At 69.5% G+C, this 51,876-nt stretch carries 37 protein-coding genes and 6 pseudogenes; 26 read left to right on the top strand and 17 right to left on the bottom strand.

What is annotated here, in order from left to right; all coding sequences use genetic code 11:
* Nucleotides 1-264, bottom strand: a 264-nt coding sequence (locus ACIRQP_RS36880; protein ID WP_403898594.1) for a transposase, incomplete at its 3' end; no start/stop codon positions are given.
* Between the two features lie 331 nt (nt 265-595).
* Here ACIRQP_RS36880 and ACIRQP_RS36875 point away from each other — a divergent pair.
* The 3 genes from ACIRQP_RS36875 to ACIRQP_RS36865 all read left to right on the top strand — a co-directional run bounded on the left by ACIRQP_RS36875 (nt 596) and on the right by ACIRQP_RS36865 (nt 2,349).
* A complete protein-coding gene (locus ACIRQP_RS36875; protein ID WP_403898591.1) occupies nt 596-1,252 on the top strand; it encodes a S1 RNA-binding domain-containing protein in 657 nt (218 codons plus the stop codon).
* Between the two features lie 12 nt (nt 1,253-1,264).
* On the top strand, nt 1,265-1,585 hold the full coding sequence (locus ACIRQP_RS36870; protein ID WP_403898588.1) for a hypothetical protein: 321 nt from the start codon (nt 1,265-1,267) through the stop codon (nt 1,583-1,585).
* A gap of 137 nt (nt 1,586-1,722) precedes the next feature.
* Nucleotides 1,723-2,349 (top strand): hypothetical protein, encoded by a 627-nt coding sequence (locus ACIRQP_RS36865; RefSeq protein WP_403898585.1) that lies wholly within the window; start codon nt 1,723-1,725, stop codon nt 2,347-2,349.
* A 186-nt stretch (nt 2,350-2,535) separates the two neighbouring features.
* Here ACIRQP_RS36865 and ACIRQP_RS36860 read toward each other — a convergent pair whose 3' ends face one another.
* Nucleotides 2,536-4,638: a transketolase family protein gene (locus ACIRQP_RS36860; RefSeq protein WP_403898601.1), complete on the bottom strand. Its 2,103-nt coding sequence runs from the start codon at nt 4,636-4,638 to the stop codon at nt 2,536-2,538.
* 228 nt (nt 4,639-4,866) lie between these two features.
* On the opposite strand from ACIRQP_RS36860, the gene ACIRQP_RS36855 reads away from it, so the two are divergent.
* The 5 genes from ACIRQP_RS36855 (at nt 4,867) to ACIRQP_RS36835 (ending at nt 16,707) form a co-directional block, all read left to right on the top strand.
* Entirely contained in the window at nt 4,867-5,595 is a 729-nt protein-coding gene (locus ACIRQP_RS36855; RefSeq protein WP_403898582.1) for a GntR family transcriptional regulator, read from the top strand.
* Between the two features lie 38 nt (nt 5,596-5,633).
* Nucleotides 5,634-6,089, top strand: coding sequence for a PTS sugar transporter subunit IIA (locus tag ACIRQP_RS36850; RefSeq protein ID WP_403898579.1), 456 nt, complete (start codon nt 5,634-5,636; stop codon nt 6,087-6,089).
* Nucleotides 6,086-6,367, top strand: coding sequence for a PTS sugar transporter subunit IIB (locus ACIRQP_RS36845; RefSeq protein ID WP_403898576.1), 282 nt, complete (start codon nt 6,086-6,088; stop codon nt 6,365-6,367). Before ACIRQP_RS36850 ends, ACIRQP_RS36845 begins: the two co-directional genes overlap by 4 nt.
* A 337-nt stretch (nt 6,368-6,704) precedes the next feature.
* Entirely contained in the window at nt 6,705-8,102 is a 1,398-nt protein-coding gene (locus tag ACIRQP_RS36840) for a PTS ascorbate transporter subunit IIC (protein WP_403898573.1), read from the top strand.
* Between the two features lie 208 nt (nt 8,103-8,310).
* Nucleotides 8,311-16,707 carry a type I polyketide synthase gene (locus ACIRQP_RS36835; RefSeq protein ID WP_403898570.1) on the top strand — a complete coding sequence of 2,799 codons (8,397 nt, stop codon included), beginning with the start codon at nt 8,311-8,313 and terminating at the stop codon, nt 16,705-16,707.
* 967 nt (nt 16,708-17,674) lie between these two features.
* Here the strand turns inward: ACIRQP_RS36835 and ACIRQP_RS36830 are convergent.
* Nucleotides 17,675-17,848 carry a hypothetical protein gene (locus ACIRQP_RS36830; RefSeq protein WP_403898567.1) on the bottom strand — a complete coding sequence of 58 codons (174 nt, stop codon included), beginning with the start codon at nt 17,846-17,848 and terminating at the stop codon, nt 17,675-17,677.
* 263 nt (nt 17,849-18,111) lie between these two features.
* On the opposite strand from ACIRQP_RS36830, the gene ACIRQP_RS36825 reads away from it, so the two are divergent.
* The 5 genes from ACIRQP_RS36825 to ACIRQP_RS36805 all read left to right on the top strand — a co-directional run bounded on the left by ACIRQP_RS36825 (nt 18,112) and on the right by ACIRQP_RS36805 (nt 23,300).
* On the top strand, nt 18,112-18,849 hold the full coding sequence (locus ACIRQP_RS36825) for an SAM-dependent methyltransferase (protein ID WP_403898564.1): 738 nt from the start codon (nt 18,112-18,114) through the stop codon (nt 18,847-18,849).
* A gap of 753 nt (nt 18,850-19,602) precedes the next feature.
* Nucleotides 19,603-20,556 (top strand): GlxA family transcriptional regulator, encoded by a 954-nt coding sequence (locus ACIRQP_RS36820; protein ID WP_403898562.1) that lies wholly within the window; start codon nt 19,603-19,605, stop codon nt 20,554-20,556.
* A 102-nt stretch (nt 20,557-20,658) separates the two neighbouring features.
* Nucleotides 20,659-21,657: a type I glyceraldehyde-3-phosphate dehydrogenase gene (gene gap, locus ACIRQP_RS36815; RefSeq protein ID WP_403898559.1), complete on the top strand. Its 999-nt coding sequence runs from the start codon at nt 20,659-20,661 to the stop codon at nt 21,655-21,657.
* A 159-nt stretch (nt 21,658-21,816) separates the two neighbouring features.
* A complete protein-coding gene (locus tag ACIRQP_RS36810) occupies nt 21,817-22,113 on the top strand; it encodes a hypothetical protein (protein ID WP_403898556.1) in 297 nt (98 codons plus the stop codon).
* 452 nt (nt 22,114-22,565) lie between these two features.
* A complete protein-coding gene (locus tag ACIRQP_RS36805; protein ID WP_403898599.1) occupies nt 22,566-23,300 on the top strand; it encodes a DNA-methyltransferase in 735 nt (244 codons plus the stop codon).
* A gap of 96 nt (nt 23,301-23,396) precedes the next feature.
* Here the strand turns inward: ACIRQP_RS36805 and ACIRQP_RS36800 are convergent.
* Both ACIRQP_RS36800 and ACIRQP_RS36795 read right to left on the bottom strand, forming a co-directional pair.
* A pseudogene (locus ACIRQP_RS36800) lies at nt 23,397-23,655 on the bottom strand (hypothetical protein); the annotation flags it as partial.
* A 232-nt stretch (nt 23,656-23,887) separates the two neighbouring features.
* Nucleotides 23,888-26,140, bottom strand: coding sequence for a peptidoglycan recognition protein (locus tag ACIRQP_RS36795; RefSeq protein ID WP_403898597.1), 2,253 nt, complete (start codon nt 26,138-26,140; stop codon nt 23,888-23,890).
* 438 nt (nt 26,141-26,578) lie between these two features.
* Between ACIRQP_RS36795 and ACIRQP_RS36790 the strand changes: the two genes are divergently transcribed.
* The 3 genes from ACIRQP_RS36790 (at nt 26,579) to ACIRQP_RS36780 (ending at nt 28,426) form a co-directional block, all read left to right on the top strand.
* Nucleotides 26,579-27,409 carry a DNRLRE domain-containing protein gene (locus tag ACIRQP_RS36790; RefSeq protein WP_403898553.1) on the top strand — a complete coding sequence of 277 codons (831 nt, stop codon included), beginning with the start codon at nt 26,579-26,581 and terminating at the stop codon, nt 27,407-27,409.
* Complete coding sequence (locus tag ACIRQP_RS36785; RefSeq protein WP_403898550.1) at nt 27,399-27,680, top strand: hypothetical protein; 282 nt, start codon at nt 27,399-27,401, stop codon at nt 27,678-27,680. Before ACIRQP_RS36790 ends, ACIRQP_RS36785 begins: the two co-directional genes overlap by 11 nt.
* 191 nt (nt 27,681-27,871) lie before the next feature.
* Nucleotides 27,872-28,426, top strand: a complete 555-nt coding sequence (locus ACIRQP_RS36780) for an SMI1/KNR4 family protein (RefSeq protein WP_403898548.1) — start codon at nt 27,872-27,874, stop codon at nt 28,424-28,426.
* A 171-nt stretch (nt 28,427-28,597) separates the two neighbouring features.
* Here the strand turns inward: ACIRQP_RS36780 and ACIRQP_RS36775 are convergent, their stop codons facing one another.
* Nucleotides 28,598-29,935: a YncE family protein gene (locus ACIRQP_RS36775; protein WP_403898546.1), complete on the bottom strand. Its 1,338-nt coding sequence runs from the start codon at nt 29,933-29,935 to the stop codon at nt 28,598-28,600.
* Nucleotides 29,936-30,317: 382 nt separating this feature from the next.
* Nucleotides 30,318-30,461, bottom strand: a pseudogene (locus ACIRQP_RS36770) (helix-turn-helix domain-containing protein); the annotation flags it as partial.
* 16 nt (nt 30,462-30,477) lie between these two features.
* Between ACIRQP_RS36770 and ACIRQP_RS36765 the strand changes: the two are divergent.
* Nucleotides 30,478-30,702, top strand: a pseudogene (locus tag ACIRQP_RS36765) (3-beta hydroxysteroid dehydrogenase); the annotation flags it as partial.
* Between the two features lie 20 nt (nt 30,703-30,722).
* On the opposite strand, the gene ACIRQP_RS36760 reads toward ACIRQP_RS36765, so the two are convergent.
* The 6 genes from ACIRQP_RS36760 to ACIRQP_RS36735 all read right to left on the bottom strand — a co-directional run bounded on the left by ACIRQP_RS36760 (nt 30,723) and on the right by ACIRQP_RS36735 (nt 36,907).
* Nucleotides 30,723-31,559 carry a hypothetical protein gene (locus tag ACIRQP_RS36760; RefSeq protein WP_403898543.1) on the bottom strand — a complete coding sequence of 279 codons (837 nt, stop codon included), beginning with the start codon at nt 31,557-31,559 and terminating at the stop codon, nt 30,723-30,725.
* The gene (locus ACIRQP_RS36755; protein ID WP_403898540.1) at nt 31,556-32,173 is read right to left on the bottom strand and encodes an RNA polymerase sigma factor; all 618 of its coding nucleotides are present in this window, start codon (nt 32,171-32,173) and stop codon (nt 31,556-31,558) included. Before ACIRQP_RS36755 ends, ACIRQP_RS36760 begins: the two co-directional genes overlap by 4 nt.
* A 123-nt stretch (nt 32,174-32,296) precedes the next feature.
* Nucleotides 32,297-33,217: a hypothetical protein gene (locus tag ACIRQP_RS36750; RefSeq protein WP_403898537.1), complete on the bottom strand. Its 921-nt coding sequence runs from the start codon at nt 33,215-33,217 to the stop codon at nt 32,297-32,299.
* A gap of 75 nt (nt 33,218-33,292) precedes the next feature.
* Nucleotides 33,293-33,766, bottom strand: coding sequence for a hypothetical protein (locus ACIRQP_RS36745; protein ID WP_403898535.1), 474 nt, complete (start codon nt 33,764-33,766; stop codon nt 33,293-33,295).
* A gap of 1,413 nt (nt 33,767-35,179) precedes the next feature.
* Entirely contained in the window at nt 35,180-36,064 is an 885-nt protein-coding gene (locus ACIRQP_RS36740) for a helix-turn-helix transcriptional regulator (RefSeq protein ID WP_403898532.1), read from the bottom strand.
* A gap of 36 nt (nt 36,065-36,100) precedes the next feature.
* The gene (locus ACIRQP_RS36735) at nt 36,101-36,907 is read right to left on the bottom strand and encodes an SDR family oxidoreductase (RefSeq protein WP_078640402.1); all 807 of its coding nucleotides are present in this window, start codon (nt 36,905-36,907) and stop codon (nt 36,101-36,103) included.
* A gap of 332 nt (nt 36,908-37,239) precedes the next feature.
* Between ACIRQP_RS36735 and ACIRQP_RS36730 the strand changes: the two genes are divergently transcribed.
* The 5 genes and pseudogenes from ACIRQP_RS36730 to ACIRQP_RS36710 form a co-directional block, all read left to right on the top strand.
* Nucleotides 37,240-38,628 carry an IS1380 family transposase gene (locus ACIRQP_RS36730; RefSeq protein ID WP_403898529.1) on the top strand — a complete coding sequence of 463 codons (1,389 nt, stop codon included), beginning with the start codon at nt 37,240-37,242 and terminating at the stop codon, nt 38,626-38,628.
* A 184-nt stretch (nt 38,629-38,812) separates the two neighbouring features.
* Nucleotides 38,813-39,313 carry a type II toxin-antitoxin system Phd/YefM family antitoxin gene (locus tag ACIRQP_RS36725; RefSeq protein ID WP_403898526.1) on the top strand — a complete coding sequence of 167 codons (501 nt, stop codon included), beginning with the start codon at nt 38,813-38,815 and terminating at the stop codon, nt 39,311-39,313.
* Nucleotides 39,314-39,593: 280 nt separating this feature from the next.
* Nucleotides 39,594-40,211: a TOPRIM nucleotidyl transferase/hydrolase domain-containing protein gene (locus tag ACIRQP_RS36720; RefSeq protein ID WP_403898523.1), complete on the top strand. Its 618-nt coding sequence runs from the start codon at nt 39,594-39,596 to the stop codon at nt 40,209-40,211.
* Nucleotides 40,212-41,237: 1,026 nt separating this feature from the next.
* Nucleotides 41,238-41,756, top strand: a complete 519-nt coding sequence (locus tag ACIRQP_RS36715; RefSeq protein ID WP_403898521.1) for a hypothetical protein — start codon at nt 41,238-41,240, stop codon at nt 41,754-41,756.
* Between the two features lie 228 nt (nt 41,757-41,984).
* Nucleotides 41,985-42,299, top strand: a pseudogene (locus ACIRQP_RS36710) (transposase); the annotation flags it as partial.
* Nucleotides 42,300-42,542: 243 nt separating this feature from the next.
* Here the strand turns inward: ACIRQP_RS36710 and map are convergent.
* Nucleotides 42,543-43,325 carry a type I methionyl aminopeptidase gene (gene map / locus ACIRQP_RS36705; RefSeq protein WP_403898518.1) on the bottom strand — a complete coding sequence of 261 codons (783 nt, stop codon included), beginning with the start codon at nt 43,323-43,325 and terminating at the stop codon, nt 42,543-42,545.
* Nucleotides 43,326-43,712: 387 nt separating this feature from the next.
* Nucleotides 43,713-44,255: a LysR family transcriptional regulator gene (locus tag ACIRQP_RS36700; protein ID WP_403898515.1), complete on the bottom strand. Its 543-nt coding sequence runs from the start codon at nt 44,253-44,255 to the stop codon at nt 43,713-43,715.
* A gap of 424 nt (nt 44,256-44,679) precedes the next feature.
* Between ACIRQP_RS36700 and ACIRQP_RS36695 the strand changes: the two genes are divergently transcribed.
* A complete protein-coding gene (locus ACIRQP_RS36695; RefSeq protein WP_403898512.1) occupies nt 44,680-45,702 on the top strand; it encodes a DUF4331 family protein in 1,023 nt (340 codons plus the stop codon).
* 442 nt (nt 45,703-46,144) lie between these two features.
* Nucleotides 46,145-47,071 carry an AraC family transcriptional regulator N-terminal domain-containing protein gene (locus tag ACIRQP_RS36690; protein ID WP_403898510.1) on the top strand — a complete coding sequence of 309 codons (927 nt, stop codon included), beginning with the start codon at nt 46,145-46,147 and terminating at the stop codon, nt 47,069-47,071.
* 79 nt (nt 47,072-47,150) lie between these two features.
* Here the strand turns inward: ACIRQP_RS36690 and ACIRQP_RS36685 are convergent, their stop codons facing one another.
* Both ACIRQP_RS36685 and ACIRQP_RS36680 read right to left on the bottom strand, forming a co-directional pair.
* Nucleotides 47,151-48,170: an aldo/keto reductase gene (locus ACIRQP_RS36685; RefSeq protein ID WP_403898508.1), complete on the bottom strand. Its 1,020-nt coding sequence runs from the start codon at nt 48,168-48,170 to the stop codon at nt 47,151-47,153.
* Between the two features lie 482 nt (nt 48,171-48,652).
* The gene (locus ACIRQP_RS36680; protein ID WP_403898505.1) at nt 48,653-50,026 is read right to left on the bottom strand and encodes a diacylglycerol kinase family protein; all 1,374 of its coding nucleotides are present in this window, start codon (nt 50,024-50,026) and stop codon (nt 48,653-48,655) included.
* Between the two features lie 538 nt (nt 50,027-50,564).
* On the opposite strand from ACIRQP_RS36680, the pseudogene ACIRQP_RS36675 reads away from it, so the two are divergent.
* Together ACIRQP_RS36675 and ACIRQP_RS36670 are read left to right on the top strand one after the other, a co-directional pair.
* Nucleotides 50,565-50,977 (top strand): annotated as a pseudogene (locus ACIRQP_RS36675) (SHOCT domain-containing protein).
* Between the two features lie 395 nt (nt 50,978-51,372).
* Nucleotides 51,373-51,702 (top strand): annotated as a pseudogene (locus ACIRQP_RS36670) (DUF6924 domain-containing protein); the annotation flags it as partial.
* Nucleotides 51,703-51,876: the final 174 nt, after the last annotated feature.

Genomic DNA, 51,876 nt, shown 5'->3' with positions numbered 1-51,876 from the left:
CTCCCGCTCCGGCCGCCTTTCCTTCCCGTTCTTCAGAAGCCGGGCGTTCTCCGCCCGCAGCCGCGCCAGCTCGCCCTCCACGCCCTGCGAGGCGCTGTCGACGGCCGGACTGCCCTCGGCGTCACGCACCCAGGTGCGGAGCGTCCCGGGGTTCACGTTCAGATCGACCGCGACGTCCTTGAACGTCCGCCTGCCCGCCGAAGCCCGCCACAACGCGATCGCGTCGGACCGGAACTCCGGACCGTACTTCGAGCGCCGTGCCATGTGGATCTACACCCTCCCGGACCATCAAGAACCATTATCAGGTGCGTCCACGCCACGGGGGTCACCTCATACGACCCGGGGATCGGGCGTTTGTGGTCGGCTTGGTTGGACGAAGCGGTGTTCTGCCTGCGGCCCATCTGATCCGTATCGGCTGAATCGGGCGAGGGAATCGTCGTACCGGAGACGAGTTCCCCGAACCGAGGAGTCAGCGGGCCAACCGTCGGAGCACCAATCCGCTGTGAGAGGGGATCCGATGGGGCGGCCCGCTCAAGACCGTGGCGTGACTACGCCTCCCGGCGGGAGCACAGCTCCTCGTGAAAGGCTGGGCGGCATGGGCGGACCGTTTGAGAACCCGGAACTCTGGGCGTTCCTGGAATCACTGCACTGCGGCGAGATCCTTTCCGGCACCGTCACAGCGATCGAGGGGTTCGGCGTATTCGTGTCGCTGGACGACGGCCCCGACCACCCGGTCTTCCCCGGCGTCGGGTTCATTACGATCCCCGAACTGTCCTGGCGGCGCCTCGAAGCGGCTTCGGACGTCGTTCAGGTCGGACAGCGCGTTTCATGTGAGTTCATCCCGTTCGACACATGGAATCTGGAGGCCAGACTGTCCTTGCGAGGGACGCGGCCGGACCCCTTCCTGGCGTTCGCCGACCGCAACGCGGTGGGCCAGACACTCCATGGACAGGTCACCAAACTGGTTCCGTTCGGCGCCTTCGTTCAGGTCGCAGACGGAATCGAGGGTCTGGTCCACCTCCGAGAACTTGCGTGGACGCCCGTGGAAGCACCGTCGGATGTCGTCCAGGTCGGCGACGAGGTCACGGTCGTCGACCGAAATCGACCGAGAGCGACGCAGGCTGGCCCTCTCCCGACGACAGGGCTCAGCCGGCCTCCTGTGACTCCTCCGTGGAGCGGTGAAACGCTTCTCATACGCGAGCGTTCCGGAGCGCCATTCGCCTGTGCGGCGAAGGCGAGGCGACCGCCCTGATGCGGCGAACCTATGTGGTCACCGCGCTCGCGATGTCACTGGCGTCGCGTGATAGCAGGACAATCGGCCTGGGGCCACTGCGACATCACCGCGTTGATCGTCCCTGACATATTCGGCGGCGACCTCGTGGTCGGCGAGGTGCACCAGGACGGCGAGCCCCAGGGCGTCCGCCGGTGGAAGTGGAACCGGCTGCCCCACGGCGTCGAACTCGGTCTGACGCGTGAGCAGTTCCAACACGGTTGGGCCGTTACCGCGGCCCGCGTCGTCGAACGTCCGCCGTCCTCGCCGCGCCGTCGGTCGTTGTCGTGGGTCGGGTCGTACGCCTCCGTGTAGCCGGGTGGCATTGCTCCCGGAGCCTCGCGCGCCGCATGGTTGGAGACTGCGGGACACGAGGGAGGGGGCGCATGAGTGATTCGACGTGGGCGCAGCGGAGGATCTCAACAAGTGGCAGGACCTTATGGATACCCAGGGTGCTTCTCGCACTTGCCCTTGCCGATCTTGTCTGGGAAGTCGTCAAAGCGAATCTGGACGACCACGCTCGTAGGGAGTGGCCGTGGCGGTTGACCGTGCTCGACGCGTCCGCGTGCGCGGCTGTCGTCGCTCTGCTGACTGGAATCATCGTGGCCCGTGCGCAGTTGTCGCAGACCATGCACCCTGTTCTGAGCTGGTCGGCCGGTCCTGGTGGCAGCCGTGGGGTGGCTGACTCTCTGCGGACGGTCACCCTGATAAACGCGGGCGGCGGTCGAGCCGTTGTCCGCTCCGTGGCCTATCGGATCCGAGCGACCCCACAGGACGTGGAGCGGGCCGAGATCCCGTCCGGTTGGATTTCCTGGCACGCGGCGGTCGATGCGCTCGCATCCCTCGGTCTTGATAGGGATCAGGACTTCTTTCTCCTGCACCTTGATTCCGGCGCGGCGGTCCCGCTGTCGAGCAGCACACGTGAAGGCATGGAATTGCTCGCGCTGGGCCCCCGTTCCCTTGGGCAGTTGTCGGCGCTCGACATCCGAATCCAGGTAACGGACGTGCTGGGCGACGTTCACGAACGAAATCTGCAGTGCATCCGCCCACGGCCCGTGCCAGGTGGCAGTACGAATTGACGCACTCCGCCGGCGGATCGACCGGCCCCCTGCTCGACCGGCCCCCTGCTCGCCCCGGCCTATCGCCCGCCGCTCCGGCGGCGCCACGTACCCGGAATCTGACGCCTCCTCGACCAACACGAGGCCGACTCCGGTCGGGTCAGCTCCGTTCGACCGGTCCCCTCGGGTCGCCGCCCGGGGCGCCGCTCAGCGGGACCCCGCCGCGTCGAGGGACTCCAGGACGGCGGCCACGACGGCGTCCTCGGTCATGCCCATCGCCGTCATCGCGTCGGGGGCGGACGCCGAGAGGCCGAACCCGTCGATGGTCACCGCGCGCCCGGCCTCACCGAGCAGGTCGTGCCAGCCGAAGACGGACGCGGCCTCGACGACGACGCGGGCGCGGACGGACGGCGGGAGCACCGCGTCACGGTAGGCGGCGTCCTGCTCGGCGAACCAGTCCTTGCAGGGTACGGAGACGACCCGGGCGGCGATCCCGCGCCCGGCGAGAGTCTCCCGGGCACCGAGTGCGAGCGATACCTCACTGCCGCTGGCGAGCAGGACGACATCGGCGGCGCCGTCGCGAGGGTCGGTGTCCGCGACCACATACGCACCGCGCGCCACGCCGTCGCGCACCGTGTCGGCCGGTGTGGGCAGGACCGGCAGCGCCTGGCGAGCCAACACGAGCCCGACCGGGCCGGGGCGGCCGAGCGCGGCGAGCCAGCCGGCCGCGGTCTCGGCGGCGTCGGCGGGACGGACGACGGACAGGCCCGGCATGGCGCGGAGGGAGGCGAGATGCTCGACGGGCTGGTGGGTGGGGCCGTCGGCGCCGAGCGCCACGGAGTCGTGCGTCCAGACATGTACGACGGGGAGCCGCATGAGGGACGCGAGCCGCAGCGACGGCCGCTCGTAGTCGCTGAACACCAGGAACGTACCGGCGAACGGGCTGTCGTAGCCGACGATGGCGATGCCGTTCAGCGCGGCGGCCATCGCGTGCTCGCGCACACCCCAGTGGATGTTGCGGCCGGTGAGTCCCCGTTCCCGCTCGCCGTCTTCTCCGGCGGGCAGGAACGAACCGCCGGAGCCGATGGTCGTACGGTTGCTGTCTCCCAGGTCGGCGGAGCCGCCCCACAGTCGCGGCAGCCGCCCGGCCAGCGCCTGGATGACCTTGCCCGAGGCGTCGCGGGGCGCGATCGCGGCGCCGGGTTCGAAGACCGGCAGCGCTTCGGCGGCGTCGGCCGGATCGATCGGGCGGATCGCGCGGGCCCGGGCGGCGGCGAGTTCGGGGTGTGCCAGTGCCCACTCGGCCATCGCCTTGTCCCAGGCGTTGTGCAGTTCGGCGCCCCGGCCCAGCGCGGCCCTCGTGTGTTCGAGAACGTCCGCGGGTACCGTGAACGGCTCCTCGGTGACGCCCAACAGGGCCTTCGTCGCCGCGACTTCGGCCGCTCCGAGCGGAGCACCGTGCGAGGCGGGCGTGTTGGTGGCGTTCGGCGCGGGCCACGCTATCTGTGACTTCAGCGCGATCAGACTGGGACGGCCGCTGTGCGCGCGGGCGGTGGCCAGCGCGACGTCGAGTGCGTCGGTGTCGATGTCACCGTCCGCTCCGAGACCCACGGTCTGTACGAACCAGCCCTGCGCGGCGAACCGCGCGGTGGTGTCCTCACGGGTCGTCAGATCGGTCGAGCCCTCGATCTGGATGCTGTTGTCGTCCCAGACGACGACCAGGTTGTCGAGGCGGTGCCGTCCGGCCAGCGCCCCGGCCTCGTACGAGATGCCCTCCTGGAGGTCGCCGTCGGAGCAGAGCACCCACACCGTACGGGCGGGGACCTCGACGGGTGCCACGGCGCCACTGCCGGTCAGCCGACCCTCGTCCCGCTTGAGCGCCATCGCCATGCCGACCGCGGTGGCGACGCCCTGGCCGAGCGGTCCGGTCGTCATCTCCACGCCCGTGGTGTGCCCCAGTTCGGGGTGACCCGGCGTCAGGGAGCCCAGCCGCCGGAAGTGCCGCAGGTCGTCCAGGCCGAGGCCGTAGCCGGTGAGGTAGAGCTGTGTGTACTGCAGAACGCTCGCGTGTCCGCACGAGAGCACGAACCGGTCGCGGCCCTCCCACTCGGCGTCCGCGGGGTCGTGTCTGATGTGCCGCTGGAACAGCAGGTGGGCGACGGGCGCGAGCGCCATCGCCGTGCCCGGGTGGCCGGAACCGGCCGACTCGACGGCGTCCATAGCCAGGGCGCGGGCCACCGCGACGGCACGGCGGTCCGTCGCGCCGAGTACGGGTGCCGCGGCTCCGACGGGCCCGGTGGTGGTCGGCATGGGTTCGGCGGTCACGGCAGCTCCCTATAGATCATGTCGTCATGATGACTTTGAACAAGGTAACGCATGGCCCAACCTCTGCCCCATGGCTGAAGACTGCGGTGGTCCGGGGTGGGATCGAGTATGTGGAGCGTCCGGATCGTTACGTGGAAATTGCCTATTGACGTCTTCTGGGCTTCTGGTCATCATGACGTCTTGACGACACAAGACTCAATGAGGAGGCCATGGGTGGCCGAGCACAAGTACGCACAGGTGCGCGACCATCTGCTGCTCCGGGTGAGCGGTCTCCCGGTGGGCGGCCGACTGCCTCCGGAGGCGGCACTCTGCGAGGAGTACGCGGTGAGCCGCATCACACTGCGCCGTGCGGTCGATGAGTTGGTCAATGACGGGCATCTCATCCGCGAGCAGGGCAGGGGCACATTCGTCACCCGGCCCCGCTACGCGCTGAAGCACCGCGAGCGGTTCGTCAGTGAGGTCACCGGCTTCTTCACCCAGATGACCCGGCAGGGGCACACGGTCACCTCCGAAGTGCTCGCCCAGGAGCGGACGCGGGCCGGCGCGCGGCTCGCCTCCGCCCTCGACCTCAGTCCCGCCGCCTCCGTCGTCCGGCTGGAGCGGCTGCGCCGGGTGAATGGTGTGGTGCACCATCTCGCGGAGTCGTATGTCGAGGAGGAACGGTTCCCCGACGTGCTGACGGCGGATTTCTCCGGAACATCCCTCTATGCCTACCTTCGGGCGCACCACGATGTACTGCTCGCCCGGAACGAGATCGTCGTCGGTCTGCACACATGCGACCGGAGGGAGGCGGAACTGCTGGACGTGGCGGTCGGTTCTCCGCTGCTGCTGGCGACCTCGCGGGTGTTCGACCTCAACCGGAAGCCCGTGATCCACGGGACCTCGAAGTTTCTGCCGGAGACAGCCGAGCTGTCCTTCGACATCATCGCCGACGCCGAGTAGCACGGCGTCCGTCCCCACCTCGCACGTACGGAGAGCACATGCTCAGCGAACTGCTGACCGAGGAGAAGATACGTTTCTCCAGTGACAGTCTGACCTGGCGTCAGGCCGTGACCTCGGTCGCGGAACCCCTCCTCGCCGCCGGTGACATCACCCCCGGCTATGTCGAGGCCATGATCGACTCGATCGCCGCCGGCGGAACGTACATCAACCTCGGTTACGGCATCGCGCTGGCCCACGCCCGGCCGGAGAGCGGCGCCGTCCGTACCGCCCTCTCCATGCTCCGGCTGGCGGAGCCCGCCCCGCTGCTCGACCGGCCGGAGCACTCCGTCGACCTCTACTTCTGCTTCGCGGCGGTCGACGCCGCCGCGCACACCGCGGCCATGTCGTCACTCGCCCGCATCCTGTCGGACACGGAGACCCGCGAAGCACTGCGCGACGCACACTCCGCCGCCGACGTCACCAAGCTGATCATTCGATTCGAGGAGACCCGATGAAGTTCCTGGCCATGTGCAGCACCGGACTCGGCAGCAGTTTCATGGTGCGGATGAACATCGAGGACATAGTCCGTGAGCTCCAGCTCCCGGACGTCACGGTGGAGCACTGCGACGTCAGCTCGGCCGGTCCCGACAGCGCCGATGTGTTCTTCGTCGCCAAGGATCTGGAGGACGCCACACAGGGGCTCGGTGATGTCGTGGTGCTGAACAGCATCATCGACAAAGACGAGTTGCGCGAAGCGGTCAAGGCCGCCTCGGTCCGCCACGGTCTCCTCTGACTCCTGAGACGGCTCCGGCCGCCGTCTTTCCTGCCCCGTACCCCTTACCAGCCTTACCGCGGCCGCCCGTAAGCCGCCCGTACGGCACCACCGTCCAGGAACGTCCGAACCCGCCCTCCCCGCCGACGCGCCCGCCCTCCTGACCGGCGGTACGCGCGTGACGTGGGCCAGGGCAGCGGAACTCTCCCGCCGACGTCCTGCCCCGCTGTGGATCACCGACACCGTCCCGGCCCATCCGGCCGCGCGGCCGGCTCCGGTCGAGTCCGACAGCTCACAACCACAGCGACCACGGCTATGTCGTGCCCGTAGACGTGCCCGCAGAGAGGCGTTGCCCCCAATGAACAGCGTTCTGAAGAACCTGCTCGACATCTTCCGTGAACCATCCGTCATCATCGGACTGATCGCTCTGCTGGGACTCGTGCTCCAGCGCAAGTCCCTGTCCGACACCCTCAAGGGGACGATCAAGGCGTTTGTCGGCTTCCTGGTGCTGGCCGCGGGCGCGGGTGTCGTCTCCGACGCCCTCACCCCCTTCGGCGACATGTTCCAGCATGCCTTCGGTGTGCAGGGTGTTGTGCCGAACAACGAGGCGATCGTCGGCAAGGTGCTGACCGACTACGGTTCGCAGGCCGCGCTGATCTTCTTCTTCGGCATGGTCGTGAACGTACTGCTGGCACGCTTCACCCGGTTCAAGTTCATCTACATGTCCGGGCACGTCGCTCTCTACCTGTCCGCGATGATCGCGGTGATTCTCATCGCCAACGGCTTCAGCACCTGGCAGGCCGTCCTCTGGGGCGCCCTCGCCCAGGGACTGATCACCACCGTCTCGCCCGCGCTGGTGCAGCCCTGGATGCGGAAGGTCACCAAGCAGGACAATGTGGCCCTCGGTCACACCGGAAACTTCGGCATCGCCACGAGCGGCCTGGTCGGAAAGCTCGTCGGCGACACCGAGAAGTCCACCGAGGACCTGAAGATCCCCAAGAATCTCGGCTTCCTGCGGGACACCACCGTTGTCATAGCGGTGTCGATGGGCGTCATCTACCTGCTCGTGACGCTGGTGGCCGGTGCCGGATACGTGGAGGCCAAGCTCAGCGGCGGCCAGTGGTATCTGCTCTGGGCGGTTATGCAGGCCGGTAAGTTCTCCGCCGGCGTGTTCATCATCCTGGCCGGTGTCCGGGTGGTCCTCGCCGAGATCATCCCCGCCTTCAAGGGCATCTCGGAGAAGCTGGTCCCCAGCGCCAAGCCCGCGCTGGACGTACCGATCGTCTTCCCCTTCGCCCCGAACGCCGTCCTGATCGGCTTCCTGTCCAGCTTTGTCGGCGGACTGATCGGGATGGGTGTCCTCGTCGCCATCGGCGGGACGATCATCATTCCCGGCATCGTCGCCCACTTCATGACCGGTGCCGCCTCCGGAGTCATCGGCAACGCGACCGGCGGTCGGCGCGGCGCCGTACTGGGCGCCATGACCAACGGTTTGATGATCACTTTCCTGCCGTTGCTTGTCCTGCCCTTCCTGGGCGACGTCGGCCTGGCCAACTCCACTTTCTCCGACGCGGACTTCGGGGTCTCCGGCTTCCTCCTCGGCGGCGCCGCGCGCTGGGGCCACGCCGCCGTCATCGTCCTGATCCTGGCCTCCCTCGCCGCCGTGTTCGTCGGCAGTGCAGTGGCTGCCCGTCGGGAGTCGGCCAGGGCCGCGGCTGAGCCGTCTCCAGGGCCCGAGCAGCAGCCGGTCGCCTGACCCACGCCGCCCGGCGGACCGCCCGGCCCCGTCGTGTCATCGCGAAGGGGCCAGGCGGCGGGAGCGGGGGAGCACCCCCTGCCCGGCACGGCCGCCTCCGTCCGAACCCGCGGGACGAGCCGTGCCCGGAGCGCCTGACGGATCCCAACCCCCGCCGACCCTATAGTCGTTGGGTGTCGGGGGACATGGGAGCACAAGAGGGGTGCGCATGGCGGAGGTTCGCGCGGAACTGGTCCGCCCGTTGGCCGAGGCGCTGAGGGCGCACACCGCACGCGCGGGGGAGAGGACCGCCTTCCGGGACGGGCAACGGGTGCTGACCTGGGCACAGTTGGAGCGCCGGACGGCCCGCGTCGCGGGGCATCTGGCACGGCTGGGCGTACGCCGCGGGGACCGGGTGCTGCTCTGCCTGCCCAGCCGGGTGGAAATGGTGGAGAGCTGCCTGGCGGTCCTGCGGGCAGGCGCCGTCGGAGTGCCACTGGACCCGGGGGCGGCCGATGACGAACTGGCCCACGTCCTCGGCGACAGCGGTGCGGTGGCGGCCGTGGCCGAGGCGCCGCTCCTCGAACGGCTGACGCGGATGGCGGCCGGGCGGCCCCCGCTGCGGGCGAGCGTGGTCGTGGGCCCGGTGGCACCGCCCCCCGGGCCGCCCGCGGACGCGGTGCCGTACGAGGAACTCGCCGGGACCGACGCCCCAGGACCGCCGCGCGACGACCTCGGCCTGGACGAGCCGGCGTGGATCCTCTACACCTCCGGCACCACCGGCACGCGCAAGGGCGCGGTGACGAGCCAGCGGGCGGCGCTGTGGTCGACCGCTGCCGCCTACGCACCACTCCTCGGTATGTCCGAGCGGGACCGGCTGCTGTGGCCGCTGCCGGTGCACCACGCCTACGCGCATTCGCTGTGCGTCGTCGCGGTGGTCGCCACCGGCGCGAACGCCTGCCTCCTGGACCGGGGGGTGGACATCGTGGAGGCTCTGCGGCGACAGCCGCCCGACGAGCCCTTCACCATGCTGGCCGGGGTTCCGGCCACCTACCACCTGCTGGTGAGCGCACTGCGCCGGACCGGGCCGGTCCCCGGCGGGCTGCGAGTGTGCGTCACCGCCGGAGCACCCTGCCCCGCGGAACTGCGCGCCTCGATCGAGGAGTTGCTCGGCGCACCGCTGCTGGACGGCTACGGCGCCACCGAGACCAGCGGCAAGATCGCGCTCGCCCGGCCCGGCACGCCGGGCCCGGACCGCGTGCCGCAGCCGCTGCCCGGCGTCGATGTCCGGATCGCCCACCCGGTCTCCGCGGACACCGTCGCGGACGGCGACGAGGGCGAGATCTGGGTGCGAGGCCCCGGTCTGATGACCGGCTACCACAACCGCCCCGACAGCACGGCGCAGGTCCTGCGGGACGGCTGGTACCGCACCGGCGACCTCGGCCACCGCACACCGGGCGGCGGGCTGCGGGTCACCGGCCGCGTGGGCGACCTGATCATCCGCGGCGGCCAGAACGTCAACCCGGTGGAAGTGGAGCAGGTGCTGCTGTCCTGCCCAGGAGTCGCGGACGCGGCGGTCGTCGGCCGCTCCCACGACGTGCTGGGAGAGGTCCCGGTGGCGTTCGTCGTCCCCGGCCCGCAGGGCACCGACCTCTCCGGACTGCGGGCCGCCTGCCGCAAGCGGCTGTCCGCGTTCAAGGTGCCGGACGAGATCCGGCCGAGCGCCTCACTGCCCCGCACCTCCTCCGGCAAGATCCGACGGACCGTTCTCGCCGCCCGGCTGGCCGAGTCCCTTGCACACGACGGCGCGAACATCCGCGCCGGGCTGCGTACCAGGTTGCTCGCACTGCCCGCGCCGGAGCGGCGCCGCACCGTGCTGCGCCTCGTCCTCGACGCCACGGCCGAGGCGGACGAGGTGCGGGGGACCGACCTCGACCCCGAACTGACCTTCGCCGACCTGGGACTCGGCTCCCTCCAGGGCGTGCTGCTGCGCGATCGGCTCGCGACGGCCACCGGCCTCGACCTGCCCTCGACCCTGGTCTTCGACCATCCGACACCGGACGCGGTGGCAGGCTTCCTGCACGACGCGCTGCTCGGCCCCCCGCCCTTGGCGGCCCGCCCGGCCGGGTCCGGCACCCGCCGCGACGCCCCGCCGCCCGACGAGCCGGTGGCCGTCGTCGCGATGGCCTGCCGCTTCCCGGGCCCCGTGGACGACGTCCGCACGCCGGAGGAGCTGTGGCGGCTGCTCGCCGACGGAGCGGACGCCACCTCCGCGTTCCCCGCCGACCGGGGCTGGGACCTGGCCGCCCTCTACGACCCCGACCCCGACCGGCCGGGCACCTCGGTCACCCGGCGCGGCGGGTTCCTGCGCCGGGCCGCCGACTTCGACGCGGCCTTCTTCGGTATGTCCCCCCGGGAGGCGCTGGCCACCGACCCCCAGCAGCGGCTGCTGCTGGAGACCGCCTGGGAGGTCGTGGAACGGGCGGGCCTCGCCCCCACCGCCCTGCGCGGCAGCGACACCGGTGTCTTTGTCGGAGTGATGCACGGCGATTACGGCGGCCGTCTGCTGCACCGAGGGGGCCACGCGTACGAGGCCCACCTCGCACTGGGATCCGCCGGCAGCGTGGCCTCCGGGCGCATCGCCTACACCCTTGGCCTGGAAGGGCCCGCGGTGACCGTGGACACGGCCTGCTCCTCGTCGCTGGTGGCCATGGACTGGGCGGCGCGGGCGCTGCGCTCGGGACAGTGCTCCCTCGCCGTGGCCGGTGGCGCCACCGTCATGGCCAGCCCGGTGCCGTTCGTCGCGTTCAGCAGGCTGCGCGCACTCTCCGCGGACGGCCGCTGCAAGCCGTTCTCCGCCGCGGCCGACGGAACCGCCTGGGGCGAGGGTGTCGGACTGGTCCTGCTGGAACGGCTCGCCGACGCACGGCGCAACAACCATCCGGTGCTCGCCGTGCTCCGCGGCTCCGCCGTCAACTCGGACGGCGCGTCCAACGGCCTGACCGCGCCCAGCGGACCCGCCCAGGAGCGGCTGATCGGCGACGCCCTGGCCGCCGCCGGGCTCACCCCGGCCGAGATCGACGCCGTGGAGGCGCATGGCACCGGCACCCCGCTCGGCGATCCCGTCGAGGCCCGTGCGCTCCTCGCCGCCTACGGGCACGACCGCCCGGCCGACCGGCCCCTGTGGCTTGGATCCCTCAAGTCCAACCTCGGACACACCCAGGCCGCGGCCGGGGTCGCCGGGGTCATCAAGACCGTGCTGGCGATGCGGCACGGCGTGCTGCCGCGCACGCTGCACCTCGACGAGCCGTCCCCCGGGGTCGACTGGTCCTCGGGCGCCGTACGGCCACTGACCCGGGAGCAGCCGTGGCGGCCCGCCCCCGGGCAGCCGCGCCGTGCCGCGGTGTCGGCCTTCGGCATCGGCGGCACCAACGCCCATGTGATCCTGGAGGAGGCCGTCGTGGAGCGGGACGCGGGGGAGCGCGGCGGCGCCCCGGCCGCTCCGCACCCGCCGCTCCTGCTGTCCGGCGCCGACGCGGGCTCTCTGCGGGCCCAGGCACGGCGTACGGCCGCGTTCCTCCGTGAGCGGCCCGAACAGCCCCTCGGGGACGTGGTGTTCTCCGCCGCCACCGCACGCGCCGCGCTCCGGTACCGGGCGGCGATACCCGCGGACGACCGCGCCGACCTGCTGAGCGGACTGGACAGGCTCGCCGCCGGGACGACGGCGCCCGTACCGGTCCGCACGGGCCCACGGCTGGCCCTGCTCTTCACCGGCCAGGGCGCCGCACGGCCGGGCCTCGGCCGGGAACTGCACGCCGCCTACCCGGTCTTCGCCGATGCCTTCGACACGCTGTGCGGCCGGTTCGACGCCATCGGCGCGGGGGACCGACCGCTGCGCGAGAGCCTGTGGCCCGAGCCGGGCAAGGCCACCGACGCCCTCGACCGGACCGACGCCCTCGACCGGACCGACGCCCTCGACCGGACCGATGTCGTCCAGGCCGGCCTGTTCGCGTTCGAGGTCGCCCTGTTCAGGCTGCTCGCCTCCTGGGGAGTGCGGCCCGACGTCCTGGCCGGCCACTCCGTCGGGGAACTGGCCGCGGCACACGCCGCCGGGATCCTCACCGAGGACGACGCCGTCGGTCTGGTCGCCGCCCGGGGCCGGTTGATGCAGTGCCTTCCGGCCGGCGGCGCCATGGTCGTCCTGGATGCCACCGAGGAGGAGGCGACGGCGGAACTCGCGAGGACCCCGGCCGTGGCCGGGCCGGTGGCGGTCGCGGCGGTGAACGGCCCCCGGTCGGTCGTCGTCTCCGGGTCGCGGCGGGCGGTGGCGGCGGTGGCGGCACGCTTCGAGGACCGCGGGCGCCGCACCGAACACCTGCGGACCGGCCACGCCTTCCACTCGCCGCTGGTCGAACCGGCGCTGGCGGAGTTCTCCCGGGCCGTGTCGCGCGCCGCCTTCCACGAGCCCCGCATCCCGGTCGTCTCGACCCTCACGGGGCGCCCGGCCACCGGGGACGACCTGCGCTCACCGGCCTACTGGGTCCGCCACGCCCGTGAGACGGTGCGCTTCGCCGACGCCGTGCGCCACCTCGCGGACGAAGCGGGGGTGACCGCCTTCGCGGAGGCCGGTCCCGGCGCCCATCTCACCTCGGCCGCGCTGAGCACCGTCGGGGAGCCCGGGGACCGCGTGTTCACCCCGACGACCAGGCCCGGCCACCCGGAGCCCGGCACGCTTCTGATGGCGCTCGCCCGGCTGCACGTGCACGGCCTCCCGGTCGACTGGGAGGCGGTCCGGCAGGGACACTCGGGCCCGCCCGCCCGGCGGATCGGCCTGCCCACCTACCCCTTCCAGCGCGAGCGCCACTGGCTGGCCGAGCCCGCCGCCACCGCGGCAGGCCCTGCCGACACGACCGCGCACGCCACCGGTCACCCGGTGCTGACCGCGACGACGAGCCTCCCGGACACGGACCGTCTGCTGAGCACCGGCCACCTCTCGGAGGCCGGGCAACCCTGGCTGCGCGACCACGTCGTGCACGGCCGGGTGCTGGTGCCCGCCACCGTCCTCGCCGACCTGGCGCTCCACACCGGCGCGGCTTGCGGCCTGGCGGAACTGGAGGAGCTGACGCTACTGCTCCCGCTGCACCTGCCCGGCTCCGGCGAACGCGTAGAGGTGCAGGTCGTGCTCGGCGCGCCGGACCCGTCCGGCCGCAGGACCGTCGACCTGCACGCGCGTCCCGGGGACGGCGGCCCCCTCGGGGCGTGGACCCACCACGCCACCGGCCGTCTGGGCCCTGTCCGGCCGATCCTCGCGGATCAGACCGCGGCGTCTGGTGCCGTACATCGCAAGGCGGAGGATCGCCCACGTACTGGACGTACTTGGGCGACTCCGACAACGCCGCGAGGTGCGGTGCCAGGCGTCGCGGGCCCGCGACGATCGGCCGGACAGGTCCTGGGACCGTCGGACGGCGGTCCCGGCCCGGCGCACGGCGACGAGCAGTCCTGGCCGCCCCCGGACGCGGTGCCCGTCGACCTGACCGGAGCCTACGAGCGCCTGGCAGAGGCGGGTCACGCGTACGGCCCGGCGTTCCGCTGCGTGCGGGCGATGTGGCGGCAGGGCGACGACCTGCTGGCCGACGTACGGCTTCCCGACGAGGCCGTGGCCGAGGCGCAGCGTTACGGCCTCCATCCCGCGCTGTTCGACGCCGCCCTGCACGCGTCGCTGCTGCTCCCCGCGGATCCGGGACAGCCCGACGGGGCCGGCCGGCTGCCGTTCGCCTGGCGGGGCGTCAGCCGCCACGCTGCGGGCGTCACCGCCCTGCGGGTCCGGCTCCGCCCCACCGGGGACCATACCGTCGCGGCGGACCTCACCGACCCGGCCGGGCGGCCGGTGCTGCGGGTGGCGGAACTGACCACCCGCGCGGTACCCGGCGCCGTCGGGATCCCGCGGCCCGAACCGCTGTACCGGCCGCACTGGACGTCTGCCGCCCCGGCCCGCTCGGCCCCGCCCGCCTGGGAGGTGGGCTCACCGGACGACCTCGGCCTGGCCGCGGCGCTGTCCGGCGCCGGGCGGCCCGCGTCGGCCGCGGACACGGCCCCGGGCGGCGGCGCGTCCGTCCCCGGGCCACCACCGATGCCCGGGGTGCCCTCCGCCGGGTCCGCCGGTGGGGCCGCCCCCGCCCTCGTCGTCTCCCTGGCTCCGCCCGGCCCGTCCGCGGGCCCGGTGGCCGGCACGCACGGCCTGGTCACGCGAGCCCTGGAACTGCTGCGCGGCCGGCTGCCCGCCCTGGCCCCGGGAACGCGCCTGGTCCTGGTGACCCGGGGTGCCACCGGCGCGGACCCCGACCTGGCCGCCGCCGCGGTCTGGGGTCTGGCGCGCAGCGCCCAGTCCGAGTACCCCGGCCGCCTCACCCTCGTCGACGTCGACGGCCACCCGGAGTCGGTGCACCGGCTGCCGGCTGTCCTGGCCACGGGCGAACCCCAACTCGCCGTGCACGCGGGCAGGGTGCACGTGCCACGGCTGACCCTGCCTGCGGCCGCCGAGCCCACCCGGGCGGCCGGGTTCGAGACGGACGGCACGGTGCTGGTCACCGGCGGGACGGGGGCGCTCGGCGCCCTGCTGGCCGGTCATCTGGTGGAGCGTCACGGGGTACGCCGGCTGCTGCTCGTCAGCCGCAGCGGCCCGGACGCGCCCGCCGCGCGGCGCCTGCGGGAGCGGATCGAGCGGGCCGGAGGCCGGGTCGACGTGGTCGCCTGTGACGCAGCCGACCGCTCCGCACTGGCCGGGGTGATCGCCGCGTGCTCTGCCGACCTGACCGCCGTGGTGCATGCGGCGGGGGTCCTCGACGACGGTGTGCTGGAGGGCCAGACACCTGGGCGTGTCGCGGCCGTCCTGCGGCCGAAGGCGGACGCGGCCTGGCACCTGCACGAGCTGACGGGGGATCTGCCCCTGTCGCGGTTCGTGCTCTTCTCCTCGGCGGCGGGCCTGCTCGGAAACCCCGGCCAGGCCGGCTACGCCGCCGCGAACGCCTTCCTCGACGCCCTCGCGCTGCACCGGACGGCCCGGGGACTGCCTGCGCTCTCGCTGGTGTGGGGACCGTGGGCGGGAGGCGAGGGGATGGCCGCCCGCACCGGCCGGACGGGTGACGGCGTGGTCCGAGCCATCACCGCGGCCGAGGGCCTGGCGCTGTTCGACGCCGCCCTGGCGGCGGGCGAGCCCGTCCTTGCGCCGCTGCCGCTGGACCCGGTGGTCTCCCGGGCCCGACGACCCCTCCCGCCGCCTCTGCGGGACCTGTCCGGTCCGTCCGGCCCTCCGTCGGCCGAGGCCGGGGAACCCGGTGACGGCGGGGGACCTGATGACGGCGGGGGACCCGGTGACGGCGGGGGACTGGCCTCCGGTACCGGCCGGGTGCCGGACGAGACGCCGGGCGCGTGGCGCGAACGGCTGGCGCGGCTACCCGTCGCCGACCGTGGCCCCGCTCTGCTCGCACTGGTCCGCGAGGCGGTCGCCGACGTGCTCGGGCACACCGGCGCGGCCGTCGTCACGGCCGACCGCGCCCTCAGCGAACTCGGCCTGGACTCCCTGGCCGCCGTGCAGCTGCGCAACCGGCTGAGCCTGCTCACCGGTCTGGAGCTGCCCCCCACCCTCACCTTCGACCTGCCCACCAGCGTGCAGCTGACGGAGCATCTGCTCGCCGGGCTGTCCGAGGCGCCGACCCACGGGGAGGCGGCCGCCGCCGGGCCGGCGCGTCCCGCGAAGGCCCGGTCTCCCCAGACTCTCGCCTCCCTCTACCGCCGCGTGTGCGCGACGGGTGACGTCGTCTCGGCGATGCACCTGCTCGTGACCGCCTCCTTGGCGGTCCCCGGCTTCGGCCCCGGGGATGCCGCCGCGCACGCCCTGGACCCGCTCCACCTGGCCAAGGGCGAGGCCGGCCGGCCGCCGCTGGTGTGCTTCCCCGGCTTCTCCCCGGCCCTCGGCAGACCCTGGTACGCCACGCTCGCCCGCCACTTCGAGGAGGACCGGGACGTGTGGGAAATGCGGCACCCGGGGGTCACCTCGGGCGACGCGCCGCCGCGCGACTGGCGGACACTGGTGGACCTGCACACGGCCACCCTGCGCGAGCGGCTGGGCGGGGGCCGCCCCGTCCTGCTGGGGTGGTCGATGGGCGGGTGCCCGGCCCACGCGGTCGCCGCGCGGCTCGCGGCCACCGGCACTCCGCCCGCCGGCCTGATCCTCCTCGACACCTACCACGTGACCCCCGAACGGGAGGCCGAGCCATGGCTGCTCGCCATGCCCGCCCGCGCGGCTCTGGCCATGGGAGCGGAGTTCGACACGGCGGTGGACGACATGGCCCTGGCCGCGTTCGGCGCCTACACCCGGATGCTCCGGGGGTGGCGCCCCGAACCGCCGGACGTGCCCGTCCTGCTGGTCCGCGCCGCCGACCGGCCGCCGGAGGCGGACACCCACGGCGACGCCCCCGCCGGGCGTGCGGGGCAGGCCTCCTGGCCCGGTCCGTGCGACACCATGGAGGTCCCGGGCGATCACTGGACGATCGTGGAGGAACACGCCGACACCACGGCCCGGGTGGTCCGCGCCTGGGCCGACGGGCTCGCAGGGCGCACCGGCTGAGCCACGGCCACCCGGCGCGGGCCGGCACGTCGAGCCGACCATTCAAGGGCGTGCAGGGAAACAAGGTGTTGCTTCCCGTCCTTGGGCTCGTTGGTGTGGCATGTGCGTTCCGGGGGAGACCCGTGCTCAACTCGCCATGACGTTCGCGGTGCTGTTCCCGCCGGCGCGTCCTCGCGGAATCCTGCGACGACGCGCCTGCGGACATGTTGCTGAGGGTGTGGCAGTGGTGGACCGGCAGCCTCCGCACGCCCGATCGCCCCCCACGGCCACCCGAACCTCTCCCGCCGCGACCTGCTCCGCTAAGCCGACGACCCGAACTCGCGGATGCGCCAACTGGCCTTGGACGAGCCGGATTCGACGACGGAGATGGTCGAGCGGTTCAGCCGGGACAGCGACGGAACCCTTTTCCCCGGCCACGGCGGGGTCCGGCCCGTGCTCACGGGCCGGCCGCCGGCCTGGGGTCTGCACGCGGCTCGGCAGCTGGGTCGTGGGTGGGTACCGAGGCGCATGGTCCACCAGCGGGGGTGGAGGTCCAGCGGCGGGGCAGACGACCGACGAGGTTCTCGGGCGGGTGAGCGAGAAGGGGGGGTGCCTTGCTCACTCCGCCCGGGGGCTTCGTCCGCAGTGTGTCCGTCACCGTCGCCGGCACCGTGTTGGCCGGGGCCATGTGTCCGTCGTCAGGTGCCCGCGGTCAGGGGGAGGTCGGACACTGTCCTCGCTGTCGTTACTCAGAGGGCGAGCAGCCCACGTGTTTCCGGAACACCCGGGCGAAGTTCTCCGGATTCGGGAATAGGCAGAGCTCCGTGCCCTGCAACGGTCAGGGCCGGGTTACCGGGGTTTCCAATTCACTCCGGGAATCATTCGCGGACGGATCGCGGGAGGAGGGTGGGTGTCACTGGGGGCTGGTCACGGAGGCGCGGCGCGGGGAACGCGGCCTGGACCCTGGACCTGGAACGTCCTCGCCGCCTCAGGCTCCGGCGGCGAGGACCGCCTCCAGGGAGTCGGCGAGGATGGCGACACCGGTGTGCAGCTCCTCCTCGCTCACGGTCAGCGGCGGGGCGATGCGGAAGACGCCGCCTATACCGGGCAGTTGGACGATCCTGAGGTGGAGTCCCTCCTTGAGACAGGACATCATCGACAAGTGACGTCACTACTGCGGTTCTGGCGCGGGTTTTGTGAGCCGTACACGGTGAGTGATGGGCACGGGCGTCACTCAGGTGGCCTTGTCAATGACAACCAACTCCATCGGTTGGTCTGTGTCAATTTCACGTGGCGATCCCAGATCCAAGATCAAGGTGAGACATGATTCCACCCTGAGTACCAGGTGTCGCAGTTGTCCGGTACTCGTTCATCGGCGGGGTAAAGCAGATGAGATGAGCGTCCGGCGCTGTCAGGCTGCGCACCATGAACCGCGAACTGATCTCTCAGCTGTCACACGCTGATCATCCCATCAACAGCCCTCTTGACGATGAGTCGGTGCGCCGACTGCTCCATCGAACCGTGGACCGGGGCGATGAACGCGTGCTCGACCTCGGTTGCGGTGAGGCGGCTTGGCTCCTACGGGCCCTGACCGCCCATCCGAATGTGACTGCCGAAGGCGTCGACAACTCGCACCAGCTCCTGGCCAAGGCCCGGAAGGAGGCGGCCGGTCTGGGAGTCGAACAACGGCTCGTACTTCACCACCAGGACGCCACGGAGTTCGCGTCTCCCGGCCTCTTCGACGCGGTATTCAGTGTCGGTGCCACCCATGCCTTCGGTGGTCTCCTGCCCACCCTTGATGCTGCCCACAGGCACCTCGCCCCCGGAGGCCGCGTCCTGATCGGCGATGCCTATTGGGAGTGCGAGCCCACCGCCGCAGCCCGCGAGCTGCTGGGAGAGTACGCGGACCTCGCAACCACCATGGACCGGGTCGTCGCTCACGGTTGGACCCCTGTCTTCGGGCACATCAGCACACGCCAGGAACTCGACGACTTCGAGTGGTGCTATACAGGGTCCCTGGCGACGTGGGCGCTGGACCATCCCGAGCATCCCGACAGCGCCGAGGTTCTCACCGTTGCCTCTACTCACCGCTCACAATGGCTGCACAGCTATCGCGACAGCTTCGGCTTCATCACCCTTGTACTTCGCCGAACTTCCGAGTAACCACTGCAGGTTGTAGGCGAGGGGCCCAGTGCCCCGCTCCTGGCAGCTCGTGGCTCCGGATGGAAGAGCCGGCACCGTGGGCTGTGTGTGGCGGGCCGGTGCACGGCGACGAGTTGCGCGCTGCCGGGGCCGGTGAGTACGGCGGCCTCGTGCAGAACGTACTGCTCGAAGGCATGGAACAGCGTTCCGTCGTCCCACGCTCAGCGCGATCGCGAACTTGTTCAGTTCGGCTGCGCTGTGGAAGGCGCCGTGGTCGTGGCGCCAGGAGGATGCGCTCTGCGGGAACTGGTGGAGCCGGGCGAGCGCCCGGTGGTCGTCACCGACGGTGGTGTGCTCGAACACCTCGGTGAACTCTTCGTGGGTGGGGGCGGCCAGGAGGCGGTCCGTCGCGGCGAGGACGGACGCTCCCGATTCCGGTTCCGGCGGTGCAGCCGTGGCGCGGCGGCGATTGGGGATGATGACTGCTGCGGTCGCGGCACGGGGGTATCCAGACCGGTACGCGGCGCCCGTACTTGTAGGTGTAGTAGTCGGGCGTGCTGCCGGGGCGTTGCATGGCGAACTCCTGTGCAGGTGTGTGTGGAGAGGGTCTGTGTTGTCGTGTGTTTCCTCATCGGACCGGCACCCGTGGGTTCACGGTCATCAGGGGCACGGTTCCCGGGACTCGCGGGCCTTCGCCCCCATCCGGTGGTTGAGTCGCCGGCACAGTCGGCGTATCGAAACCGCACCCCCGCACCCCCGCGTATCCTGTTCCCCGTGGTCTCCCGCCTGTATCGCGTCGCCGTCCTCGTGCTCGAGGGTGCGAAGCCACTCGATGTCGGCATTCCTGCACAGGTGTTCACGACCCGCGCGAGCATTCCGTACGAGGTGCGGGTGTGCGGCGCGGCCCCCGGTCTCGTGACCGGCGGCGACGGCCTGTCGTACCACGTCGCCCACGGCCTCGACGCGCTTGCGTGGGCCGACATCGTCTTCATCCCCGGCTACCGGTTCCCGGACCGCCACGACCCGCCGCAGGCCGTCGTTGACGCGCTGATCGCCGCCCACGATCGGGGCGCGCGGCTCGCCGCGATCTCGACGGGCGCCTTCGCGCTCGCCGCCACAGGCCGGCTCGACGGCAAGCGCGCCACGACGCACTGGCATTACTCGCGGGCGCTTGCGACGAAGCATCCGCTCGTTCAGGTCGACGAGAACGTTCTGTTCGTCGACGAGGGCAGCGTGCTGACGTCGGCCGGCGCCGCCTCTGGCATCGACCTGTGCCTGCACATTCTCCGCGGTGACCTCGGGGTGGCCGCGTCGAACCACGCGGCGCGGCGCCTGGTCGCGGCCCCCTACCGCAGCGGCGGTCAGGCGCAGTATGTGCCGCGCAGCGTGCCCGAGCCGCTCGGGGAGCGGTTCGCCGCCACCCGCGAGTGGGCACTGCACCGGCTTGGCGAGCCTTTCACCCTCGAGGTGCTCGCCAGGCATGCGGCGGTGTCGCCGCGCACGTTCTCGCGGCGCTTCGTCGAGGACACCGGGTACACGCCGATGCAGTGGGTCATGCGTGCCCGCATCGACATGGCCCGTGAGTTGCTCGAGCGTTCGGAGCGGAGCGTCGAGCAGATCGCCGCCGACGTCGGTCTGGGCACCGGTGCGAATCTGCGGCTGCACTTCCAGCGCATCCTCGGCACCACGCCGAGCGAGTACCGGCGTACATTCGCGCAGGGCGAGTAGCCCGCGCCACGTGGCGCGATCCTTTCGAACCGTGGCGCTCACGCCGCCGTCACGGGCGGATGCCGCGCGCGAACCTGGTGACGAACCGAAGGGACACCACTCATGACTCGCATCGCCATCAACGGATTCGGCCGCATCGGACGCAATGTGCTGCGCGCACTGCTCGAACGCGACAGCGACCTCGAGGTCGTCGCCGTCAACGACCTCACGGAGCCCGCCGCCCTCGCGCGGCTGCTCGCCTACGACACGACGGCCGGCCGGCTCGGTCGCCCGGTGACCGTCGACGGGGATGCCCTCGTCGTCGACGGCCGTCGCATCACGGTGCTCGCCGAGCGCGAACCGGCGCAGCTGCCCTGGGCCGAGCTCGGCGTCGACATCGTGCTCGAGGCGACCGGCCGCTTCACGTCGGCTACGGCCGCCCGCGCGCACCTCGACGCGGGAGGGAAGAAGGTGCTCGTCAGTGCGCCGTCGGACGGCGCCGATGTCACGCTCGCGTTCGGGGTCAACACCGACGCGTACGACCCGGCCGTGCACACGATCATTTCGAACGCCTCGTGCACGACCAACGCGCTTGCGCCGCTGGCCGCGGTGCTTGACGAGCTCGCCGGTATCGAGCACGGCTTCATGACGACGGTGCACGCCTACACGCAGGAGCAGAACCTGCAGGACGGTCCGCACCGCGACGCCCGCCGCGCCCGCGCCGCCGCTGTCAACATCGTGCCGACGACGACGGGCGCCGCCAAGGCGATCGGCCTCGTGCTGCCGAACCTCGACGGCAAGCTGTCGGGCGACTCGATCCGCGTACCGGTTCCGGTGGGCTCGATCCTCGAACTCCACACGACCGTCGCCCGCGACGTGACGCGCGACGACGTGCTGGCGGCGTACCGCGCGGCGGCGGAGGGGCCACTCGCCGGCATCCTCGAGTACTCGGACGACCCGCTCGTGTCGTCCGACATCACGGGCAATCCGGTCTCGTCGATCTTCGACTCGGCCCTCACCCGCGTCGACGGCCGCCACGTCAAGGTGGTCGCCTGGTACGACAACGAGTGGGGCTTCTCGAACCGCGTGATCGACACCCTTGAGCTCCTCGCCACCCGCTGACCGGACGCCGGGGCGGCCTCACCTCCGAAGGCCGCCCCCCTCCACCGCCACGCAAGAACTCGGCATGACGCTGCCCCTCTGACACGCGCCATCGTGACGAGTCCAACCGTGCGACCGGTCTCGCCTTCCCACAGCGCGAGAACCTGAGCACAGGGGTACATGACCTCGGGATGGTCGGGGCATGCCGCGTACGGCGAACACCTGGCCCACGTACCCGAACTCATCCCGGCCCTTCTCTACCGGTACACCCACGACCGCCGCCCGGCTCTGACCAGGACTCATACCGACCGGCGCCGGGGCGAGTCGGAGTCCGAGGCGTACGGCGTGGCGCTGGAGTGCCGGGATGACCTGCTGGAGACCGGCGTGGTCCTTGGACGTCCTCGCCCTGTGCCAGACACCCGGCGACTACCTGTCCCGTCCGTACGTGACGTCACCGGCGGACAGGCCCCACGGTGACGAACTGCGGTGTTTCGCGGAGGTGGCGCTGGGCTGTACCGGGGGCCTGTCACCCGTTCGGGTCATGCGAACGTCAACGACCGAGCCAGTACTTGGAGTTGCCCCGGTCAGGCCCGGCCGTTGACGTACATGGTGACGGTCGCCCAGTACCACCAGGGTTCGCGCCCGAACCGTCGGTCCGCAGAGGGAGCACCCGCGCGCGAGACAGCCCCTCGCCGGCTGCCCGGCTCGATGCCTGCCACCCCCGTGCCGCACGCGCCCCGGGGGACCTCTACAAGGTCCTGGACACCCGGGGCTCGCTCACCCAGCTATGGGCCCGCGCGGACCGGGAGGGCAAGCCGCCGCGCCCGGACCAGCAGCAGACCCGCGACCGGTACGCCGTAGGTGCGCATGGCGACGGGCATCACCTCCGCGTCCAGGGCGGCGAGTTCGGCACGTTGCGCCTATGTGCACTGCACCGAGGTGGTGTCCTCACCGTGCTCAAGACCCTCCCCGACGACAGTGTCCACGCCGTCATCACCGACCGCCCGTACAACAGCGGGGGACGCACCAGCTCCGACCGCACCGGCCGCACCGCGCGAGCCAAGTACGTCACCACTGGATCCGCGCACGACCTGGAGAACTTCCCAGGCGAGAACGGTGACCAGAGGAGCTACCGGAGCTGGCTGACCGTCCTGCTCACCGAGGCGTACCGGGCTGCGGTAGAGCACTCGGTTGCCATGGTCTTCTCCGACTGGTGCCAGGAGCCGACGACCAGTGACGCTCTGCAGATGGCGGGCTGGACATGGTCCGGCACGATCCCCTGGATCAAGCCCGCCAGCAGGCCCCGGAAGGGCGGCTTCAAGCAGTCGTCGGAGTTCATCACCTGGGGCGTCAAGGGGAGTCTCGACCACAGCCGGGACCTCTACCTGTCCGGCCACTTCATCGCCTCCCGGCCCCGCAAGGACCAGGTCCACATCGCCCAGAAGCCGGTCGAGATCATGCGGCAGCTCGTCCAGATCTGCCCCGAAGACGGTGTTGTCCTCGACCCGTTCACCGGCAGCGGCTCCACCGGAGTCGCCGCCCTGCGCGAAGGCCGGCAGTTCGTCGGCGTCGAGCTGTCCTCGCACTACGCCGACGTGGCCGAACGAAGGCTTGAAGCGGAGCTGACCCAGGACGACTTCGTCCTGGCCGGGCCGGAGGAGTGACCGTGAGAGCAAGGGCGCCAGAGCTGGCGGACCGCAGACGACAAAGGGCGGCCGGAGCACCGGGAAACCGATGCACCAGCCGCCCTTCCGCTTGCGTCAGGCCGCCTCGAACGCCCGCCGGATCAGTGGTCCGGCCTTTTCCCAGTCGGCCGCCGAGGCGATCCGCACCTCCAGGTCGCCCGTCCGCAGGTGACCGATGCCGCGCATGTCACGGGAGAAGCCCTCCGCCAGCTCGACCGTATCCGGGTCGACTCCGAGGTACACCAGGATCACCTCGTGCTTCGGACGGAAGATCACCGAAGCGAGGTTCACCATCCGCCGAGGCGACGTAGTGCAGCAGTGGCGCCACCTCGACCCGGACCCCGGTCAGCGGGAGCTGATCGGGGCCCGGGTTGCCGGATCGTTTGGAGGGCCGCTGCGGGAGCAAGTTCATCCGTCCGCGCATGCCGCCGGGACGTTTTCCGGCTCCGGGCAAGGCGTTGGCCTTCGCGACCGAAGTCGGGTCGTGAGGGCCAACGCCTTGCTGTGGGGCCGCACGTGCCGACGGGAGTGGCGCCGGTGTTGTGCTCTCCTCGTGGGGCTGGGGGTTATTTGATGTAGACGAGGCCGTCGGTGGTGATGGTGGGTCGGCCGCTGGTAGCGACCACGACGATCTTGACGGTGTGCTTGGCGCTGCTGGACCAGGTCTTGGTCCAGATTGCCTGCCGGTACAGGGTGGTGGCGGACTTCAGGTCGACTGTGGCGACCTTGGTGCCGTCGACGTAGACGTATGCCTGGCCGGAGCCGGAGGCGCGGGAGACCACCCAGGCGGCGGAGCGGCCGGTGAGGGTCCAGGTGAGACTGGCGTTCTTGGTAGCGCTGGAGTAGGACGTGCCGCCGAGGTAGCTGGTGGAGGAGCGGGTGGTCCAGCTGCCGTACTTGGCGGCGGCGCTCTCCTGCAGGATCACGGGGGTGTACGCGGGGGAGGACGTGCGGTAGTTGCCGGCGTAGTCGTACGCCCGCATCGACCAGGTGGCGGCGGTACCGGACGTTGCGGTGCGGCTGGAGCTGGTGGTGGTCGGGCCGAAGGTGGCCGTGGTCGGGGCCAGCAGGTTCACCTGACGCAGGGCCTTGTCATCGGTGGCTTTCCAGCCGAGGGTGACCGGGACGGCGCTGGTGTTGACGGTGCCGGTGCGCAGGGAGAGCGTCGGGTTGGTGGTGAAGGTCGGTGCGGTCGTCTCCGCCACCACGCTCAGCGCGGCACTGGTGGCGGTCTTTCCGGACTGGTGTATGGCCCGCACGGCGACGGTGTGGCTGCCCAGGGCCAGGGTGGCGCCGGCAGAAGTGGCGGTTCCGGAGGTGGTGGCGGCAACCTTGCCGTCGACCAGCAGTTGGAAGCTCTTGATGAGCGAGGCCGGCGTGGTGGCCGTCCACTTCACGGTGACGGCGCCCTTGGTGTAGTATGTCGAGCCCGAAAGGGTCGCGCCGTCGACCGAGGTGGCCTTCAGGCCCTGCACCGGGCCTGCCGCCCAGGAGCGGATGGTCGGCAGCTGGGCGTAGAGGGAACCGCCGGGACATTCGGTGTTGTAGCCGTCACGGTGGCTGGAGATCCGATGGAAGGTGTACGTGCTGCCCGCGGTGTAGCTGGTGCCGAAGTAATTCTTCTGGGTGGCGCCCGCGGTGAGTTGGGTGGTCCCGGCGGGGTCGGCGCCGTACTGGCCGAGTTTCCAGGACGCCACGCGGGCGATGGAGGCCAGCGCGGCGTTGGAGGCGCTGGTGGAGGTGTAGTCACCGAGGACGGAGATGCCCGTGGACTCCCGGTTCCAGCCGTAGGTGTGAGCACCGAGCACCGGCAGGTCGATACCGCCCTTGCGGCCCTCGAAGACGGTGCCGCACTTGTCGACGAAGAAGTTGTAGCCGATGTCCTTCCAGCCGTTGACCTGTACGTGGTATGCGTAGATGCCCCGCACGATCGACGCCGAGTCGGCGCAGGAGTAATCGTTGGTCCCGGCGGTGTGGTGGACGAACACGGCCTTCACGTCCGCGTTGTATTCCGGCGCGTCGGGGCTGATCGACTCGTCCGCGCCCCAACCGGCCCGCGAGGTGATCGGCGGTTCGGGCACGGTGGACGGCGGCGCCGAGGGTGTGGAGGAGGCCGACGGGCTCGCGGATGCGCTCGTCGAAGCCGAAGCCGAAGCCGAAGCCGAAGCCGAAGCCGAAGCCGAAGGAGACGGCGACGTGGAAGGGGACGCGGATGACGCGGGCGCTGGGGACTGGCTGTCCGTAGGCGTGGCGGAGTCGGTGGCGCCGAGTGTCTCCGCCACGAACGCGGCCGACTCGGCCGAGCTGCCGGTGGCCTTCATCTCGGCGGTGGTCGCCACCCCGGGGTCGACCAGGTTGACCTGGAGCCCCTTGGGCAGAGCGGAGCTGGTGGTGCCGTCCTTCTGGACGACCTGGACCTGGACGCCGTCGGAGGAGCCGACCCACAGCGGCTCGGACGCACCGCGCGCGTCGGGGCCCGCCTCAGGGGCCGGCGCCGGGTTGTTTTCTGCCTCAAGGTCCCGCCAGGCGGTCCACTCGCCGGTCTCGCTGCTGCGGGTGCGTACCTGAGCGGTGCCGTGCAGCTGCTTGGCGGCACCCGTCCAGGAGACGCCGAGCATCGAGAACTGCTGGGTGTCCGTGCCCGGCAGCTCCCGTTTGCCGCTCGCGGCGCTCTTCAGCGTCAGGTCGTAGACCTTCACCGGCCGCTTGGCCCGGCCCTGTGTGCCGGGATCGGCGGATGGGTCGGCGACGGCATAGGTCACCACACCCCCGCCTCCCAGCACCACCGCACCGAGCGTCAGCCACGCCCGTCGCTTCAGGCTCAGTGGTCTGTACGCATGCGATGTACGACGACTCAAGATGCATCCACCCCAAAGAAGGCCAAAAAGGCCGCAGAAGAAAGTCACGTGAGGCACATCCGTCACACGCATGGCCCATTCCCCCAGCGCACGTCGGTCGGGAAACGTCACGGCTGCGCAGGACATAGTGATGGCGATCACTTCGTGCGGGGTGAGGAGACGGTGGCACGGTCCCGAAGCCTTGGCGCAGCCCGGGTGATGTTCAGCTCCCCCGGCCTCCCGGAGGGGGCAGCGATCAAGCGCAGTCGCCACGGCCGAACCCAGCGTGGCGGTGGCGCTTTTGGGCGTGCTGGGTTTTTTCGTGATCGTCCGCCCGACGAGGCGAACAACCCCCTCGGCGGCCCGCGCTACGAGGCCGGGGACGGTGACTACGGCGGCGAGACGGCGACCGTCCCCCGGTTGACGGTCACCTATGGCAAGGTCGGCACCGCGCTGAACTCGCCCACGGTGATCCACTCCACGGGCTCGGAACTGTCCTGGAAGGCGTACTCCAACACCACCGGCGACCGGGACCTGAACATCGCCGAGTACCACCTGCACCGCTGCACGCAGCAGGCGTTCACGCCGTCCGCGGCGACCCTGGTCGCGCCGGTCGGCAAGTCGGCCACCGCGTACACGGACACCACCGCGACCCCGACCCCGGACTCCTCCTCGGTGGAGATCGGCCGGTCGCACTACTACCAGATCGCGGTGAAAACGGTGGACGGGCAGCTTCTGGGCTCGCCGACGCGGATCGTGGGTGTGCCCAAGGCGGGCCGCACGATGAAGCTGATCCAGGGCACCGCGGCCGGAGGCACCGACTCGAGGCTGTCCTCCATGCAGCCGACAACGAACCAGGACTCCATCCAGTCGGCAGGCGCGGGCCAGCGGTGGTTGACGCTGGGCAACAACTCACCCACCTACGGCAAGACCCGCACGGTGATGAAGTTCCCCACCAGCGATCTGCCCACCACCGCCACGGTGCTGGAATCCAGATTGTTCATGTACGGTGCGGAGATCACCACCGACACCAACGGCGCGATCTACGAACTGCACGGACTGAACCGGGACTTCGACGAGACCACCACCACCTGGAACAACGTGAACGCGACGACGCCGTGGACGGCGGCCGGCGGTGACTTCTCCGCCACCGTCTCCGACACCGTCGCCAGCGTGTCGGAGGTGGGTCGGCACTGGTGGGACGCCACCAGCCTCACCCAGGCGACAGGGTGTGGCATAGGTGACAAGTGAAGAATGGGTTGCCGTCAAGCGAAAGTTCCCCCACGGGTCCACGGTGCACGGCACCGTGGACGAGGTCGCTCCCTTCGGAATCTTCATTTCAGTCGAGGGTGTGCAACTGAGTTGTGCTTTCGCGGATGTGGCGGGAATGCGCCACGGCGGCGCCGATGGCTCTACGGTGATCTGGCCCGAGTTGGGTGAGGCGGTCACCGGAGTCGTAGTCGAGCACACAGAGCGCAACCATCAGCTCAAGCTCCACCTGAGACGACCGGATCGGACCTGATCCGATCCGGTCGGGTCCCGGACCGAAAACACAGGTGGGTGAGCCCTCTTGGGGCTCACCCACCTGCTGCTGGTCCTGATCGGGGCTCTTTACCGGTCGCCGCGGACACGTATGGTCGAGGTGAGCGCCGGTGCAGCGGCCCGGGTTGCGGGCAACGATGGCGTCGGGCGCCTCAGCGCCGGGTGAGGTCCATGTGCCAGTTGGTGACCCAGGTGCCCCCGTCGTCCACGGAGAACGCCTGCTCCCAGTGGGCCGAATCCGCTGTGGTGCCGGACCAGATGAAGCGGACGCGCACAGTGGCCGAGGAGGTGATCGGCCCCCGACTGCCTGCCGGCCACAAGGAGCTCTTCATACTCTTCGGCGAGGGCGAGTTCAGCGGTTGTCTCGATCTCTACCCTCCAGTGGAAAGCGACACAGCGAGCATCGCGAGCTGGTTGCGTTCGATGCGCAGCGCGGCGGAGACCATCCCGTACGCCCGCGAGGGCTACGCTCCCCACGGGGTGTTCACCCCTGGCGGTACGGGGCTTCTACCCTGGGGCGGATCGGTGCAGGCGGACGAGTTCTGCTGGCTGGTCGACGGCGGTGACCCCGACACCTGGCCGGTTGTCACTAGGTCGCACTCCGAGGGATGGCGGACATACCCGATGACGATGTCCGAGTTCGTCTACCGGGTACTCGACGACGTCGGTTTCGAGGACTTCACCGTCGCCGACACCGTTGACCCGCCCTACTTCGAAGCGCTGTAGCCGGACAAGCGGCCGGCCCGGCACACCCCGGGCCCGCACTCGCACCAGCCACTTCGCACGACTTCGCCCCGCCGACCAAACGATCGACGGGGCGAAGAAGGTGCAGGCCCCGAGTTAACCAACAGCGTCCGCCGGCGTGGTTCGGGGCCTTTGGTCGGGTGCTCAGGGTGGCTACTTGGTGATCGTCACCGTCGTCTGGGTCGTTGCGGGCATGTGCTGGCCGTCGCCCTTGTATGTGGCGGTATAGGTGATGTTACCCGTCTCGCTCGGGCGTTCCGTGAACGTGAACTCGCCCGTCGCCGTGGAGATGGGGAAGGTGCCGACCGGAGTGCCGGTCGGGTGTTCCACGTCCGTGCGGGTCACCTCCACCGTCGTGCCTGCCGGGAAGGGCTCCGCCGCCGACAGCCAGCCAGTGATGGTCAGGTCCTTGCCCTTGCGGGAGGCTGCGGGGGCCTGGAAGCTGAGGGTGGTGTCCAGCTTGCCGGCGTCCGGGAGGACGTGGAGCGTGGGGGCGCTGCCGTAGGACAGGCCCGTGATCGCGAAGAGGCGGTTCTCGTCCGGGGCCCAGGCGAGGCCGTCGCGCTGGAGGTCGGTCACGGCGTACTCGTGGAACGACGGCCAGGTGGAGCTCGGGCGGTAGGTTTTTACGAAGTCGTCGGACGCGCCTGTTGCCACCGTTCCGTCGGTCGCCACGGCCACCGCGTTCGGGAACTGCCAGCTCGAGTAGTAGCCGTTCGACGACAGGTCCGACAGGCGGACGATCTGGTGGTCGGAGGGGTTGTTCGCCGCTACGACGATGTTCTGGCCGTCCGCCGTCACCGCGAAGTCGTTGAGGTACGAGATCGACGGCGACGAGGTGAAGAGGCGCTCGGTGCGCTTCTGCAGGCCGTCGGCCGCCGTATCGTAGACCGCCAGGGTGGCCGGGCTGACGCCCTCCTCGCCCGCCACCAGGACGTTCGGGTCGGCGGGGGACGACGCCAGGGCCGGGGCGTAGTACCAGTACCGGCCGCTCGGGACGAGCGTCGCCGCCGGGGCCGGAGAGGCCACGTCGAGCGAGCCGATGCCGCCGCTGCTGCCGACCGTGTAGCCGAACCACAGCTTGCCGCCCGCCATCGCCAGGTTCTGGGGCGAGGTATCCGCGCCGGTCGGGTAGCGGTTGGTCTCGGTCAGGGTGGCGGTGTCGATCTCGGCGATCGCGCCGACCGTCGACAGGGCCACGTACAGCTTGCTGGAATCCGCCGAGAGTACGAGGCCCGCGGCCCCGTCCTCGGCGGTGATCAGCTGGACGACCGCGCCCGCGTAGTCGGTGACGACGATGCTGCCGCCGGTCGGGTCGCTGACGAACGCCCGGTCGTGCACTCCGTCGACGACGATGTCCCGGAACGAGGCGCTGGGCAGCGCCACACTCGTCTCCTCGGCCGTGGCCGTCACTGTCCCCGCCCCGACTAGTGTCAGCGAGCCGATCAGTGCCACTGCCACCGCGGCGGCGGTGCGTTTATGGATGCGCAAGTGAACAAAACCTCCTCGGAATTGGGGCGGCCGTTTTCGACCTCCCGTTCAAGGAGCGCAGGGCGATGGACATGTGTCACTGGGAGCTCGTAGATGGCGGTCGTGCTCGTGCGGCGGTGCCCGACCCGGTGCTGGATTATCTTGAGCTCGATGCGCTGACGTGGCCCCCACCTGGGCTCTCGTGTCGTGGACGCTGTTCTTGAAGCTGTCGGAAAGTCTCGACGCGCCATTGTGGCGAGCCCCAATCGGAATTTGTTCGTTACTCCATGGCCCACCCCGCGAGTGGGCTCGCTGAGCAATCCTCCTTGTCGGGCCACGGCGCGATGCCGGTGGACTCAGCGGTCGGCCGCGGGATCGCAGACTCTGTGAAGGTCGATGCGCAAGCAGCCGATGAGCGGGTGATGTTGTCCGGCAGCAGCCGACTCAGCGTCTCCTGTCCGGCCACCAGCAGCTCGCGCTTATCGGGGAAGTGCCGGAAGAAAGTGCTTTTGGTGACCCCGGCACGCTCGGCGATCTGCGCGACCGTCTTGAGGGAGAGTGCCATGCGCGTCTTTGTCACCGGTGGCACCGGTCTGATCGGTTCCGCCGGGGTGATCCACCTGGCATTCGGCAACGACTTCAGCAGACCCGACGCCCTCGCGAAGGCGGTCGCCGTGGAAAGTGCCGCCCTCGCGACCCTCGGCGAGGAACTCGTCGGCAGCGACCGTCCCTTCGGCACCGTCTCGGGTACGCCCCATGCGCCAGGCCGCGTATCCACCGAGGCCGACCGTCCGAAGCGCTTACAGTGCTACTTTTCCTTGTTTTTATCCTTTTCCCTTTCCTTATCCTTGTTCATGGCGTTGTCAGCCGCTTTTTTCTGCTTCTTGACGGTTCGGTCGGTCTTGGTGTTCTCACCCGCCTTGCTCGGCTTCTTGCCCTTCTCGGCCTGAGCCAACTGATCGGCACAGTAAGCGGCGACGTTCTCCTCACCGCCTGCGGCCGTGACCAGCCGTTGCCAGGACGTCGAGTTCAGTGCCTTGCCTCGGCTCTTGACCAACTCGTACGCGCGGCAGTGGGCCTCGGTGTCCTTGGCCGTTACCGGGCGGCCCGAAGCGGCGGAGGTGCGGGGCACACCGGACTTCGTCGCGTCCGGCTCCGCGGCGGAGCGTTTCGGGGCGCTTGGCGACGGATGCTGTCGTTCGCGGACCCCGTCGTTCGGGTCTCCGGCAGGGGCGTCCGAGCCCACGCCCGCAACCGCGACGCCGCCCAGGGTCAGGCCGACGATGAACAGGGCGATGGTAGCTTTCAACGAGCGCCGCCCCCCACCGGGCTCCTTCGGTCGCCAGTCGTCCCACTGCCGGGTCCGCGCCTCGTCGTGCATTCCTGCGTCACGGGCGGCGCTGAACGCGGTCGTCGCCCGCTGCTCCGCCTCTGCGGTCGTGGCGTCCTCGATCAGCGCGTCTGCCAGCAGCGGCTCCAGTGCGGCGCCCTCGACCTCACCCGCGGTCCTGCGCACACGGCTGCCGGGGTATGTGCGCCGACGGCCCCACGTTCCGCCGTCGTTGTGTCGATCACCCATGCCCGTGCCCATTCCTGCCCGACGACGGTTCGGTCCCTTGTTGTCTCTGGCGCCGTGATTGTTCATCTCGACTGCCCCAGCGTGTGACGATTCTCTTCCGTCACACCGGCGGCTCCGAGCTGGCGTGCGAGGCGTTTCAGCCCTCGGTACGCGGCGGTGCGCACCGCACCGGGCCGCTTACCGAGGACACGGGCGGCGGCGGGGCCGTCAAGGCCGACGACGACGCGCAGCAGCACGGCCTCGGCCTGGTCGCGCGGAAGGGTGCTGATCAGAGCTAGAGCCTGCTCGGTGGAGAGGGACTCCAGGGCCTGGTCTTGGGTGGTGCGTGGGTCGGGCAGCTCGAGTACGTCCTGTTCGAGCATGACAGGCCGGGGGCGCACCCGCCGGCGGCGCAGATGGTCGAGGGCCCGGTGCCGGGCGATGATCGTCGTCCAGCCGCGGAAGCCGGCCCCGTCCCCCTTGAACCGTCCCAGGTCACGGGCGATCTCCAGCCAGGCGTCCGAGGCCACGTCCTCGGCTTCGTCACCGACGAGCCCACGCAGATAGCCGAGCAGTCCGGGCTGCACGAGCTGGTAGGCGGACGCGAAGGCTGCTTCGTCGCCGTCCTGAGCCCGCGCCACGGCCGCGCCCAACTCCTCGTCGTACGCCCGCACGCGCCGGGGCTCCCTTCCCTGGCCCAAAGCTGTCCCCGTTCGCGCCGAGTTCGTAGCACTTCACGCCGTGCGACACGTTTCGGCCGTGTCCACGCCCCGTGATCATCAGAGTCTGGTCTCACAGAATGTCACAGCTTTTCGGATGCCTCCTCAGCCACGGATCGCCCGCACTGTTGGCGGGAGCGCGATGGTCCCCGTGAACGGCCCCTCGGCATGCTCGGTGACGTCCTGGCTGTAGCGGATGGTCTGCCCGCCATAGGGGATGCGGAAGGCGCACCGGAAGGCGTGTGACCTGATCCGGTACGTCGAGGCGTCGAGGACGAGCGACTCCTCGACGCGCTCCACGGTGATCCGGCTCTCGGAGGCCGTGACGCCCGCGGCGCGCAACTGCTCCAGGGTCGGGTCCAGTTCACGGACAGCCTTCTTGACGACGTCTCGTTCCCGTACCTTCGACAGCGCGGCCGACGCCGTACGGGCGCGCAGCTCCAACTGGGCACCGGATCTGATCAGCGAGATCCCACCGCCCCACTCCTTGTCCGCGGCATACCCCCGGAACAGGTCGAGCGCGGCAACCGGGTCCTCCACCTTGTTCGCGAACTCGGGGTCGGAGACGGGCCCGTGCTTCCAATCGGCGCCGGACCCGCCCTCCTTCACGTACGCGGTTCCGTCGACGACGAAGATTTCCTCGGGCTTGCCCACCCCTTTGCTGTGGATGGTCCCCGTGGAGTGGAGCGTCCGGGGCTCCCCTGTTGTACGGCGCACGGTGGCCGTGTAGGTGGCGGCGTTCTCCCGCCCCTGCATGGTCAGCCCTTCGCGCCCCTTCACAGCGAAGGACCAGCCTTTCATTCCGGACATCGCCTCCTTGGCCCGGGCGAGAAACTCCTCGACGGTCCGGGGCTTCGTGGGTGCGGCCTGTTCGCTCTGCTCGGTGCCCCGGGCGGACTTGGACTCAGCCGGCTTCGCCGGGCGTACCGAGTCCGCGCCCGTGTCCCCGGAACACCCGGTGAGCGCCGTGCAGAGAAGAGGCAGAAACGGAACGGCCAGAGCGGTAACAGCGGCACGAGGTCTCAACTCACATACTCCTTGGAGATCACGAAAGGGCTCGGTCGAAGGACTCGGCCGAAAGGTTCAGTCATAAGGGCCCGGTCATACAGCAGCCGGTCGAGGCATCGGCGACCTCACCCCGCGTTCCTCAGGCCGCCGCCGGGCCCTTCCGTGGAGCATCAGATAGAAGATCTGCAGCGACTTTCCGGGACCACCTACCTCAAAGCGGTTGACAACCTTGCCGAGGGGGTCCCAGACACGGCCGTCGGGCATACGCACCCCGACGGGCTGGCCGAAGTAGGCGCGCTGGGCTGCGTCAAAGTCCACCCACACCGCTCCGGCGCGCCGCACCAGCACCTCACCGACGTACGCCCCGAGGGTGAAAAGCGCGTCGGGTGCCCCCTCTCGGTCGGCCCCGCCCTTGCGGAGCCCTTCGACCAGGAAGTCGACGACACCCAGGCTGCGCACGGAGTGGTCGAGCGGGAGCCTGTTGTGGGCGGTGACACGGGCGACGAAGATCGTGGCGTGCGGACGCATCTCGCCCGCGCACGGCGCACGTTCGTCCACTGTGTCCATGAGTCCCAACCCCTCGCTCGTTTCGAGGACCTCCCAGTGCGGCTCCCGCCCGTTGATCAAGCGGATGCTGGGCCGCGAACATCACGGGCCACGGATGTGTCGATCGACACACAGCGAACTCATAGATCGCGTACAATCTTTGTGTCTTTCGTGCGCCGGTGAAGGCGAAGCCGGGGCTGTCACACGCGGAATCTGCACGGCAGTACGACCGACGCGAGTGCCACGGCTTCCACGAGTACCTTCACCGTCATCAGCTGTCGGTGACGACACCGCTGTTGCGGTCGAGGGCGTTGGTGTCGAGGGCCCGGTCGGTTCCGTGGTAGCGCACGGCCACGACCGGATCGCTCGCACGTCCACGCCATCACGGATGGTACGGGCAACACCATGGCCACCTACGGCTATACCGCCTCCGGCAGTGAGGACACCAGCCAGGGGACCTGTGTCGACAAGCCGGGCAGCGGTGGTGGCGCGAGCGCCGAGCCACAACGCCTACCGATAGAACGCGGCACGGGGTCTCCTCCTCCGGAAACCTGAACATGGGTTTGCGGAACTACTCGCCGGGCGTGAACCGCTTCCACTCCTGGGCGAACACCCCGCCACCGCGACAGCCCCCTGGCCGCCCCCGCGTTCCTCGCCGCCCTGACCGGACACTGGCACCGAAACGCCCGCAAGCCCGCACCCCGGGGCCTCCGCACCTACCAGCACCGCGCTGCCACCGCAGGAATCGCGCTTCTCGCTCTTCGGATGAACTGAACTGCCGGCCAGAGAGCACGATCCGACAGGGATGTTCCTCCCCCGTTTGCGGCTGCTGACCGCATTCTTACCGGCGGCCCATTCCCCCCGTGAGTTCACAGAAACTGAAGGGTTCTCAGCGGGAACCCAAGGGTCCATCGGTCTGTTTCTTGGGGATGGAGCCTTGAATTCGAAGTGAAGCCGTGGGGTCGGATGCGCGCGCAGGTGTTCCGGTCTGCCGAGGCATGGACTTCTCCTGGTCGAGGTGTCCGTCCGTTCACAGCCCCAACGTGACGTCCGAATGTCGCCAGACTCCTCGCTGGTGGTGCAGGAGCATCAACATGTCCGCGAACCCGACAAAGAGATGAGCGAGCATGACTGAGCCCGGATCCACCGGCTTGATGCCGGTGGATGGTTCACCCAGAAACGAAGAAGTGCCTTGCGACCTGCGATGATGGGGTTTTTCTAGGACCACATCAGGCACGATCGACAAGGCACTTCCGAGATGCAATCTTCCCATGCCGCGGCGGCGGTCTCATCCGCGTTCGATGATCCGAACCTGATCGCGTACGGCGGGCTGGAGCCGGTGGTGCGGCTGGCCGAGCGGTGCGGCTGGCCGAGCGGTGCGGTCTGCCCGCGCTGGTCGGGGAGACGGACCCTAGTACGGCTGAAGGGGTTGGACTATCCGCTGTGTGCTTCGAGCTCGGTCGCCAGCGTCTGTTGGGTGGCCGCCCACGACGCCAAGAGCGCCAAATTGTCAGCGGTCGGTGTGCCCGCGGGTGCGGTGTAGATGTTGAGGTGCAGGCCGGGTTCGGCGGGCAGTTCCAGGGATTCGACGTCCAAGTCGAGCTGGCCCACGATCGGATGGTGCATACGCTTGCGGCCGGACCGGTGCAGCCGCACGTCCTGAGATGCCCACCGCTGCCGAAATAGCTCACTGCACGTTGACAGTTCGCCGACCAGGGCGATCAGCTCCTCGTCGTGCGGATTGCGGCCGGCTGCCATGCGCAGCTTGGCGGCCGCGTCACCGGCAACCTGGTCGTAGTCGACAAAGAAATCTCTGGCCGTCGCGGGGTTCAGATAGACGAACCGCGCTGTGTTCGCGGGCCGTCGCGGGTCAGCCAGCACCGGTGAATACAGCGCGCGAGCGAGTTGATTCATGGCGCGCACGTCATAACGGCCGTTACCGATCCAGGCCGGCGCATCGGAGATCGCGTCGAGCACCTGCTGCAGCGTCGAGCGCACCGCCACGGCAGGCCTGCGCCGACGTGGGCTGCGGGGCGCCCTCGATTGGCGCGCGAGGTGGAACAGGTGGTCGCGCTCGGCTTCGTCGAGCTGCAAGGCAGAGGCCAACGCCTCGAGCACGCCGTCGGAGGCACCGGCGAGGCTGCCGCGCTCCAGGCGCACGTAGTAGTCGACCGATACCCCCGCCAGTAGCGCGACCTCCTCGCGGCGCAGACCTTTGACCCGGCGGTTGCCGCCGTAAGCGGGCAGGCCCGCCTGCTCGGGTGCGATGCGGGCGCGACGTGAGCTGAGAAACTCCCGGATCTCGGTGCGTAGATCCATCGCGGTTATCTCCTCACCGTAAGCCCGTCCCGCAGTCTAATGGATACCCGATGCGGTCGTTGCGGTACCGCCGTCCACCGGGATGATGGCGCCCGTGAGGTAGGACCCAGCCCGGCTGGCGAGAAACACGGCGGCACCCGCCATGTCGTCGTCGCGGCCGAGCCGGCGCAGAGGGGCCGACGCCGCGATCGTGTCGCCGATGGCATCGAGCGTGGAGTCCATCATCTGCGACGGGAACACTCCCGGTGCTACCGCGTTCACCGTGACGTGCTGTGGGCCCAGCTCCCTGGCAAGTACCCTGGTGAGTTGATGGAGTGCCGCTTTGCTGCTGGCGTACGAGTAGTTGGGCGACGGGGCGACGTGGATGGCGGCGATGCTGCCGATGTTGATGATCCGTGCGGGATCATCGGCGGTGCCCGCCTTACGAAGTGCCGGGAGCAGTGCCTGCACCAGCCAGAACGGCGACTTGAGGTTGAGGTCGAGCACTGCATCCCAGGCCTCGTCCGGGAACGTCGCCAGCGGCTCGCGCCGCATCGCTCCCGCGTTGTTGACAAGGATGTCCAGGCGTTCCGAGTCGGCTTGGACAAGATCAGCGAGGCGCTGACACTCGTCGTGCCTGGACAGGTCGGCGGGGATTGCTCGCACGTCGCCGAATTCGGACAGTAGACGCTGTGCCTCCGCGCACGTGTCTGCGTTGCGTGAGCTGATGACGACGCGGGCGCCCGCCTGGAGAAGGCCGCGCGCTATCATCATCCCAATGCCTCTGGTGCCGCCAGTGACAAGGGCGTACTTTCCCCTCAGGTCGAAAAGTTCTGTGTGAGTGGTGAACTGGTTCTCCGCCATTGGTCTCCGTCCCTTCTGTCGTAAAAGAATGCGCCGACACGGTCGCGTATTCGGGGCAGCTGAATTGAATGATGATGGTAAAGCTGCAGTGCGTTTCCATGGAGTGTTGTCGGCGCTTTCGACTCAACCAGGTTGACAGGCGTTTGGAACGTCGGGGAGACCCTGGTGATACAGGTACTGTCAGAACCCCCCTTCCCTGGTGCGCTGAGTCCGGATCACCCCGGCTTGATGCCCGTGGATGGTTCACCCAGAAACGAAGAAGTGCCTTGCGACCTGCGATGATGGGGTTTTTCTAGGACCACATCAGGCACGATCGACAAGGCACTTCCGAGATGCAAAGTTCCCATGCCGCAGCGGCGGTCTCATCCGCGTTCGACGACCCGAACCTGATCGCGTACGGCGGACTGGAGCCGGTGGTGCGGCTGGCCGAGCGGTGCGGTCTGCCCAAGCTGGCCGGCGAGCACGTCCGGCTGCCCGCCTCGAAGGACGGCACCGGCGCCTTCCCAGCGGCGAAACTGATGTCGCTGGTGGGCGGCATGGCCGCGGGCGCCGACAGCATCGACGACATGGACCGGCTGCGGCACGGCGCGATGGGCCGCCTGTTCTCCGGAGTGCGGGCCCCGTCCACGCTGGGGTCGTTCCTGCACTCCTTCACCCACGGGCATGTGAAGCAACTGCACGCCGTGGCCCGCCGGTTCCTGCACGAACTGGCCCGTCACACCCCGCTGCTGCCCGGCGCGGACCAGGCCGCCTACGTGGACATCGACGACACCATCCGCCGCACCCACGGCTACGCCAAACAGGGCGCCGGATACGGATACAGCAAGGTCAAGGGCCTGAATGCACTGCTCGGCGTCGTCTCCACACCCCTGTCAGCCCCCGTGATCGCCGCCACCAGGCTGCGCAAGGGACCCTCGAACTCCGCGCGCGGGGCGGCAGCGTTCGTCGCTGAGACCATCCGCACCGCACGCGCCTGCGGCGCCAGCGGCCTGCTGGTGCTGCGGGCGGACTCCGCGTTCTACGGCGCCGACGTCATCAACGCCTGCCGGGCCCTGGGTGCCCGCTTCTCCATCACCATGCGGATGAACGCCTCCGTCAAAGCCACCATCGCCCGCATCGACGAGGACGCCTGGACACCGATCAAATATCCCCAAGCGGTCTGGGACGAGGAGGGCCAGTGCTGGATCTCCGACGCCGAGATAGCCGAGATCCGCTACACCGCTTTTACTTCCAAGCCGAAGAAACAGCAGGTCACCGCCCGACTGATCGCGCGCCGCGTCAAGCGCCTGAGCGCCGGTACCGTCCCCGCCGGGCAGGGCACGCTCTTCGATACCTGGCGCTACCACGCCGCGTTCACCGACTCCCCGCTCGCCTTGAGGGATGCCGAGCGTGATCACCGCCGGCACGCTGTCGTCGAGCAGGTGATCGCCGATGTCAAGAACAGCGGCTTCGCCCACGCGCCGTCCGGTCATTTCCAGGCCAATGCCGCATGGCTCGCCCTGGCGGCCCTGGCACACAACCTGACCCGCGCCGCCGGCGCCCTGGCCTCCGCGTTCCATGCCAGGGCGACCACCGCCACCATCCGTGATCGCCTGATCAACGTGCCCGCCCGCCTGGCCCGCTCCGCCCGCCGCCTCACCCTGCACCTGCCCGAGCGCTGGCCCTGGAGCGAGGACTTCACCCAGCTGTTCAGCACGGTGCATGCACCGCCGGCCCTCTGACGCTCCCTGACCGACCTGCCCGAAAGGGCCCGAGACCTGTGGACAGAGTGGAAGAGCTGGGCAGACCAGCGGCCACCCCATGCCCGAATCCGCAACTCAGCCCCAACACGGCCTGCACGACCCCGAAACGATCAACCGGGAATCAAGCCGGTGGATCCGGGCTCAACATATAGCGTCCGGCTCTATGGATGATGTGAAGATCGTTGTTGAGCGTCGGTACGCTCCGGACCCCATCGATTACGAACGCCTCGTCTCGCTGGTCGAGTCCACCGGCGAACGCGTCGTGCTCACTGAGGCCGACGTGCCGGTGAGTGTGCTGTTCCCGGCGGGGGTGGTGACCGAGCTGGAGCACTGGGCCCGCGCCGATTACCCCACACCCGCATTGGTACCGCAGGAAGAAGAGGAGGACGACGCGAACGAGACGACGTGGGACATCGGCCGACTTCGGGTCGAGCCGTTGGCCGGCCCACAGGAGTACGGACCCTATATCCGATACGTGCGGGCCGACGGGAGGCGCGTGAGCTTCGCCCGGGGCGGGATGGTAGTGGCCGTGCAGCTGACTGCCGACGAGGCGGCGTGGCTTGAGGACAAGGCCATGCACACGCGCCAGGGATTCATGGAGCCCAAGCAGTCAGCGGCGTTCGAAGAGTTCCTGGCCCGACAGCCCTCGGTCGGCGAGCAGTGACTTTGAGACGGGCCCAACCTCAGGTACTACCGCGACCGTCTACCGATGGAAGACTCCCCTGTCCCGGATGAATAGCCTGACTGTCTACCGCAGTTGGGCTGTGCGCTTGAGTTGGCGAGCGGTGCCAACTCAAGCGCCCAGTAACACGTCGTGTGACTGAGCGCCATCGGCAAGTGGATGAGCGCTCCAGTTGGCGGCGTGACGAGGGCGCCGGGCGTGTCGAGAGGGTCCGTCGAAATAATGTGTGTCGCGCGGGTCGGTGGACGTGCAGACTCGCTCCATGGCGGACATGTGGGCGTTCCGGGACGCGGTCAGTCGCTGGGCAGCCGACGGCCCCGGCGGACCGGCTAGTGACCTGGCCGTGCAGCTGAGGTTGTGCACGGCGGTGCTGCTGGAAGGAGCCAGTGACCTCGCGGCTGTCGAGGCACTGGCCGCACGGCGTGGCCGGGACCTTGCCGCCGAAGGGGTGTGCGTGGTGCCGATGGGCGGAGCGATGAGCGTCGGCCGCTACGCCGGCCTGCTCGGGCCGCCCGGTCTTGGCCTGCGCCTGACAGGACTGTGCGACGAGGGCGAGCAGCGCTTCTATGACCGCGGCTTGACGCGGGCCGGGGCGCCAGGCCGGGGCTTCTTCGTGTGCGTGGCGGACCTGGAGGACGAGCTCATCCGCGCGCTGGGCACGGCGAAGGTCGAAGAGATCATCCGAACCGAGGGCGACCTGCGTGCCTGGGAGACGTTCCTGCGCCAGCCCGCACAGCACGGTCGGCCCCGACAGCAGCAGCTGCGGCGCTTCCTCGGCACGAAGAAGGGCCGCAAGATCCGCTACGGCCGTCTCCTGGTGGAGAGCCTCGCCCCCGGCCGGACGCCGGCCCCGCTGGACGACCTCTTCGCGAGCCTGTGACGGACGCACGAACGCTGCCGCCGGCATCGGGCAGCGCAGTGCAGGTACCGGCCCAAGCGCCATCTCTCGCGAACAGTCCCACATCGTCCCATCCGATCGACCGGACAGGAATTAGAGGGTCGCTCAGCAGGTCGGTGCGCAGAATGTGCGCGAGGACCAGGGCGTCGCGCAGAGCGAGCCCCGACAGTCTCCGGGACGAGACGCTGACCAGACCGGAGAAGCGATGACTGTCCGGGACAGTCACAAACTGTTGCTCCAGCTCGGCCAGTGTCGGCAAGCTCGATGCCGCAAGCGATCAGGCAGTCCAATCCCTCCCGCAACTACCATGCTGAGTGCACGGCTTCGGGGCGTGGGTGGGCGGATTGGTTCTGGGAGGGCTGTGCTGTGAGGTTCGGCGTCATCGCCCCTCAAGGAAGACGACGCCGAACGGCCGCAGCGAAAGGGCCTCAGTGCTTGAGGAGCGCTCGGGGCAGCTGATCCGATGTCACGAACTCGCGGAGTTCGGTGTCCCGGGGGGCTTGGTGGGCCGCGAGCGGGTCGTCCGCTCCGGCTGTGAAGCGCCACCGGTACAGCGTGCTTTCGTGCCGCCGGTCGAGGGTGCCGCCTGTGTGCGGCATGGGTGGGCGACGGAGCGCGACGTTCGCAAACCCGCCCCTGGGTCAGGTGACGTGCCGGGCCGCGTCCCATCGGCGCGTCGACCAATGCGCCCAGGCGCTCGGATACACGGACCACATGATAGCCGGGCGGCACACAACGGACATCGACACGGCCCCCGCCGGGGCGGGGGCCGGCGGGCGGTCGGGGCCAGGATCCGGGGCGGGCTGGTTGGTCGGGACGGTCGGTGCGGACATGTCGGTTCCTTCGGTCCCGTAAGTTCTGCACTACCCGGTGCCGCGGCCGCGACCGGGCCATGTGCCGTAAGGGCCTCCTTCCCGGCACGACATTGCGAGTTCAGTCTCCGTAACTGGGAGTTGGGATCGACGGAAGTGACAGGCGAGTTGAGTACGCGTGTGATTCGCTGAAGGCATGGAAGTCGTTGCCACGAGCGTCATAGCCGTGCTCGGTACGCTCCTCGGTTCGGGAGCGACCTATCTGTTTCAGCGGCGCACAGTTCTCCGGACAGAGGAGTTCACGCGGAACGAGCGGCTCAGGCAGGAGCGGATCGATGCCTACTGCTCCTTCGGCGGTGCGCTGGCGAACTATCGGCGCGGCCAGATGGACCACTGGTTCGCTCGGCACGATGGCCGAGTGGCAGATGCGTCCGAAGTCCATGAACTGCGCCGGGAGGCCCAAAGGCTGAGGGCCGTAGCCATGGAGGCGATGTTTCGTGCTGAGCTTCTGACGAACTCGCCGGCTCTGCACGCAGTCGGGCGGCAGGCACTCAAGGCGGTCGACCGAATCCCCAGCGCAGAGTCTCGGTCCGAATTGGATCAGGTACGAGACGTATCACGGACGTTGATCTATGACTTCATGGCCGCATCGCGGCCCTACGTTCCGGGGCTCCCCGAAGGCTCGTTGCCTGTCGTCGGCGGCCGCAGCCTTTAAGGTCACTCGTCGGACTCGTCGGACTCGTCGGACTCGTCGGACTCGTCGGAGGGCGGGACGGGGAGGCGCCCCGCCATCAGGCGTCGTCTCCCTGGTTGATGCTCGTGCTCGTGGCGGTGTCGGCGCACGCTTCACGTGAGGGTGGTGCGCGGGGGGAGCGGGGCCACCGTTTCAGGTCCGCGGTGCCTCGGGGCGAGAGAGACCGCCTTCGCACGCAACCTGGACGCGATGGCCTCCGCCTCCGCCCAGCACACGGTGCATATGCCGAGGCATGCGGTGTTTTCCGGGGTGGGCCACTCCAGCAGTCCCGGCACGTCGGCGCGGCCTCGGACCAGGGTCCGTCTTCAGAGATCACGCGTGGTGGATCACGGTGGCGTGATGCGCCGCCTTGAACTCACCGAACAGGATCGGGAGTTACTCGCTCCCCTCATACCGCGGGCCGCGACAGGACGACCTCGGGCGGAGGAGCGGCAGGTCATCAACGGGATGGTCTGCAAGATCCGTACCGGTATCTCCTGGCGCGACCTGCCGGAACGCTACGGGCCCTGGAAGACGGGCCTGCACACGCTTCCGCCGCTACGCCCTGGACGGTGCGTTCACCCAGGCCCTGCAGCAGATCCAGGCCCAGGTGGACGATGCCGGGGATCGCCGCCGGGTACGACACGGGCCGCGACCTCGCTGATCGGCCATCCGTCGTCCACGTCGAGACGAGCGACGCTGAGACGGTGTCGGGGAGTCAGGGCAAGTTGACGTGAGGCAGAGAAGAGGAACACGAGGGCTCCGACCTCACGGCTGCGCTTGCTTCGGCAAGGTGAGGATTTCGGCTCCGTCTCTGGTGATAGCGATCGTGTGCTCACTGTGTGCTGTCCGGCAGCCTGTCGCACTTCGGAGCGTCCACCCGTCGGCATCAGTGACGAGTTCAGCGGTGTCCGCCATGACCCACGGCTCCAGTGCCAGCAGCAGCCCAGGGCGCAGTTTGTATCCACGGCCAGGCCGTCCGGTGTTCGAAACGTGCGGGTCCTGGTGCATCGTTGATCCGATGCCATGACCTCCGAACTCGGTGTTGATCGAGTACCCCGCCGCGCTGAGGGCCGTGCCGATGGCATGAGAGATGTCGCCGATGCGAGCCCCGGGCCCGGCAGCGGCGATCCCTGCGGCCAGCGCGCGTTCGGTCGCACTGATCATCGCGACGCTCTCCGGAGGCTTTGCGTTGCCCACGATGAAGCTGATGGCAGCGTCTGCGGCGACTCCGCCTTTGGAGACGGCGAGGTCGAGTGTCAGCAGATCGCCGTCGGCAAGCGTGTAGTCGTATGGCCGTCCGTGGAGCACGGCGTCGTTGACGGCCGTGCAGATGTAGTGGCCGAATGGGCCGCGTCCGAAGGACGGCTCGTAGTCGACGTAACAGGACAGCGCTCCCGCTTCGACGATCATGGTCTCGGCCCACCGGTCGATGTCCAGAAGGTTCGTGCCGATCGTGCTACGGCTCTTCAGTGTCTGCAGGATGTCAGCGACCAGGGCGCCTGTGTCTTTTGCTCGGGCCAGTAGGGTGGGGTTCAGGATCTCGATCATGCGGCGCCCTTCTCATGCAACCAATAACTATACCGGCCAAACTGTACCGGTATAAGAATCGGAGTTGCGGTCGGGTTGCCGCTCACTCCCGCAGAGGTCGAACGCGGACACCCCCCCCCGACACGCCCGCACCCCAGCCGCGCCAATACCGGGGACCGTAAACATCTGCGACGGTCACCGAACGTGCAGGATCGGCAGGATCGAGCTGACCAACTGCTGGGCCGTGTACACAGACGCACCTTCGCGCCGCTGCTCATGACCACCGAATGATGCAGCCTCCGGCTGTCCTCTGACGGGAGACCTTGACCGTTTGCCACGTGATTTTGACCAGGCCGGCACCCTTGCGTCGTGCCTGGCCAGGCTCAGCCTCTATGGCTGGTAGAGACGTTACGCACAAGCGGCGATTCCTCGTTCTGCACGACTATGGCGTGGGCGGCTCGTGGTGGTGGGTCCGTGCCCAGTCGGCGCGGGAGGTGCTCGAAGCGCTCGCCCGGGTGGGTGGAGGTGGTCACCGACCCGGAGACCGTGGCCCGGTTCGCGGACGGGGGGACTGGAGGAAGTCGACTTCGACGCACCCCAGATGCCTCCGGGACCAGACGGTCTGCGCGTTACGCGGGAGGCGCAGCGCATTTCAGCTCCGAAAGGGCGGTACGTGAGCTGGCGTCCGTTTCGTCGTCGCCTGAGCGAGTCCATTTCGGTCAGCACCCGCCCCGACCATTGACACACCGTCTTGCCCTCGGCGGTCAGCTCGGAGCCGCGGGTGTCGCGGTTCACCAGCGTCAGCCCCAAGCGCCGTTCGAGCAGGGGCAGGCGCTTGCTTGCGGCGGGCTGGCTGATCTCCATCCGCTCGGCAGCCTGGCCGAGGCTGCCGAGCTCGGCCACCAACGTCAGCAACTGGAGACTACTGAGGTCGGGAGGCGACGTCCTCATAACCACAGGTTATGAGGACTTTCCCGATGGGGTGGTACCGGGCCTCTGCCCGCCCGGCGAGATGAAGCTGTCCGAAAAAATGACGGATATGTTCTAAATTTCGCGATCTTTGGGTGGGTTCGGCACAATGAGTGTCATGGATTGCGTCGCTCCTCACGGGGCTGCACGCAGATGCCGCTGAGGGCCGGATCGCGCCCTGCGGGCGTGCGAAGGCGGCCTTGCGGGCGTGCGATGGCGGTCGGCTCTGATCGGGCCTGCACGGCCGGTGCAGGTGGACGGCGGTCCGCGCGTGAGCGCCCGGACCCGACCCGACGAGGACGACGACGCGCCGCCGGTTCACGACCTGACCTCTAAACGGTGATGGGCCCGCGGATTCGCCCGACACCTTCGCCCAAAGCGAGACCGAGAGCAGTAAGGACCAACCATGTCTCATCATCTCGACACTCCGCTGGCGGCCCAGAACGGTCAGCTGTTCATCGATGACCTGTTCGTCTTCCCCGGCGAACGCAGCACGGTGTTCGTCATGGACGTCAACTCCAACATCACCGGCGTCTACGCCCAGCCCGGGTTCCACCCGGAGGCACGCTACGAGTTCAAGGCTCATTTCGACGGCGCCGACTTCGAGACCCTGACCTATCGGGTCTCCTTCGGCGAACCCGACCCGGACGGCAGACAAACCCTGCGGCTGCATGTCCTGACCGGGGACGAGGCGCGCGAGAACTCCGCCGACGGCGACCTGGTGTTGGAGGGCCGCACCGGTGAGACGGCTGCCGCGGACGGCACCCGCATCTGGGCCGGGCGCATCTCCGACTCGTTCTACATCGACCTGTCCCTGCTGGCTGTCGTCAACGGGGCGGTGGCGAAGGGGACGGCGGTGGACCTGTCGGACTGGCGCCCGCAGGAGGCACAGAATAGCTTCGCCGACACCACCGTGGAATCGATCGTGCTCGAGGTGTCCCACGAGCACGCGCAGCTGCGGCCCGGGGCCCGCACCGGCGTGTGGTGCGCGACCAAGCTGGCCACCGACGCCGGCGGATGGCGGCAGATCAACCGCGGTGGGCACCCGATGATGTGGCCGATCTTCTGGCCCGGCGACACCGACTTCTCCAACCCCGCCAACACCCGGCATCCCTCGGAGGATCTCGCCGCCGTCGGCAAGCTCATCGCCGGCCAGGTCGCGGCCGTCGTCGCCGCCACCGGGACCTGCGCCGATCCGGAGGGGTACGGCCAGAACGTGGCCCGGCAACTGTTCCCCGATGAGCTGCCCTACGTCGTCGGAACCCCCGCAACGTTCGGCTTCGCCACCCGCAACGGCCGCACCCGGGCCGACAACGCGCCCGAGGCGATGCTCTCCCTCGTGGCCAACATGGCCGTGCCGTCCGGGCTCAAGCCGTCCGTCGCCCAACACCTGCGGACCGACCGCTTCCCCTACGTCGTGCCGGCATGACCGTCTCTTCCCGCGCCACCGCGGGAAGAGAAAACCCCAGCGCGACTGGCTTGGTCTGTCCACCGGGGACGGGCCGTGGATCGGCCACGGCCCGTCCCCGCGTATCGAACATGTTGGGGCGATCGTGCGGTTGTGGCCGGATGTGGATGTTCTCGATGGTCGCTCCATCGAGATTCCCCTCACTGAGTGCCAGCACCTGAGTGTCAGCACTCTTTGAGGCTGTCCAGAACAAACTGCCCGCGTTCCTGGCTCTCGTCGGACAGTGGACCACCGACAACGTCCGAGCCGCCCTCGCCAACGCCCATGCCAACGCCCTCGCCAACGCCCTCACTCCAGCCGTGATCGCAAAGCTCGACGAGGACTGTCCATCGGTGCCCCGCTGCGAGAAGTCCGCCGGACCTCACGTACGCCCTGACCGGGGGAACTGTGCTGGAATCGCTGCATGCACCTTGACGAACTCCGCGAGCTGCTCGTCCGGCATGCGCGGGCGGACCGGAGTACCGACATCGAGGGCGTTCGCGTATCGAAATTCGAGAGCCCCTACCCGCCCACGCCGACGACGACCGGCACGGTGATGGCCCTGATCGCCCAGGGAACCAAGCGGCTTACGCTGGGCGACCGGGAGTACGAGTACCGGGCCGGGCAGTATCTCGTCGCCTCGGTGGACCTGCCGATCACCGGCAATTTCTCCGAGGCGAGCCCGCAGGAGCCGGCCCTTGGGTTAGGGCTGACCCTGGAGCCCGCCGAGGCCGCCGATCTGCTGCTGTCCGACCCTGGACCCGAAGCCGCACGCGGTTCTGATGACGCTCGGCGATTGTCGGCGGGACCACCCCCGGGGATCGCCGTCAGCTACGCCCCGCCGGAGCTGCTCGACGCGGTGGTCCGGCTGCTGCGTCTGCTGGACCGGCCCCGCGACCGGGCCGTCCTCGCCCCGCTGGTCAAACGCGAGATCCTGTGGCACCTCATCACCGGTGAACAGGGCGAGACCGTACGTCAGTTGGGCCTCGCGGACAGCGGGCTCAACACCATCGCGCGGACGGTGCACTGGATCCGGGACCACTACGCCGAGCCGTTCCGCGTCGAGGACCTGGCCCGGCTCGCCGGCCTGAGCGTCTCCGCCTTCCACCGCCAGTTCCACACGGTGACGGCCATGAGTCCCATCCAGTACCAGAAGCAGATCCGCCTGCAGGAAGCACGCCGGATGCTGGCGACCCGCTCCGGTGACGTCACCGGCGTCAGTCTGCTCGTCGGCTACGCGAGCCCGTCGCAGTTCAGCCGTGAGTACCGCCGGCTCTTCGGCACGGCGCCCAGCCAGGACGCCGCGCACCTGAGCCTCTCTGACCGGGCCCGGACAGCCGCACTGCCTTGAGGTCCGCCCTACGACGCCCCTACGACGCCCCTACGACGCCGATCCGACGCCGATACGGCGGCCACTCGCCCATGAGTGATCAGCGGCGGCGCAGCGAAGCGTCGAGCAAGGCGGGCGGAGTGTCCGTCTTCTCATGTGCGGCGAGGTCGACACCGGGAGCGACGATCGCGTCGATCGCATCGAGTACGTCGGCGGAGAGCAGCGTGTCCGCGGCGGCGAGCTGCGAGTGCAGGTGGTCCAGAGTGCGGGGGCCGATGAGCGCGCTGGTCACGGCGGGGTGCGTGGTGACGAAGCCGAGCGCGAGCTGGATCAGCGTCAGATCCGCCTTGTCCGCGACCTCGGCCAGTTGCTCGACCGCGTCGAACCTGGCCCGGTTGGAGGGGATGGAGGGGTCGAAGAGCTGCGGCCAGAAGTTCGCGCGGTTGGTGTCGATCTTCCGGCCCTCGCGGACCGCGCCCGACAGCCAGCCCGAGGCCAATGGGCCCCAGACCAGCACGCCGAGACCGTACTCCTCGGCGACGGGCAGAACGTGGCTCTCGGCCCCGCGCTGCAGGATCGAGTAGCTGGGCTGTTCGGTGACGTAGCGGCTGAGGTGGTTCTCCTTGGCGGCCCACTGGGCCTGCACGACGCGGTACGCCGGGAAGGTCGAGGAGCCGAAGTGGCGGATCTTTCCCGCGCGTTGCAGGTCGGTCAGGGCCGAGAGTGTCTCCTCGTCGCTGGTGGTCGGGTCCCAGCGGTGGATCTGGTAGAGGTCGACGTGGTCGACACCGAGGCGACGCAGGCTGTTGTCCAGCTCGGTGATCAGCCAGCGACGCGAACTCCCTTTGTGGTTGCGCTCGTCGCCCATCGGCAGGCCCGCCTTGGTGGCGAGGACGATGTCGTCGCGGCGGCCGGCGATGGCCTTGCCGACCAGCTCTTCCGACTCACCCTCGCTGTAGATGTCGGCGGTGTCGATGAGATTGATCCCGGCCTCGAGAGCGGCATCGATGATGGCGGTGACGTCCTCCTGGGCGGTACGGCCCATCGTGCCGAAGTTCATCGCGCCGAGCGCGAGGGAGCTGACCTGCACGCCGGTGCGGCCCAAGGTGCGGTACTGCATGACTGTGTCTCCTCATTGGCAGGTGCAGCGTGGACCGGTGTGCGGCTCGAACGCCGACCCTGCCCTGACAGCAGAATCAAACGGAGGCTTCATCCGTTTTCCGGTGCCTCTATGGGAACACGCGCCGCGGCCGCCGGGCCAGCACATTCCTCCTGCGTGCTTGCCCGATCCTCCTCGCTCCGGTCAACACGCTGCGAGCTGTACCAGCCGCTACCGAATACGCAGGTCAAGTGGCAAATACCCGGGAGTGCACAGCCGGGCGACGCTGAGACACTCCCGGCATGTCGAGTGTTGAAGCCCTGCCAGGAGTGTCCATCGAGTACGGGACCTTCGCTGATCCCGCTGATCCCGCTGATCCCGCTGATTCCGCTGATTCCGCTGATTCCGCTGATCCGGCCGCCCTGCTCGTGATGGGTTTCGGTTCGCGGATGATCGCCTGGCACAAGGACTTCTGCCGGGCCCTCGCGGACCTAAGCGCCTGGTCACGGGATGCGCCTCGTGGGACGTCCAGTCGCCACCGGGCAGCCGGTCTCTCGTCGTCCCGCGGCCTCTCCCAGAGTGAGGGCCAGCCGACGCACTCTGCGCCAGTCCATGGGCGGCTTGGCGCGCGGTATGCCGGGTCGGTCGCGCGGCACTTGTACCCGCAGGGTGCCCGGCTCGATGCGGCAGCGCACCGGGGTGGGCACGGTGAGGGCCTCGCCGTCGACACCGGCCTGGATGTCGGGCGCGTCGGCGTCGATGACGACCTCCCGGGCGGTGAGCAAGGTAAGCCCGGTTCCGTGCCTGCCGCGGAGCAATAGGGCTGCCTGCCCCGCGTTGTCGACCGTTACACCGAGCACGCCGAGGAGGCCGGAGTCCAGCCGCTCCCGGCGCCCCAGGCCCGCGGGATCCCCTGTCAGGTAGGCGTTGTTGCTCACGAGAACGGCCTGGGGCCCGTCAACGGTCGTAGAGCCGGCGTGCACGGTCAGGTGGGGGCCGCTGTGGTGCGTCAGCAGGTTGGGGAGCATCTGAAGGGTTGTGCGGGCTTTGTCATCGCGATAGGCCGAGCTCTGCACCACGGCCGCGTACGCCCCGAACGAGACGTTGTTGACGAAGACGCGTTCCGTGCTTTCCGTCCGAGGCGCCGCCACACCGAGGAGGCCCAGGTCGACACGGAGTTCGACGCCGTCGGTGAGCGCCCCGAGACATGCCGAGGGGTCCTCCCTGTCCAGGCCCAGGTCCATGGCGAAATGGTTGCGGGTCCCGGCGGCGACGACGACGAACGGGACGTCGCGCTCCACTGCCACGGCCGCGACCAGTGCCTGCGTACCGTCACCACCCGCGACGCCCAAGAGGTCAGCGCCGGCGTCGACGGCCTGCTTCGCCAGTTCGGCCACGTCCGCCGGGTGCGCGGGATCCAGTACGACGACCTCGGCACCGAGGGCTCTGGCCTGGTCCACCAATCCGAACCGTTCCACCTTTCCCCCGCCGGAGCGCGGGTTCATGATCAGGAAGGGGCGCTTCGCAGGAGTGACCGAGCGTTCGGGCATCCGGTCGGCGTTCTGTGCCAGGGCCACTCTGCCGACGGAGACCGCGAGTGCCCAGAGAGCGAACGAGACGAGCACCACCCAGAGGAGTCCGGCGAGCACATAGAGAACGAGGACGGCGACCGGAGTGAGGGCCGCGAGCATGAGGGCGAGCACACGGATCACGCCCCTGCGTGCGAGGACCCACCACACACCGGCCACGGTGACGACGAGACCGGCCAGACCCGCGCCCACCAGTGCGACGCTCCGAAGCCCGGCGAAGACCAGCAGGACGAGCAGTGCGGCCGCTCCCGCCGCCAGAGCCAGGCGCGCAGCCCAGTGCTTGTCCATGCGATCGAACCTCCCGTCCGATGCCGTCGCCGGTCGCACTTTCATTGCACGCGCCCAGCGAGGGATGCGCATCACCGGAGGCGCACGACCCCGTTTCCAGCCCGGCGCCAGGTGCACCAGTAGGAGCGCTGCGGCCACCACTGCGCTACTCCTGCCAGAAGGCCCCAGGGGCGGCCCCGAGCTCTGGTCGGCGGCGCATCGCGTGCTCCTCCCCGCCCCGAGGCTCGTGTGGCGCCCAGTCACCAGCCGCCGGATGATGGGTGAGACAGTTCGATGCGCTGGACGAACGCCTCCCCGCCTTCATGGTCTCTATGAGCGCGAGCCAGGCCGCGAGTGCCGGTCCGCGGGTGGCGATTGTGGCCCCCGCAGAAGGGTACTGGCCGCCCGGTGGGGCGCCGTCCGGCCGATTACACGGCCGAGTCCCGGTGTCCGTAGCCGTAGAGGGCCACGCGCCGGCCGGAGAGGGCCACGCGCCGCCGGACACCGCGCGGCCCCCGGCCGACACTCGCCGGGCCGTTCGGCCGGGCAAGGAGTCACCATGGTTGGCTACGAGACTCTGGCCTACGACTATCCGGTGCTGGGAGCCTTCTGGACCGCGATGTGGGTCTTCCTGTGGGTCCTGTGGATTTTCCTACTCTTCCGGGTGGTCGCCGACATCTTCGGGACGACGACTTCAGCGGCTGGGCCAAGGCTGCCTGGCTGGTCTTCGTGATCGTCCTGCCGTTCGTGGGCGTCTTCGTCTACGTCGTCGCCCGGGGCCGCGGCATGGGCAACCGCGAGGCACGCCACGTCCAGGCCCGGCGCGAGGAGATGGACCGCTACATCAGGGAGACCGTCGGCACCGACGGCAGCCACCAGGTCGACGACCTCGCGCGCCTCTCTGACATCCGCGCCCGAGGCGACATCTCCGACGAGGAATTCCGCCGGGCCAAGGAGAAGATCCTGCACTGACCAATCGCTGGACGGGCCGAACTCCCAGCCACTCGGTCCGAACTCCCAGCCGCTCGGCCCTTCGGTGAGCGCCGCCGACCGGCGAAGGGCCGAGCGGCGCGCAGGTTCCTCAGTCGGGCCACCTTCCCGGTGTCGCCACCGTGGCGCCGGAGTCGATGGCCAGCGGCATCCTGGCGGTCGGATCCGCCCGTACAGCAGGATCTCCCCGCTGTCCCCGTGGTGGGCGGAGACTCTGGTGCGCGCACGCCAGGCGGCATAACGTGGGGACATCGGCAACGTGACCTTCGAGGAAGGAGACGCCCAGGTCCACACCTTCGAACCAGACGCATTCGACGTCATGATCAGCCGCTTCGGAGTCAGCCACGGGGCTTCTCCTTGCCGTCCGCAGGCCGGTCCACGGCCGCCGGTGGGCTGGTGCCACACCCGACGCAGTCCTCACCGCGGTGAGACCGGACGAGAACCTCAGCGTGGTTTTCATCGCAGATGGTGGCACGATGTACTCTGTCCACCGCGCGCTTCTCGCCCTCACCACCTCTACCGAGGACGGGGATCTCGATCCGATGTACTACCAAGAGCTCATCGACTCCCCGCCGCCACGCGAGTTCCGTACCACTCCGGCCGCCGTCCATGATATCCACGCGAATCTGTCGATCGCGAACCTGGATTTCGCCGAATACGCCGAGGCGGCGCTCGCGGATCCCGAAGGCATCCTGCGGCCCTTCTGAGGAGCCACCGGGCGGTGACCTCCAGAAGGACCCGAGTCGCGAATTTTCTCCGGCGGTGAAGCCGGCAGCGTGTCGAGCTGCTAGGTCGTGTCTGATAATCGATCTTGTGACGGGTCGTGGTGAGTTGACGGATGGGGCGTGGGAGCGGATAGAGCCGCTGCTTCCTCGGGCTGA

This window comes from Streptomyces sp. NPDC102274 (genome assembly GCF_044766385.1).
Taxonomy (GTDB): Bacteria; Actinomycetota; Actinomycetes; order Streptomycetales; family Streptomycetaceae; genus Streptomyces.
This window is presented reverse-complemented; position numbering and strand designations above follow the sequence as displayed.

Coding starts and splice junctions, on each gene's coding strand:
- ACIRQP_RS36730 (WP_403898529.1), top strand. CDS start 37,240: ATGCAAAGTTCCCATGCCGCAGCGGCGGTCTCATCCGCGTTCGACGAC.
- ACIRQP_RS36720 (WP_403898523.1), top strand. CDS start 39,594: ATGGCGGACATGTGGGCGTTCCGGGACGCGGTCAGTCGCTGGGCAGCC.
- ACIRQP_RS36715 (WP_403898521.1), top strand. CDS start 41,238: ATGGAAGTCGTTGCCACGAGCGTCATAGCCGTGCTCGGTACGCTCCTC.
- ACIRQP_RS36745 (WP_403898535.1), bottom strand. CDS start 33,766: ATGGACACAGTGGACGAACGTGCGCCGTGCGCGGGCGAGATGCGTCCG.
- ACIRQP_RS36680 (WP_403898505.1), bottom strand. CDS start 50,026: ATGGACAAGCACTGGGCTGCGCGCCTGGCTCTGGCGGCGGGAGCGGCC.
- ACIRQP_RS36875 (WP_403898591.1), top strand. CDS start 596: ATGGGCGGACCGTTTGAGAACCCGGAACTCTGGGCGTTCCTGGAATCA.
- ACIRQP_RS36695 (WP_403898512.1), top strand. CDS start 44,680: ATGTCTCATCATCTCGACACTCCGCTGGCGGCCCAGAACGGTCAGCTG.
- ACIRQP_RS36860 (WP_403898601.1), bottom strand. CDS start 4,638: ATGCCGACCACCACCGGGCCCGTCGGAGCCGCGGCACCCGTACTCGGC.
- gap (WP_403898559.1), top strand. CDS start 20,659: ATGACTCGCATCGCCATCAACGGATTCGGCCGCATCGGACGCAATGTG.
- ACIRQP_RS36845 (WP_403898576.1), top strand. CDS start 6,086: ATGAAGTTCCTGGCCATGTGCAGCACCGGACTCGGCAGCAGTTTCATG.
- ACIRQP_RS36870 (WP_403898588.1), top strand. CDS start 1,265: ATGTGGTCACCGCGCTCGCGATGTCACTGGCGTCGCGTGATAGCAGGA.
- ACIRQP_RS36825 (WP_403898564.1), top strand. CDS start 18,112: ATGAACCGCGAACTGATCTCTCAGCTGTCACACGCTGATCATCCCATC.
- ACIRQP_RS36685 (WP_403898508.1), bottom strand. CDS start 48,170: ATGCAGTACCGCACCTTGGGCCGCACCGGCGTGCAGGTCAGCTCCCTC.
- ACIRQP_RS36810 (WP_403898556.1), top strand. CDS start 21,817: ATGACCTCGGGATGGTCGGGGCATGCCGCGTACGGCGAACACCTGGCC.
- ACIRQP_RS36690 (WP_403898510.1), top strand. CDS start 46,145: ATGCACCTTGACGAACTCCGCGAGCTGCTCGTCCGGCATGCGCGGGCG.
- ACIRQP_RS36740 (WP_403898532.1), bottom strand. CDS start 36,064: ATGGATCTACGCACCGAGATCCGGGAGTTTCTCAGCTCACGTCGCGCC.
- ACIRQP_RS36725 (WP_403898526.1), top strand. CDS start 38,813: ATGGATGATGTGAAGATCGTTGTTGAGCGTCGGTACGCTCCGGACCCC.
- ACIRQP_RS36700 (WP_403898515.1), bottom strand. CDS start 44,255: ATGAGGACGTCGCCTCCCGACCTCAGTAGTCTCCAGTTGCTGACGTTG.
- ACIRQP_RS36840 (WP_403898573.1), top strand. CDS start 6,705: ATGAACAGCGTTCTGAAGAACCTGCTCGACATCTTCCGTGAACCATCC.
- ACIRQP_RS36760 (WP_403898543.1), bottom strand. CDS start 31,559: ATGAACAATCACGGCGCCAGAGACAACAAGGGACCGAACCGTCGTCGG.
- ACIRQP_RS36735 (WP_078640402.1), bottom strand. CDS start 36,907: ATGGCGGAGAACCAGTTCACCACTCACACAGAACTTTTCGACCTGAGG.
- ACIRQP_RS36835 (WP_403898570.1), top strand. CDS start 8,311: ATGGCGGAGGTTCGCGCGGAACTGGTCCGCCCGTTGGCCGAGGCGCTG.
- ACIRQP_RS36780 (WP_403898548.1), top strand. CDS start 27,872: ATGTGCCAGTTGGTGACCCAGGTGCCCCCGTCGTCCACGGAGAACGCC.
- map (WP_403898518.1), bottom strand. CDS start 43,325: ATGATCGAGATCCTGAACCCCACCCTACTGGCCCGAGCAAAAGACACA.
- ACIRQP_RS36850 (WP_403898579.1), top strand. CDS start 5,634: ATGCTCAGCGAACTGCTGACCGAGGAGAAGATACGTTTCTCCAGTGAC.